Source organism: Arthrobacter sp. UYEF21 (genome assembly GCF_040546085.1).
In the GTDB taxonomy this organism is placed as follows: Bacteria; Actinomycetota; Actinomycetes; order Actinomycetales; family Micrococcaceae; genus Arthrobacter.
Map to the genome: position 1 here is coordinate 114,082 of NZ_JBEPNF010000001.1, position 57,671 is coordinate 171,752.

Sequence of the window (57,671 nt, forward strand, 5' to 3'; positions counted from 1 at the left end):
CGGCGTCGTCGCTGAGCAGCGTGCGGGTCACACCGGCCGGGGGACTGACCGGTCTCAGTCCGGCTGCCGCCACGACAGTGCTGGGCAGGCTAACCCAGCTGGCCGACGGGCTTAACCAGCGGGCGCACGGCTAAGGCAGTTACAGGCGCTCTTCCCAGCGGTCCGGTTGCGCGTAGCGGGGCAGGAAGCTCTGCGCCGAGCTGCCGCCGACGTAAGGACGCAGCCGGTATTGCATATGCCCGGCGTAGACCAGCACTTCCCCTATCTGAGGCTGGATGACCTTGACCTGGATCCGGTGCCGTCCCTGGCCGTCCGCAGTTCCCTCCCACCACTGCTCGGCGTAGGCCTTGGCGTCAACCGCACCCGGCAGCGGCAGGCGGAGGTGGCCAAGGAACAGCCGGGAATCTTCTGAAATCCCGCGGAGCCTGCCCTCCTCCGTCACACTGAGCTTCAGGTCAGTGACCATGCGCCGGAACCGGCCCAGATAGTCCACCAGCCGCGGTCCGCCGTCGGATTCCACCAGACTGGTGGTGTCCTGGAAAATCCTGCTGCGGCCGGGGAAATGGATCTCCCGCCGGGCGGTGAGGCTGGGGCGCCCGAACGGATCAAGGTGCGCATGGTTTTCGATCCGGAACGGGACGCCCGCACCAAACTCCGGGAAGAAGGCCTCCTCGCCGGAGGTGAACTTCAGCAGCGGCCGCAGCCAGGCCTGCCGGCATCCGGCGACGTCGAAAACGCCCTCACCGACGCCGTACTGTCCGGAGCCCGGCAGCAAGGAAAAATACTCCTGCAGCTCCGGTTGCAGCCGGGTGAAATCTTCGCCCAGGGCCTGCTGGTAGATGGGGATGTTCATCGGTGACCTCCTGGACGGTACCGTCGGCTGCGCCGCTGTCTGTTCCCAATGTACCGGCCGTGCATCCCGGTGTGGCGCCATGCCGGAGGGGCGTTGAACAGGACAAACCATGTTCAATAGGGGAATATATAACTATGAAGGCACGCATTCTGGTAGTTGACGATGACGAAGCGCTGGCCGAAATGATTGGAATTGTTCTGCGCAATGACGGCTTTGACCCCGTCTTCTGCGCCGACGGGGGTCAGGCCCTTGACGTTTTCCGTTCATCGAAGCCGGACCTCGTGCTGCTTGACCTTATGCTTCCCGGCGTGGACGGCATCGAGGTCTGCCGGCAGATCCGTTCAGAGTCGGACGTGCCCATCGTGATGCTTACCGCCAAGTCCGACACGTCCGACGTCGTCCGCGGCCTGGAGTCGGGGGCTGACGATTACGTGCCTAAGCCCTTTAAGCCGGCAGAGCTGGTTGCCCGCGTCCGGGCACGCCTTCGGCCCGGCGACCAGAAGGCGCCGGAAACACTGCGGATCGCTGACGTGACTATCGACGTCGCCGGCCACACGGTGAAACGCGCGGACGAGCGCATCTCCCTGACGCCCCTGGAGTTCGACCTCCTCGTGGCGCTGGCACGGAAGCCGTGGCAGGTGTTCACGCGTGAGCTGCTGCTGGAACAGGTCTGGGGCTACCGCCACGCGGCAGACACCCGGCTGGTCAACGTCCACGTACAGCGGCTCCGGTCCAAGATTGAACGGGATCCGGAAGCCCCGGAAGTTGTATTGACGGTTCGTGGTGTCGGCTACAAAGCAGGTTCCTGAGTCCTCGGGACCGGAAGACGACGGCGCCCCGGACCCCGCGCCGGCCAAGGGGCCTGAGCACACGGATGCGCTGGCTGCGGAACTGGCAGCCCTGCCTTTCCGCGCACGGATCTGGCGGCGCCGCGGGATCATTGTTGGCCTGCGCGTGGCACGCCTCGTTCGCATCGGGCTGCAGCGATTTTTTCCGGCCCTGCGTTATGTGGGACGTTCCCTGCAACGGCGCTGGCGCCGGTCCCTGCAGTTCCGGACCGTCCTCACCACCCTCCTGCTGGCCGTGACGTCGTTCGGCGCCGTAGGCGCCTACCTGTCCAACCAGATCGCCAACAACCTCTTCCAGGAGCGGCTGACCCAGGCGGAATCCGAAACCCGCTACAACGTCAAGCAGGTCCAAGACACGTTCGACGGCGCCCAGGTCACCGACCAGTCCAGCGTCATCACCCTGGTCTATGACACGCTGAACGCTGTAGAGGGCCGCGGCTCCGTGATCCAGCGCCGCTACGTCTTCGAGGCCATGCCGGAGCAGACCAAACCCCGCAACCGCTGGGTGGAGTCCAGGGCGTCGGACCAGCTGACCGTCAGCGTCATCCCGCCCGACCTGCGCAAGGCCGTACAGGATTCCGGCAAGGACCAGTATTGGGCGTCCACGGTGATTCCGGTGGGGACCGAGGACCGCCCGGGCATCGCCGTGGGCAACAAAGTGACCTTTAACGGGACCGTGTACGAGCTGTACCTGATTTACGACCTCAACACCGCCCAGCAAACCCTCGACGAGATCCAGGGCGTTCTCCTGGCCGGCGGGGCGGTGCTGGTGCTGATGATCGGGGCCATCGCCTGGTACGTCACCCGCAACGTGGTCAGCCCGGTCAGCCACGCCGCCCTGGTGTCGGAGAAACTCGCAGCCGGGCAGTTGCAGGAGCGGATGGTGGTCAAGGGCGAGGACGAAGTGGCCCGCCTGGGTGCGTCGTTCAACCACATGGCCGCCAGCCTCCAGGAGCAGATCACCCAGCTGGCCACGTTGTCCCAGATGCAGCAGCGGTTTGTCTCCGACGTCTCCCACGAGCTGCGGACGCCGCTGACCACGGTCCGGATGGCGGCAGAGGTGCTGTACGACGCCCGGCACGACTTTGACCCCATCAACAAGCGCTCGGCGGAACTCCTCTACAACCAGGTGGAGCGGTTTCAGTCCCTGCTGGCCGACCTCCTCGAGATCTCCCGTTTCGATGCCGGCGTGGCCATGCTCGACGCCGAACCCGAGGACATCCTGCAGGTCATCGCCCACGTCATCGAAGGTGCGGCACCGGTGGCTGCTGAATACGGCTCAGAGATCATCCTGCGCGGACCCGCCGAGGGGATTGTGACGGTGATGGATGCCCGGCGGATTGACCGGATCCTGCGGAACCTCATCCTGAACGCGGTGGAGCACGGTGAGGGCAGGCCGGTGACTGTTACCGTCGCGGCCAACCAGTCAGCAGTGGGCGTGGCTGTCCGGGACCAGGGGATTGGGATGACGCCGGCCGAGGCTGCCCGGGTTTTTGACCGGTTCTGGCGGGCAGATCCTGCCCGCGCCCGGACCACCGGAGGCAGCGGACTGGGGCTGTCCATTGCCATGGAGGACACCAAACTCCACAACGGATGGCTGCAGGCATGGGGAAACAAAGGCAGTGGGTCAAATTTCCGGCTGACCATCCCCTTGCGGCAGGGCGAGGAGATCGACCGCTCGCCCGTACTGCTTGAGCCGGGGGACATCATCCTGCCCGGCGGGGACGAAAAAAACTTGCTGGTCCTCGGCCCGGCGCTACCGAAGGAACAGGCATGAAAGGGGAATCCTTGACCGGTCCACGCCAGAGCCTGAGCGGTCTGCTGAGGGCTGTGGTCCTGCTGGTGTTAGTTTTCCTGCTTGCTTCCTGCGCGCGTATCCCCACGTCCGGGCCGGTAGGAAAGAGCGAAGAGGGCAGTGCGGGCAACCTCAATGCCCCCGTGTTCCTCCCTGCCGCGCCCCAGGCCGGCGCCGCACCCGAGTCGATCATCGAAGACTTCTACCGGGCGGGGAGCGGGTACGAGGATGATTACGCGGTGGCCCGCGAATTCCTGACCCAGGCCGCGTCCGTGGCATGGAAGCCTGACAAGCGTGCCCTGGTCTACCGCAGCCAAACGGTGGTGGCGACCGGCGTCGAAAATGTCTATAACTACCAGCTGGACGTCGCCTACACCGTGGATGTTGACGGCATCGCCACGCAGTCTCCGGAAGGCACCATCGAGAACATCCCGGCCACGGTCACGCAGGTCGACGGCGAATGGCGGATCTCGGCCATTCCGGACGGCACCGCTATTCCGGAGGAAACCTTCAAAGTCATCTACGGCGCCAGCCCCATCTACTTCTACGATCCGAGCTTCACGTACGCGGTTCCCGACGTGCGCTGGTTCATTAGGAACAAGACAGTCAAGGCCATGACCAGTGCACTGCTTGCCGGCCCCGCCCCCTACCTCCGCGGGGCAGTGGTGAGCGCCTTCCCGTCCGGCATCAAGCTGGCCCGGGAGTCGGTGCCGGTGGTATCGGGAGCCGCCCAGGTGGACCTCACCGCGAAGGAACTCACTGAGGCGTCCGCGGAGGACAGGCTCCGGATGCAGACTCAGCTTGCGCTGACGTTCCGCAGCCAGCCCGACGTCGTCAACGTTGAGCTGCGAGCCAACCAGGACCTGGTGCGCGTGGACGACAACGGCTCGGTCCTGCCTCCGGTGCGGGACAAGAACGTGCCGTCGCGCGAGATCGCCGTCAGCGGCAACGAACTGGTGCGGTACGAAAACAACAGGGTGTCCCCGCTCCCCGACATGCAGCCGGTTTCCTCGCTCGGTCCCCGTTACCCTGCGGAGTCCCCGGTCTCCCAGACTGTGGCTTTCCTCAACGAAAGCCGGACGACTCTTTACAGCATGGTGCCGGGCCAGCCGGCCCGTGCTCTGACGACGCGCAGCACCATCACGCATCCTTCCTTCAGCCTTCAGGACTGGGTGTGGGCAGCGGGGCCCGGCGCCACCGGCGGTACGGAAGTGGTGGCCTACCGGCCGGCAGGAGTGCCCGACGGCGCAACAGTCCCCACTGTCACCCTGACCCCGGCATGGCTCGCCGGAAGAACTGTCAAGGACCTCAGGATCTCCCGGGAGGGTGTCCGCGCCCTGGTCATTTCGGAACAGAACGGCCACACCAAGGTGCAGGTATCGGGGATCATCCGCAATGCTGACGGGACGCCCAAGGAACTGACAGCCCCTATCACCCTCGTGACGGCCAGTGACCCGGACCAGGGAGTCTGGGTCAACGACACCACAGTTGCCGTGATGAAGGGATCGGCCGCGGCAAATGTCACGCCGGAACTGCTGTCCCTCACGTCCGGCCAACCGCAGCAGCTGGCACCCTGGCCGGGCCTGGTCCGGCTCAGCGCCGGCAACGGTGCCGAGGAGATCTATGGCCAGTCGGCGGAGGGGATTTTCCAGCGGCTGGGCAACGGCTGGTCGCCCCAGCTCAAGGGCCCCATCGATCCCTCGTTCCCGGGATAGCGGTTTGTCCACATAGGGCCGGTGCCCGCTACCCGAGCCGCCGCTGCCAGGTGAGGATGGGGTGTGCGAGAAGAACAGACACCCCGTCCGGCCGCCCGGCGCCCGGCCAGGACCGCGGCAGCCGCGGACCCGGACCTTCAGCCGGCCATGCCGTCCGCTAAGCATCGCAGCGGGCAGCCCCGCACCTGGTTGAAGGTTGCCGATCACGTGATGCGTGCCGCCGTCGAGCTCCTGGCGCTGGCAGTTCCGGTGGACTGCGTCTGCTGCGGCGCCGAGGACCTGGCCCTGTGCGTTGCCTGCGAACGCCAGGTCCGCTTACTGACCCGGCACCCGTTCAGGGCAGAGGAGCAGGCACCCGCCCTGATGACTGTCGACGGCGGCATCATCCTTCCGGTGGTGGCTGCAGGGGTGTACCGCGAGGAGTTGGCGCAGGCTCTGTTGTCGTTCAAGCGTCACGGCCAGCATCAGCTCAACTCAGTGCTGGCGAAGGGGCTGGGCCAGGGCATTGGTGCAGCAGCGGCCGGCGTCGACGGTGTCTGCCTGGTTCCAGTGCCCAGCAGCACCGGCGCGTTCGTGAAGCGCGGTTTCAGCCCCGTTCATCTCCTGCTCGCGGGATGGCGCCAAGGTCACGCCGGAGGCGGCCCTCCCGTGGTGGACGTGATCAGGAAATCCCGGCGCCGGGCGGCGCCCCTGGCACAGCTGCCCGGAGGCCAAAAGGGCCTCGGCCGCGGAGCCAGGGCAGCCAGGGTCAGGGGGTCCATGAAGGTCCCGGGACGGAAGCAAAAGCAGGTTGCCGGCCGCCGGTGCATCATCGTCGATGACGTCCTCACCACCGGTGCCACGCTGGCTGAAGCGGCCCGCACACTCCACCTCAGCGGGGCCCTTGTTACCGGCGCCGTGGTCCTCGCGGCGACACGCCCGCCCGATTCAGCTGGCAGCGGACCGCCCTCCCCGCGAGGGGGCGGCAAGCCGCCGGTCTGAGAAAAAAATAAACGAATAAAGGATGAATAACGGGTGTCTATGAACTAACGTCGGTGGTGGGTACCAAGAACAAGTTGTACCTTTCGATGGCGGCTCGGAAAGGGGCTCGACTGTCAATCAGATCGGTCTCTGGGATGTGCCGTCGTCGTGTCACCGAAGTCATTTGGAGGGCACCATGGAGTTTATGATCAGCGGACGAAATCTGACGGTCTCAGACCGCTTCCGCGAATACGCCGGTGAGAAGATCTCAAAGATCGAGTCACTGGGCGACAAGGTCCAGCGCGTGGATGCGAAAGTGTCCAAGGAAACGAACGCACGCCAGACCGGCGACCAGCTCACCGTTGAAGTGACCGTTCTGGGCCGCGGACCTGTGATCCGTGCAGAAGCCAGCGCCGCAGATAAATTTGCTGCCTTTGATCTCGCATACACCAAGCTGCTTGAGCGGCTCCGCCGCGCCAAGGACCGTAAGAAGGTCCACCACGGACGCCACACACCCAAGGCCGTCCGTGAAGCCACTGCCACCCTGGAACCCGCCAGCGCCAGTGAACCCCTTTACGTCGAAGCAAGCCATCAGGCTGAGCCGAAGACGGCACCAGCAGAACGGTCTCAATACGAGGTCGACAACGACATTCCGGCAGGGGACTCGCCTGTGCTGATCCGGCGCAAAGTCTTCCCTGCAGCCTCTCTCAGCCTCGACGATGCCGTGGACAACATGGAGCTCGTAGGCCACGATTTCTATCTCTTTGTGGACAAAGCCACCAACACACCCTCCGTGGTGTACCGCCGCCGCGGCTGGACATACGGCGTGATCACCCTTGACCATGAGTGCGAACCGGGGGACACCGCCGTCGAAGAGAAAATCCTTGCCTACCGCTCCGACGATGAGGCAGCAAAAGTCTAGGGTGGTCCACACCCTCTAATAAAAGGACTGCCGTGCCAGCGACGCTGAGCCTTGACCAGGCCCGGCGGATCGCCCTGGCAGCGCAGGGACTGGATAAAGGGCGGCCCGCCGGCCCCGTGACTTCACGGACGGTGGGCCGTACCTTTGCCGGGTGCAGCTGGTCCAGATCGACTCCGTCAACGTGCTGTCCCGCAGTCATTTCCTTCCCTTCTTCTCAAGGCTCGGAAATTACGACCGAACCATCCTGCATCGGATGTCCTCCTCGCACCCCAGGCGCATGATGGAGTATTGGGCGCATGAGGCCAGCTTCATCCGGCCTGAACTTTTCCCGGACCTCCTCCTGTGGCAGAAGCGCACCTGGGTCGGGGCCGCTGCCATTGAACCCGGGCTACGCGAATCCGTGACCAGCAGGATTTTCGAGGCCCTTGCGACGGGACGGCCCATGACTGCGGCCGAACTCACCGTGAAAATCGGGCATGTGGAGGACCAGCGGAACGAAAACTGGGGATGGAACTGGAACGCCGTCAAAAGGGTTCTCGAACACCTCTTCCAGGACGGCCTGGTCTCGGCGGCCTCCAGAACGGAGCAGTTCGAGCGCAGGTACACCCTCACAGCCCAGGTCCTGCCGAAGCGGCTGGAGCTGGAAAACGACCGAGGGGATCCAGCGGAGGCGATGCACAGGCTCATCGACGCTGCGGCGAAGGCCCACGGTATCGGAACAGTGCGGTGCTTTGCCGATTACTTCCGCACGCCGGTCAAGGCAGCGGCCGCCGCCGTGGAGCACCTGGTGAGGGCCGGGCGGCTGGAGCCGGTTTCGGTGGCGGGCTGGGACCGGAAGGTGTTCCTTCACGCAGATGCCAGGCTGCCGCGGCGGGCTGCCGGGCGTGCGCTGCTGAGCCCGTTTGATTCGCTGGTGTTCGAGCGTCGCCGGCTCGAGGAGCTGTTCGGCTTCCTCTACCGGATCGAAATTTACACCCCTGAGCACCGCCGGCGCTTCGGGTACTACGTTCTGCCCTTCCTGCTGGGGGAGACCATCGTGGCGCGCGTGGATCTGAAGGCGGACCGTGCAGCAGGGAAACTCCTGGTCAAGTCCGCGCACGGTGAGCCGGACGCACCGCCGGGAACCGCCGTCGAACTTGCCCACGAGCTGGAACTCATGGCCAAGTGGCTCGGTTTGGGGGACATCGTGGTCAGTCCGGTGGGCGACCTGGCGGAGCCCCTCACGGCGGCCCTCCGCCGTGAGGGTGGGGGCTATCCGCTCTCAGGGAACACCGGCCGCGTGGCCTGTGTCCCTCCCGTAGACTAAAAACGCCAGAATTCGGCAGCATCAGACTGGGAGTATCTTCACGTGGCATCACTTATCGAAAAACTTCTCCGTACGGGTGACAAAAAAACCCTGCGGCAACTTCGGAACTATGCCGACTCCATCAATGCTCTCGAAGAATCGTTCCAAACCTTTACCGACGCCGAGCTCCGCGAGGAGACCGACCGCCTCCGCGCCCGCCACCAGGACGGGGAGCAGCTGGACGATCTCCTCCCCGAGGCCTTTGCTGCCGTGCGTGAGGCGTCGTCGCGAACCTTGGGGATGCGCCACTTTGACGTTCAGCTCATGGGTGGTGCGGCCCTCCACCTGGGCAATATCGCCGAAATGAAGACCGGTGAAGGCAAGACCCTCGTGGCCACCGCTCCCGCCTACCTCAACGCCCTCACCGGCAACGGCGTCCACGTGATCACCGTGAACGACTACCTTGCCGAGTATCAGTCCGACCTTATGGGCCGCGTTTATCGTTTCCTCGGCCTGACCAGCGGCTGTATCCTTTCCAACCAGGATCCCTCTGTGCGCCGGCAGATGTACGCCGCGGACATCACCTACGGCACCAACAACGAATTTGGCTTTGACTACCTGCGCGACAACATGGCGTGGGACAAATCAGAACTGGTCCAGCGCGGCCACCACTTCGCCGTCGTGGATGAAGTGGACTCCATCCTCATCGATGAGGCCCGCACGCCGCTGATCATTTCCGGTCCTGCCCAGGGCGACACGAACCGCTGGTACAGCGAATTTGCCAAGGTGGTCCAGCGCCTGAAGCTGGGGGAAGACTACGAGACGGACGAAAAGAAGCGCACCGTCGGTGTCCTGGAGAGCGGCATCGAAAAGGTGGAGGACTACCTGGGCATCCAGAACCTCTACGAGTCCGCGAATACTCCACTGATAGGCTTCCTGAACAACGCCATCAAGGCCAAGGAACTCTTCAAGCGCGACAAGGATTACGTCATCCTCGACGGCGAAGTCCTCATTGTTGACGAGCACACCGGCCGTATCCTGGCCGGGCGCCGTTATAACGAAGGCATGCACCAAGCCATCGAGGCCAAGGAAGCCGTGGAGATCAAGGCCGAAAACCAGACCCTGGCCACGGTGACCCTCCAGAACTACTTCCGTATGTATTCCAAGCTGGCAGGCATGACCGGTACGGCCGAGACCGAGGCCGCCGAATTCATGAGCACGTACAAGCTGGGTGTGGTGGCTATCCCCACCAACCGGGACATGCAGCGCCTCGACCAGGCGGACCTCGTCTACAAGAACGAGACAGTCAAGTTCGACGCCGTGGTGCAGGATATCGCCGAGCGCCATGAAAAGGGCCAGCCGGTCCTCGTGGGCACCACCAGCGTTGAGAAGAGCGAGTACCTGTCCCGGCTGCTGGCCACGGAAGGCATCCGGCACGAGGTCCTGAACGCCAAGAACCACGCGCGTGAAGCGGCCATCGTGGCGCAGGCCGGGCGCAAGGGTGCTGTCACGGTGGCTACCAACATGGCAGGCCGCGGCACCGACATTATGCTGGGCGGCAACGCCGAGTTCACGGCCGTGGCCGAACTGGCCAAGCGCGGGCTGGATCCCGAAGAAAATTCCGAAGAGTACGAGGCCGCATGGCCGGCCGCCCTGGAAGCGGCCAAACAGGCCGTCAAGGACGAGCACGAGGAAGTGTTGAACACCGGCGGGCTGTACGTGCTGGGAACAGAGCGGCACGAGTCCCGGCGCATCGACAACCAGCTCCGGGGCCGCTCCGGCCGCCAGGGCGATCCGGGTGAGTCTCGCTTCTACCTTTCGCTGACCGACGACCTGATGCGGCTCTTCAACTCAGGTGCTGCCGAACGGCTGATGAACAGCTCCGTGCCGGACGACGTGGCGTTGGAGTCAAAGCTCGTCTCGCGGGCCATCGCATCTGCGCAGGGCCAGGTTGAGGGCCGTAACGCCGAGCAGCGCAAGAACGTGCTGAAGTACGACGACGTCCTGAACCGGCAGCGCGAAGCCATCTACGGTGACCGGCGCCGGATCCTGGAAGGCGATGACCTGCACGAGAAGGTCCAGTTCTTCGTGGAGGACACCATCATGGCGCTGATCGACTCGGCCACCGCCGAGGGCAACGGCGACGACTGGGACTACACACAGCTGTGGACCAACCTGAAGACGCTGTACCCGGTCAGTGTCACGCCGGACGAGATCATCGAGGAAGCCGGCGGAAAGTCGCGGCTCACCGTTGAAATGCTCAAGGAGGAGCTGCTTTCTGACGCCCGCCTGGTCTACCAGTCCCGCGAAGAGGCCATCGGCTCCGAAAGCATGCGCGAGCTTGAACGCCGGGTGGTGCTTTCCGTCATCGGGCGAAAGTGGCAGGAACACCTCTACGAGATGGACTACCTCAAGGAAGGCATCGGCCTGCGTGCCATGGCCCAGCGCGACCCGCTGGTGGAATACCAGCGCGAGGGCTTCACCATGTTCCAGGCCATGATGGAGGCCATCCGCGAAGAGAGCGTAGGCTTCCTGTTCAACCTGGAGGTTGAAGTCACTCCGGCACAGGACGTTGTTGTGGCCGATGCTGCCGGAGGCCACACCGAGCACGTCGAGCCGCAGATCCGCGCCGCCGGCCTGGAAGCGCCGGAGAAGCCGGCCCAGCTGCAGTACACGGCCCCTGGCGAGGACGGCGCATCCCAGACCCGGGTGGAGGCTCGGGCCTCGTCCCGGTCCGGCAACCCGGCAAAGGCTGCAGGTCAGGACACCGCCAAGCGCCAGGCGAAAAAGAAGCGCCGCTGACCTCAGTGCGATGTCTGACAGGAAGTGCCCGGAGCATCAGCTCCGGGCACTTCCTGCTTCCGCAGGCATCTGCTTCAGCCAACTACGAATTCAGTCACACGCCAGGCCTGGTTGCCCCGTTCAAGCCGGACCGCCACGGCCCGTGCGCGGACATCGTCAAGCACCACTGCACTTGCCTCGTAAATACCGGGGGAGACCTCGCACGCACGGACCGAGCGCACCACGGAATTCTTGTGGAGCCGGGCAAGGGCAGGTGAGGCGGAGCGGGCCTGTTCGCGGCGGATCAGCGCGGCACGGTGCTGCAACACCGCCAGGCAGCGGGGATCCAGACGGCGCGCCAGCTGGTGGATGGGCCGGATTCCGGCAAGGACTTCCATGGCGGCCTGCACAGTACTGCGGGTGATGGCGAGGACTTCGGCATTCTCATCCGCTGCCCTGAGGGGCTGGCCCGGCGTGCCCGGCGCGACGTCCGGCCGTAAGGGCAGCTGGCGGACTGCGGCCGCTGGAACTCCGTTGGCCCGTGCTGAGCGGATTGGCGTAACTGCGTTCATGTGATTCCCCTTGGTTGTGTGCTGATGAATGTCGGAAGGTCGGCTAGGCCCTGGACGGTGCTTTCAGGATCTGGCCGGGCAGCAGGACATGCGGGTTTTCGCCGATCTGGGCCTTGTTGGCCTCGTACCAGCGGGGCCAGTGCAAGGCGACATCTACATCCGAAGCGGTTGGTCCCAACTGATGCGCAGCAATGTCCCAGAGTGTGTCGCCGGCCAGCACCGTGACGTCATGACCGGCGGGGGGTGTGTCTTCGGCTGACCGGACGGGCTGGGCCGCCAGCAGGCCAGGATCGGCCACCGGCGCGCTGGGCCGCCAGTCGGGCCGGACCGCAGGCGGCGTAACCCCGGGGGCCGGGGACTCCGTGCCTGGCCCGTCAACAACGGGCGTTCGTCCTGCCGGCGCTGCTGTGATCGGCGGTTGTAAGGCCACGTCCACGGCCTGCGACGGCCGGCCCGATATTTGCGGGCCGGGCTGCAACTCCGTGGGGGACCACCGGGCCTGGACGGCAACTTCCTGGGTTGGTACCCAGGCAGGTCCCGCCGGCGGTTCAGTGGCCTGGGCCATCGGGGCTGCAAGCAGCTGCACTGAAAGAGCCGCCACAGCGAGGCGCCGCATGAAGGCCGGGCAATATTTGCCGGCCCGGTCGGCGGCTCGAGCACTGCCACAGCGGGCCAGGATGGCAACCCCTACGGCCAGCAGGACGGAAAGGATCCACCACGCCACGATGGCCAGCCCCGCCGCCACCGCCAAGGCCCCCAGCAGGTCGTCGATCCCGGGCGCTTGCCGTCGGCCTGCCGAGATCTGCCACCGGTCCAACAGGCCCAGGCCTGCCAGGCAAAGGAAGGATCCCAGTAGCAGGATGGCGACGGCCATAAAAGCATCTGTGCGAAGGCCGCGTGCTGTGGCAACAGGCATGATGTCCCTTGGGGTTTTTGATGCAGTTTGATGTTGTTTGATCCATCTGGCATCAGTTTGACTCAGTTATCCTTATTTTGTCCAGAGCTGGAAGGAATTTATTGGTGAATTGACCGCCACAGGGCCGCACCCTACGCTTGGGCCCATGCGCTGGGATGCACTGTTCAATGACATGGAGGCACAGTTTGCCGAGGACGGGAAGCTGGCGGTCGAAGCCGAGATCTCGGAGCGGGCCAGGGTGGAAGCCGCGTCCGTTGTCCTCGCTGACAGGCTGCGGGGCGGCCTTGGGAGCCAGGTAGCTGTTCACCTGGTGTGTGGGCGGACCTTCGAAGGCAAACTTAGCCATGCGGGTGCTGACGCGCTGGTCCTGGACGAGGGCCGGCACCAGGTCCTGGTTCCTTACGGCGCTGTGGCCCGCTATGGCGGCCTGGGACGGATCTCGATGGCTGAGCCCTCGCAGGTGCGGGCGCGGATCGGGCTGGCGCACGCCTTGCGCGGCCTGGCGCGCGACCGGGCGGGGGTTGCGGTCCTCATCCGGCACGTGCAGGCCGAGGACGTTGGGCTGACGGGTGTCATCGACCGGGTGGGCAGTGACTTTATGGACCTGGCGCTGGTCAGCCCGGGCGAGGCCCGGCGGGCAGCACAGGTCCGGCAGGTCGCCACCATTCCCTTTGCGGCGCTGGGTGCGATCCGGTCGTGGAGCGCCGGAGCCCTGTAGCCCCCGGCCGGAGTTTTTGTCCAGATAATCGGATTTTCGGGCCCGCTTGAGGCGATTATCTGGACAAAAACTCAGCGGGCGGGTGGGCGGTGGCGGAAGCGGCCGCGTTAAGGCCGAAGCGTACCAGGCTCAGGCGTGCTTGGCCTTGGCTTCCTGGATCATGCGGCTGGCCTCGGCGTAACGCTCCGCGATGTACTCCTCCAGCATCTTCTCCTCAACACGCCACTGGCCGCGGCCACCCACCTGGATGGCTTTGAGCTCCCCGCTGCGGACCAGCGCATAGGCCGCCGGTGAGTTGATCTGGAGTTGTTCAGCAACGTCGGCGAGGGTGAGGAATCTGGGCATGCAATCATTTTGCCACTTGTGATGCCATCTGGTGGGGTTATCCACAGTTTGATGTTATTTGGTCTTTTGACTTTCGTTCCGGGGTCCTTGCCGTAACAATGAGGTGTCCGGGGGCAGCAGCTCCATGCTCGGAGCTAGGGGGAGACAAAGCATGAGCCACGATGCAGGAACCGCAGGAGCCAGGCTGAAGCGCCCGTCCTGGAAGGATCCACGGCTGCTGGTGGGGGTGCTGTTGGTGCTGGCCTCCGTGGTGGGGGTGATCTCGCTGGTCAGCAGTGCAGACCAGACCACTGAGGTGTACGCAGCCCGGGACACCATTGCGGTGGGAGAAAAGCTGACAACGGACAACGTGGTCCGGGCCAGGGTCCGACTGGGTGATACGGAAGAGCACTACGTCACCGTGGAGGCGGGACTGCCCGAGGGCCTGGTTGCGGTCCAAAGGATCGGCAAGAGCCAGTTGGTGCCCAAGGAAAGCCTGGCCGGAACAGACGCGCTGGACCGAAAGCCCGTGGCCGTGACGATTGACGAACCCCTGCCCCTGCAGGTAGTGGCCGGTACCCGGGTGGACGTCTGGGTGGCCTTGCCCGATGCCCGGAACGGTTTCAGTGAGCCGAAGTTGCTCCTGCCCAGGGCGGAAATTGCCCAGGTGACTGCCGCGTCCACCGCCCTGGGGTCCTCCCGCAGCACGGTGCTGATGGTCCTCGTTGCTGACAGCCAGATGCCGGCCATTCTTGGAGCGCAGGCCAACCAGGCCAAGATTTCCGTTGTGTGGAACCCAGGCGGTGGGACGTCATGAGCATCCCCGTAGTTACTGTCGGCCAGGCCCAGGAGGACATCGTCGGCGGCCTGGAGGGGCTCCACGGTCCGGTCACCGTGGTCCGGCGCTGCGCCGAGCTGACCGAACTGCTGGCCGCCTGCCAAGGCGGGCTGGCGCGGGCAGCGGTGGTGGCGGACGGCTCCGAGGGCCTGACGGCGTCCCTGGTTGACCGGCTCGGCGCGGTAGGCGTGGCGATCATTGCCCTTACGGATGACGCTGAAGAGGCCGCAAGGCTCCGCGGGATCGGCGTCGCCTCAGCCCTGACCGGCGTTGAATCGGCCACTTTGGCCGGCAGGATTGCCGACGTTGTTGCCCAGCTGACCGGAACCGCGCCTGAGTCCACGTCCGGGAGCGCATTGGCTGATCCGGGTGCCGCGCTGCGCCCGCTCGCCGCCGCACCCGCTGACGTGCCACAGGCATCCGGGGCCGGCAGGATCATTGCCGTCTGGGGTCCCGCCGGCTCGCCAGGCCGCACGTTCGTTGCTGCCAACATCGCGGGGGAGCTGGCAGCGGAAGGGAAGTCCGTCCTGCTCATTGATGCGGACAGCTACGGGGCAAGCATCGCGGCCGTGCTGGGCCTGCTGGACGAATCAGCAGGTATCGCGCAGGCCTGCAGGCTGGCGGACCAGGGGGTGCTGGACGCCGCAGCACTCCTCAAGGTGACCACGCCGGTCAGCACCAAGCTGGGGACGTTCCGCGTTCTGACCGGGATCACCCGGGCAGACAGATGGACCGAACTCCGGGCAGCAGCCCTGGCCCTCGTCCTGGACCGCGCAAAGGAGCTTGCAGACGTCGTGGTGGTGGATACCGGCTTCTGCCTGGAGGCCGATGAAGAACTCAGCTTCGACACGATGGCGCCGCGCAGGAACGCGGCGACCCTACGGAGCCTGGAACTGGCGGACACCGTTTTCGCCGTCGGGGCCGCCGACCCGGTGGGCGTCCCGCGGCTGGTCCGCGCACTCGCGGAGCTCGAATTGGCGGTGCCGCACGCGTCGCCAGTGGTGGTGATGAATAAGGTCCGGGCATCGGCCGTTGGCAGATCGCCGGAACGCCAGCTGAAGGACGCCTGGGAACGGTATGGCCCGTCGTCGGGGGTGGGTGCCTTCCTGCCGGCAGACAACACCGCAGCTGACGCGGCACTGCTGGGCGGCTCGTTACTCCTCGAAGCAGCCCCGGATTCCATGCTAAGACGGGCAATCGCCGAATTGGTTTGTGCACCTGTCCAGCGAAAGGCCAAATCCTCTGTGTTTTCTTCCACCTCGCGGCATGGGGTAAAGGGTTAGGCTCGCCGTAGGAGCTGCAACGGTGCAGCGTCAATTTTTGTGATGGAGGCGTTTGTTGATGTCGTCTGGATCCAGCGTGGAGGATCAGTCCGTAGCAATTGGAGACCGGGAGGGATTCCTGGGGGACTATTATCAACACCTTGCTGAAGAGGATGCCCGGAGCTACTCCCAGGACGTGCTCGCCACCCGCGCGGAAACTCACCGCCACGTCGCCGGCAACCGGCGGCCGGGCCAGGCGAAAGTTTCCCTCGTCGACGAAGAGGACGGCAGCGTCGTCTACATCGTCACAGATGACATGCCTTTCCTGGTGGATTCGGTCAACGCCGAGCTTGTCGGCCAAAAAGCTGCCATTCGCCTTGTCCTGCACCCGCTCTTTGTGGTCACCCGGAACAGGGAAACCGGGGAGCTGGTCAAAGTGGACCGGGTACCATCGCACATCGGGATCTCCAGCGGCGACACCGCCGCGATGCCCCTCATGTCCCATCTCATCGCCCAGGGCGAAAACACCTCCCACATGGAGTCGTGGATTGCCGTGGGGATCAATCGCGTCCCCGAAGAAGCCCAGGCGTCCCTGCTGGAGGGTCTGGAGCGGATCCTGGCAGACGTGCGCGCCGCCGTCGAAGACTGGCCGAAGATGCGTAACAAGGCGATGCAAATCGCCTCGACCCTGGACCAGGTGGCCAACCCGTCCCAGATCGCCGAACTGCGGCAGGCGCAGGATCTGCTGCGGTGGCTCGACGACGGCAACTTCACCTTCCTGGGCTACCGCGAGTACGACCTTGTGAACGTGGACGGCGAAGATGTGCTGGAACTGCGCGAAGACAGCGGGCTTGGTCTGCTCCGCGCGAAAGCAGGTGCCCCGCATCTCCAGCACCTGACCGACGCCGGCCGGCGGAAGGCCCGGGAGAAGCGCGCGTTGGTGATCACCAAAGCGAACTCCCGGTCCACCGTCCACCGTCCCGCCTACCTGGACTACATCGGCGTCAAAAGTTTTGACGCGGCAGGCAACGTCAACGGCGAGCGCCGCTTTATCGGCCTGTTCGCCACCAGCGCTTATGCCGGCTCGGTCCGGAACATCCCCATTGTGCGCGAGAAGGTTGACGCGGTGTTGGGCAGTGCAGGTTTCCCGCCGGATTCCCATTCAGGCAAGGACCTATTGGGGATCCTGGAAACCTATCCCCGTGACGAACTGTTCCAGATCGAAATCGAGGACCTGGCGGCCACGGCGGCCGGTATTCAGCGGCTGCAGGAGCGCCGGCGCACCCGGTTGTTCCTGCGCCCGGACATTTATGGCCGCTTTATGTCCGCGGTGATCTACTTGCCGCGTGACCGGTACACCACCAACGTCCGGCTCCGCATCGAGGAGGAACTGCGGTCCACGTTCCAGGCGGAGAGCATTGACTATGAGGCCAGGATGACTGAGTCCGCCCTCGCCCGGCTCTTCTACCGGATCCGTTTGCCCAAGAATGCCGAGCTCAGCCACGTCAACGCTGAAGAGCTCGAACGCCGTCTGGTCCGCGCGGCCCGCTCCTGGAGTGAAGGCATAACCGAAGTACTGCGCGACGGCGGGGCTGACAGGAATGCGACGGAGCTCGCCGCTATATGGTCCGAGGCATTCCCCGCCGGCTACCGGGTGGATTACGAGGTAGAGGACGCACTGGAGGACATCGCCCGGTTCGAGAAATACGGGGCGGAAGCGGAGCGGATTGCCGGCGCCCGGCAGGAACGGCCGGGAGTCCACGTCTACCTCCCCGAGGGGGCCGGCGATGACCTCGAAGAGGACGCCCGCGTCAAGCTGTACATGCTTGAGCCGAAGAGCCTGAGCCAGATCCTGCCGTTCTTCCACAACCTGGGGCTCGAAGTGCTGGATGAGCGGCCCTTTGAAATCGAGACCGCTGACCGCCGCGATTTCTTCCTCTATGACCTCGGACTGAAGTACCCGCCCGGCGTCGATCCGGTGGCAACCGGCGAGCTGCTGGGCGACTCCTTCGGCGCTGCAGTCACCGGCGCTGTGGAGTCGGACAGCTTTGACCGGCTGGTGCTGCGGGAAGGGATGCATTGGCGCCAAATCACTGTGCTGAGGGCTTATGCGCGGTACATGCGGCAAATGGGCAACACCAACTCGGTGGGCTTTATGGCGGATACCCTGCTCGCCAATCCTGAGGTCACCAAAGCTCTCACGGCCTTGTTTGCTGCCCGGTTTGATCCTGCGTTGTCCAACGACGCGCGGCCTGCTGCCCAGGGGAGGGTCCGTGCGGAACTTGCCGCCGCCATTGAGGAGGTTGCAACGCTCGACGCCGACCGTGTCCTGCGCACGTTCGCCAACCTGATCGAGGCAACCCTCCGCACCAACTACTACCAGTACAAGCCGCACCTGAGCTTCAAACTCGATCCCGCCCGGATTGAAGGGCTGCCGTTCCCCCGGCCGATGTTCGAGATCTGGGTGTATTCCCCGCAGGTGGAGGGTGTGCACCTGCGCTTCGGCAAGGTGGCACGTGGCGGCCTGCGCTGGTCTGACCGCCGCGAAGACTTCCGGACGGAGATCCTCGGCCTGGTGAAGGCACAGACCGTCAAGAACGCGGTGATTGTTCCTACCGGGGCCAAGGGCGGCTTCTTTGCGAAGCGGCTCCCTGACCCCGCCGCGGACCGCGCAGCCTGGCTTGCCGAGGGCACCGAAAGCTACAGGACGTTCATCCGTGGCCTGCTCGACCTCACGGACAACCTCGTCACGGTGGATGGGGCTGAAACGGTCGTGCCGCCGTCGGACGTTGTCAGGCACGACGACGACGATTCCTACCTTGTGGTGGCGGCGGACAAGGGAACGGCCACGTTCTCGGACATCGCCAACGGGCTGGCGGCTGAATACGGTTTCTGGCTCGGTGACGCGTTTGCCTCCGGCGGTTCGGTGGGCTATGACCACAAGGCCATGGGCATCACGGCCCGCGGGGCCTGGGAGTCGGTCAAACGCCACTTCAGCGAGTTGGACGTGGACACCCAGTCCCAGCCGTTCACTGTGGTGGGCGTGGGTGACATGTCAGGGGATGTGTTCGGCAACGGCATGCTGCTGACCCGGCACATCCGGCTCGTCGCCGCGTTCGACCACCGGCACATCTTCCTGGACCCCGCGCCGGACGCGGAAACGTCGTTTGTGGAACGGCAGAGACTGTTCGAGTTGCCGCGGTCCTCGTGGGACGACTACGACAAATCCCTCATCAGCGAAGGCGGCGGGGTGTACGCCCGTCACGTGAAGTCCATTCCGGTCTCGCCGCAGGTGCGGGCCGCGCTGGGGCTGCCCGCCGCGACCACCGAATTGAGCCCGCCGGAGCTCCTCCGGGCCATCCTGCTCGCCCCCGCCGACCTGCTCTACAACGGCGGCATCGGGACGTACGTCAAGGCCAGCACGGAGACCAACGCGTCCGTGGGCGACAAGGCGAACGACGCCATCCGCGTGGACGGCCGAGACCTGCGCGTCAAGGTGGTGGGCGAAGGCGGAAACCTGGGCATGACCCAGCACGGCCGCATTGAAGCAGCCCTGCAGGGGGTCATCCTGAACACCGACGCGATCGACAACTCTGCCGGTGTGGACTGCTCTGACCATGAGGTCAACATCAAGATCTTCGTGGACCGGATGGTGGCCGCCGGCAAGCTGTCGGCGGAGGAACGCGCAGGCTTCCTCGCTGCCATGACGGACGAGGTGGGGCGGCTGGTCCTTGAGGACAATGTGGACCAGAACATCCTGCTCCTCAATGACCGGATGCGCGTGGCCGAGTGGAGTCCCAGCTATGAGCGCCTGATGGACTGGCTGGAGAATTCCGCTGACCTGAAGCGTGACCTGGAGGCGCTGCCAAGCACGGAGACGCTGCAGGAACGGCTGGGCCAGGGCCAGGGGCTGACGTCGCCGGAGCTGTCGGTGCTGGCAGCCTATGCGAAGATCGAGCTCGCGACGGCACTGCGTACAAGCGACCTGGCCGACGATCCGTGGTTCCGAGCCACGCTGCGTGCCTACTTCCCGGCGCAGCTGCGCGAACGGTTCGACGCTGAACTGGACACTCATCCGCTGCGGCGCGAGATCATTGCCACGGTGGTGGCCAACGACATGATCAACCTGGGCGGCATCACGTTCGCCTTCCGGACCATGGAGGAAACCTCGGCCACGGAAGTTGCCGTGGCCAAGGCTTTCGTGGCGCTCCGGGAGATCTTCGAACTGAACGTCATGGTGGACGAACTGAACAGCCTGCCGGCGTCGTTCCCCACCGAGCACTGGAGTGCGGTCCACCTGGACATCCGCCGCATCCTGGACCGTGCGGTCCGGTGGCTGCTGGCCCAGGGCGGTAGCTCACGTCCCATCGCCGAGACGGTGGCCGAGTTTAAGCCGCTCCTGGATCCGATGCGCGGCCGGCTGCTGGACTACCTCCGGGGCGAAGACCGCGAGCGGGTGGCCGGCTGGCTGGAGAAGGCCCGCGGGTGGGAACTTCCGGAAGACCTTGGCGTCCGGTGGGCGGAGCTCTTTGAGAGCTTCGTCCTGCTGGACATCGCCAAAATCGTGCATGCGCGTAAGGAGCCGGTGGAAGAGATCGCGTCGGTCTACTACACAGTGTTCAACCGTTTCCACGCAGACGCCTTGCTGGAACGGATCACCAACCTGCCGCGCCAGGACAGGTGGCAGGCGCTGGCGCGCGCCGCGCTGCGCGATGATCTGTATTCCACTGTTTCGGACATGACGACGGCGGTGCTTGAGTCGACGGGGTCCGAGGACTCTGCGGAGAACCGGCTGACCAAGTGGGAGGGGCAGAATGCCGAGCAACTGGGCAGGGCGAAGAGCATGTTTGATGAGGTCAACGCGCTCGAGGCCGACGACATGGCCTCACTGTCGGTAGCATTGAGGCTCTTGAGGTCAATCGTCCGACGCTAGGAATCCCGGCGTCGTAAACTGGAGGTGCAGTGGCAATCTTTACGGACCCCATCAGGGAACACGCTGATTTTGGGCCGGGCGATGCCGAATGGCTGCACCTCCTGGTGGGTGACTGGCAGATGGTTGCGGACCTGGCGTTCGCTGACCTGGCTTTGTGGTTCCCGCATCCGGATCACGGGTATGTTGCGTTGGCCCACGTCAGGCCGTCAACGACGCACACCGTCTTCCACAGCGACTTTGTGGGTGACCCCATCCGGGCCGACCTGCAGCCGCTGGTGGATAAGGCCTGGGCAAGCCGGTCCATCGAACGGTCCAGCGAGACCAACTGGAATTCGGACATGGCGTTGCGGGTGGAGGCTGTGCCGATGGTCCGCAACGGCCGGACCCTGGCTGTGGTGACCACCCACATGGACCTGTCCAGTTCCCGGATGCCGTCCCGGCTGGAGCTGACGTACCGGCAGTGTGCCTACGACCTTCTTCGGATGGGAACACTTGGGCTGTGGCCTGACTTTGCGTCCCCCACCGGCTCGCGCCGTGGTGCACCGCGGGTGGGGGATGGGCTGATCAGGCTCGATGCGGAGGGGATTGTGCAGTACGCCAGCCCCAACGGGGTGTCGGCTATCCGGCGGCTCGGCGACGGCGAGTCGCTGGAAGGCCGGTCGTTGGCCGAAGTGACTGCTGGGCTGCTGAAGGACCGGCGCTTGGTGGACGAGACGCTGCCGCTGGTGGTCACCGGACGGATGCCGTGGCGCAGTGAGATTGAATCCCGCGGCGTGAGCCTGTCCCTGCGGGCCATTCCGCTGCGGGATGAACAGCAGCGCTTTGGCGCGCTGGTGCTGTGCCGGGACGTTTCGGAACTGCGGCGCCGGGAGATGGAACTCGTCACCAAGGATGCCACCATCCGCGAGATCCACCACCGGGTGAAGAACAACCTGCAGACCGTGGCTGCCTTGCTGCGGATGCAGTCCCGGCGGATGGTCAGCGACGAGGCCAAGCAGGGCCTGGAGCAGGCGATGCGGCGGGTGGCCACCATCGCCCTGGTGCACGAGACGCTGTCCCAGGGCCTGGCGCAGAGCGTTGACTTTGACGAACTGATTGGCCGCCAATTCAGGCTGTCCGCTGAGGTGGCGTCGCCCTCGCAGCAGGTCAAGACCGAGCGGTCGGGGCTGTTCGGGGAACTGCCCAGCGACTTCGCCACCCCGCTGGCACTGGTCATCAACGAGTTGGTGACCAACGCCGTCGAGCATGGCCTGGCGGGACGCGCGGGAACTGTCTGGCTCATCGCCGACCGCTCCGAGGAGGAAGACGGCGAGGAACTGCTGACGGTCACGATCGCCGACGACGGTGTGGGGCTGCCGGACACGCCGCACGTGGAGGGTCTTGGGCTGCAGATTGTGCGGACTCTGGTCACCAGTGAGCTGGGTGGTACCATCCAGTGGCATCCCCGTGACGGTGGCGGGACGGCTGTCCAGATCCGCCTCAGCCTGGCTGTTCGGTAAGGATTTAGCTTAAACGGCGATGGCCGCGACCCGGAAGGGGTCGCGGCCATCGTTTTGTGCCAAGCGTTTTGTGCCCAGCGTTTTGTGCAAGCCGCTGGGTGCGCCGACGGGCTCTGAGCTGGTGTGCTCTGAGCCGGCCGGCTCTCAGCCGGTGGGCTCCGAAATCAGGAAGCGCGGCGGGCCCTGGCGGCCCGGCGCTTGAGGGCGCGGCGCTCGTCTTCGCTCATCCCGCCCCAGACGCCGGCGTCCTGGCCGGACTCGAGGGCCCACTGAAGGCAGGTGTCAACAACTGGGCAGCGGCGGCAGACGCTCTTGGCTTCCTCGATCTGGAGGAGGGCAGGCCCGGTATTTCCAACGGGGAAAAATAGTTCCGGGTCCTTTTCAAGGCACGCTGCGCGGTTACGCCAATCCATGCTGATCAGTTGCTCCAATTCTGGGAAATGCCATTTGTGAAATTATTCACGATTGGCTACAAAAGAAAGGGGCCCTTCGGGGCCCCATCGGTCATCTTCATCAAGATTGTCATGTTAAGGCTGTGTAAACAAGGGGTAATACAGCTTGAAATCCCCGGATTCCTGAGCGATACATCACATCCGTTTAGCCGACCCCCACCACTGTCAGACTATGTCCGGTAGGGTGCCAGTGTGTCAAGAGCCCCCCAAAACCCGTCAGATCCGCTGCCCGAGCCTGCCCCAGAAACCCCGGGGTCCCCGGCGGGCGATGGTGGTGGTGCAAGTGATGGCAGCGGCGCCCACGCGGGTCCCGGGCCGGACCCGGCCACAGGGCGCCCGCGGGGCATTCTGGTGATCGCGCTGATTGTGGCGGCGGAGGCCACAGCCCTCCTGGTGGCCGCGGCCTGGTATGCCTTCGAACTTGTGACGGGCGCCCCTGTACTTTCTCTTTGGGGAGCCGTTTTCACCCTTGGCCTGCTGCTTGCGTTCTCTGCCTGGCTGTATTCGGTGGGGCTCTTCCTCTTCCGGGGACGCCGGTGGACGCGGGCGGCAGCGCTGGTAGCGCAGCTGTTCGTCCTGACCATTGGGTTTCCAACCCTCACCGCCGGAGTGTTGCTGGCAGGCCTGGCCATGATCCTGCCGGCACTGACAGCCATAGTGCTCCTCTTCCACAAGCGCGTCATCAGCTACGCCTCCCAGAGCGGCGGATTGCCCCCGGCCCTGTAGCCCCCTGCTCCATCAGGCGGCCAGCCGTCTGACCGGCGCGTCAGGAGGCACCCAGCCCAGCTGGACGGCCGTGGCGCGACCGTTCTGGATCAGCACGCTCCGGCCGGGTGGAGGATTCGGTTCCGTCTCGAACCGCACCCCAAAGAGATCGCCATCCAGGAATGTCCGGGGCGCGATCAGTACGCCGGTGCCCTGGTTTCGTGCCTGGAGCGCCAACGGCACCCGCTGGGAGAGTATCGGGCTGTAGCCGGCCGTCATCACCACTCTGAATCCGAGGGCATTGAGGTCGGCCAGGTGGCGGTTCACATCGGGTGTCAACAGATCTGCGTCGTCCACCAAGGCCACAGATCCTCGGCCCAGGCTGCCTGTGGCTGCCTGTCCCAGGACTCCCGACCAATAGGCCGCGGAATCGGTGGCAGTTTCCGGCCGGAGCCAAGGTCCTGAACCGGGGTTGACCTGCGGCAGAAGGCGTAAAAACGAGGACTTTCCCGACGACGGTCCGCCCAAGACCGCAAGGACACCGCCCGCCTGGAGTCGGATGGATACAGATTCGAGTTCGTCACCGCCCACGCCTATCCGGAAGAGACCTGGCATCTGTCCGGCCGTGGCTGGTATTCCATCCGGGAAAAGGGAGCCGGGGCCAGTGCCATCCAGGATGGGAGTCGCAGCCCCATCCAGGATTTGGGCCGCCCTGACCATGACCGGCAGCGGCTCGACGCGGAACGGCCGGTTCGCGGGGAACCTTTGCTGCGCCCGGCCATTCGCCATCCCCTCTGCTTCTGGGCTGGCCGTGTAGAACTGGCAAACTGCCGTTGTGCCGGCGGACAGCGCGCCCATGGCGACGGCCCGACCGAGGACCGGTGCAGTCGAAGGAAGTTTGGGCCAGGCAATCCGGCTCTCTTCGCTTGAACCGGAGGGAAAATACACGCGGTTGGGAACGGCGGCGAAGAACCGGGCGGTGACAAGCTCCCGCTGGCCGGAGATGATCACCGTGATACCGGACCTGCCGCCATCACGGATCAGATCGTGGACCAGGTCCTCGGCCCAGGCCAGCGGTCCGGCGCGAAAGGCCGAGGCCCAGGACCCCCAGCCGGCGATCACCAGCGCGAGGGGCGTGGCACCGGCGGCGGGACTGGCCAGTCGGCGCGACTGCTCCTGTGCGAGGCGCTCCAGGATACGGACGGCGCGTCGAAGCTCGTGCAGCCCGGCCCGGGCACCCACCCGGCCGTGAGAGGCCAACCCCGCGAATGAGCTGTCCGGGTCCAGGACGTACAAATGCGATTCGCGCGGATGGGATGCGAGGCCGCGGACTGCCAGCCGGACCGCCTCAGCTATGCCCGATTCCGGTCCGCCAACAAGGCCCAGATGCCCGTGCCCGGCAGGTTCCCAGATGAGTGGAGCCGTTCTCTGTTCCGCCGGCAGGTCCATGAGTCCGAGCCTGATGATCCGGCGGTTACCCTCCCGTGCCAGATCGCCGGCCGACTTCACGGTCTGGTTTCCAATCACGTCACCGGTGGCTGTGCTGGGACTGACCAGTAGCCCAACCGCAGGCTCAGGCAGAACGCAGGGGAGCGGGGCAGCGACCGGTTTCCTGGCGGGTGGGCCAGTCATGGCAGACCACAACGCGGACATGGAAGCCACCAACGGCGCGGTTGCCTGGGCCGGTGTGGGCTCAACGTCCGCAAATTCGGATTTACCCGACGTGGGTGGGGTGTCGATGTACTCCGATGCCAGGCGCACCGAGAGGCTGGGCGGTTCGGAGGTAAGAGCACCGGCAGTCAGCGAACCGGCCTGAAACTCAACTGGTGCTTCAGTGCCGCGCGCCAGATAGGCCCGCCCGGGGGTGTCCACGCTGATTCCGGCGGCGGCCTTCGAATTGATAATGTCCACGGACTCCATCTCCGATTGGACACGCAACGCGATGCTTGTAGTCACGTTGGCACGGATGTCAGCCGTCAGAGCGCCCTGCGGCCGTTGCGTGGCCATGATGAGGTGTATCCCCAGCGAACGGCCGATCGCGGCGATCCTCATGAGTTCGCGGAGCGCTTCCGGAGCGTCCTCCACGAGCATTCGGAATTCGTCGATGACAATCACGAGGTGGGGGAGCTGTGCCGCGAGGCCCGCCTGGGTGGTCCGGTAAGAAGCAAGATCGGGTGCCTGCACGGCGGCCAGGGCCTCTTCACGGAATCTGATTTCGGCGCGGAGGGATTGCAGGTACCTTTCCAGCTCGTGGCTGCTCAGATCGGTGAGCATGCCTACAGAGTGCGGGAGCCCCGTCAGAGGCCCCAGGCCGGAGCCGCCCTTAAAGTCCACAAAAAGAAAATTGATTTGGTCCGGCGGGTAGCTGAGCGCCAGGGCAACCGTCAGGCTGCGAAGGAGTTCAGACTTCCCCGAGCCCGTAGTGCCGGCAACCAGCAGATGGGGGCCGTCGGATTGGAGATCCAGCATCCGGGCACCCTGCGGACCCAGACCGACGGGTACGGCAAGTCCGGGCCGCACGCTGTGTGCCGACCACCGCTGTGCTGTTTCCGGGGTGGAGGCCGGGAGAAGATCCGTAAGCCGGCAGGAGAGCGGGGTGCTTCCGCCGGCATCGCCGGTCTTGGGCGCGTCCTTAGCCAGACGGCGACAAAAACTGTCGAAGACGGCGACGGGCGCCAGATCCGGCGCGAACCGGATGCTTTCCGCTCCTGCGGTGAACACAGAACTGCGTTCACCAAGCTCAATGTCTGCTCTGATCGGGGCTTCGCTGTCGCAGGGGAAGTGGATGACCTGCCACGCATGTTCGCGCGCCTTTTCGATGATCGCCGCTGTGTTCTGGTTGCCGTCCAGGAGAATCAGCACGCCGTGGTCACTTGCGGGCGCGAAGCCGCGCTTCAGCAGCGCCTGAACGGTGCCGGGATGGCTGGAGAGGGTAACTCCTTCCAGAAGACGGGCCGCGAGGGGCAACTGGTCCGTTTTTCCGTGGAGCACCACGCGGGTATCCCGGCCAAGCGGGTAGCCGGCCAGTTGCATCAGGAATGAACGCACCAGTCCCAGGACGGCGTCTCGCGGCCCGCGGATCGTGGTGACCGGCTGTGCGGGATCGAGGGTGAGCGGAAGCAGATCGGCGGATGGAACCGCTCGGCCCGGATCGGGCGGCTCGAATCGGAGGTTCGCTGGTTGAGTGCTTTGGCCCAGCCGCAGCCAGATGCCCTTGCCTGCGGCGCGGGAAGTCCGCTCCCTCCGAGTTGCACCCCCCAAAGTAAGGGCTGACAGCGGCGGGGCGGACCGCCGTCGTCGTTCCTGGTCTTTGGCGACAGCAGCCCTGACAGCCGCGGCCAGGTCGCGGCGCTGCCGGCGCCCGCCGATCACGGGCACCAGGATGGAGATCGCGGAGACGGCGGTGAAGGCGAGGAACATCCACATTCCCGTGGTGATCGCTAGGCCCACGCCGATGATCACCGGCAGGACAGCCGTCAGCAGGAGCGCCGCCCGGTTCATAGGTTCGTCGCGCCGGCTGACGACGATCGGTTCGTGGACATCCGTTCCTGCCTGGTCCAATTGGTTGCCGTGCTCCAGGAAGACCAGTGACATGGTCGATTTGCCGCACCGGATCGTGGAACTGGTCGACACGACGGCGTTCCTCCGGCGCTCGCCGTCCACTTCGACGCCGTTGGCGCTGTCCAGGTCAACGATTGTAATGGCCGTCTCGGTGACAACCAGGCGCGCGTGGGCACGCGAAAGATCGGCGTCGGGGATGACGATCTCGGCATCGCTGCGGCCAATGGTGTAGGTGCCCCGGCGCAGGGGAACCACCAGGCCAGCGCCGGAGCCGCTGTGCACTGCAAGCGCCAGCGAGGCAGGCGGTTCCGCAGTGCGCTGCCTCGATCTGCGGGCACTCAGTTCCGCCCCGTCGACCAGAACGGCGCCGTTGACCAGCGGCGGTTGCCCGAGCGTGAGTGAACTCATATCTTGCCCGTCGACTGTCACTTTGCCGGTGCCGAACCTGGCGGCCAGCACTGCCTGCAAGCCGGCGCCGGCGGCCCCGTCCGGACCCTCCATGGTCAGCTCCGCCGGCGGGTCCTGCAGGGCTGCGCCCGGACTCCGAACGAGCGTGCAGTGCAGCAGCATGATTGACATTCCTCACGGTTGAGTTGTTTCCAAGCTAGCCATCAGGCGCCGGGGTGTCGTGGCGTGCGTCGCCGTATGTGGATAAGGGCGTGGGGCTTCACCGGCAAAATACTGTCCGCGTGAATTGGCCTGTGTGCATTGCCCCAGTGACCAGCGGCTCCTGGGCCACGGTCGCCGCATACGGGCAGCCGCGACGAGGAGTACGACGGCGGGCGCCGCGAGGAGGGGGATTAGCGGAGGTTGAGCGCCGGCTTGCGTGGACGGTCACCCACCGGATTAGTAGGTCACGACGGGGTCTCGGGTAGGCTGGTTCCGCAGACAATGCGCACCATTGGGCTGCCCGCTTTCGAACCAGGAGATTTTGTGACCGCTGACCTCGTCATCGTAGGGTCTGGCTTTTTCGGCCTGACAATCGCAGAACAGGCCGCCACCGAGCTCGGCTTGAAGGTGGTTGTCCTTGACCGCCGGCACCACATCGGTGGAAACGCCTACAGCGAGAAGGAAGAGCAGACCGGGATCGAAGTGCACCGCTACGGCGCACACCTGTTCCACACCTCCAACGAGCGTGTGTGGGAATATGTGAACCGCTTCACCACGTTCACGAACTACGTCCACAAGGTCTACGGCGTGCACAAGGGTGAGGTTTACTCCCTGCCCATCAACTTGGCCACGATCAACCAGTTCTTCCGTGCGAACCTGACGCCGGGCCAGGCGCAGGAGCTGATCCAGGAGCAGGCGGGCGAGCTCGCTGGAACCGATCCGCAGAACTTGAACGATAAGGGCATCCAGCTGATTGGCCGTCCGCTCTACGAGGCGTTCATCAAGCACTACACGGGCAAGCAGTGGCAGACCGATCCCAAGGACCTGCCCGCAGGCATCATCTCCCGCCTCCCCGTGCGCTACAACTACGACAACCGGTACTTCAACGATAAGTACGAGGGCCTGCCGACCAACGGGTACACGGCGTGGATCGAAAAGATGGCGGAACACCCGAACATCGAGGTGCGGCTGAACACGGACTTCTTCGATGAGTCGCACGAGTACAGCAAAAATAAAGTTGTTGGCAACATCCCCGTGATCTACACGGGCCCGGTTGACCGTTACTTCGACTTCGCCGAAGGCGACCTTTCGTGGCGGACCATCGATTTCGAAGAAGAAATTCTCGACGTCGGAGACTTCCAGGGAACGTCCGTGGTCAACTACAACGACGCCGATGTGGCCTACACGCGCATTATTGAACCGCGCCACTTCCACCCGGAGCGCGAGTACCAGACCGAAAAGACCGTCGTCATGCGCGAATTCTCGCGTGCCGCAGAAAAGGGCGACGAACCGTACTATCCGATCAACACTGCCGCGGACCGGGAGCGGTTGCTCAAGTACCGTGACCTGGCTGCTGCCGAGAAGGACGTCCTGTTTGGAGGCCGCCTCGGCACGTACAAGTACCTTGACATGCACATGGCCATTGGCTCGGCCCTGACCATGTTTGACAACCAGATTCGGCCGCATTTCGAGGGCGGAGCTAAGCTTGAAAGCGGAGGCGTGGAGGCATGACAGTGACTGAAGATACGTCGGCCTGGCGCGTTCTTCAGAGGGTAGTCCTGCCGTCCCCTGACCAGACGGATACGGTCTCGCTTTATGCTGACGCCGGAAGTGCCAACGGAATCAGGCTTCGTGAGAACGACGAGCTTGCCCGGACGCCGAAGCAACCCGAAGAAAAGCTTCAGATGTTCAGCTCCGGCGGGCGCGAAGCCCACTTTGCGGACCTCCTGGGCCGGCACTCGATGCGCGTGCGCTCAGGCGAGCAGGTTTCTTTCGGAACGTACTTCAATGCGTTCCCGGCCAGTTACTGGCGCCGCTGGACATCCGTACGGGACATCCGCCTCGTCGTGAAGACGAGCGGCTCGGGGAATATTTCCGTCTACAAATCCAATGCGCGGGGTTCCGTCCAGCGCGTGGACGGCAAGCACGTCGAAGGCTCCGCGGTTTCCGAATTCGAGTTGTCGCTCAAGCCGTTTGGCGACGGCGGGTGGTACTGGTTCGATCTGGCCGGCAGTTCAGGCGAACTGGTCCTTGACCACGCGGAGTGGGAAGGTTTGAGCCAGGTTTCCGGCCCAGGCCAGGTCACGCTCCAAATCACGACCATGAACAAGCCGGAATTCTGCCTCAACAACGCACGGATTCTGTCCGAGAACCTTGACGTCCTCAAGGATGTCAAGGAAATACTCATCGTTGACCAAGGGACCAACCAGGTTGAGGACCAGGACGGCTTTGCCGGCATCGATTCCGCCCTGGGGGGAAAGCTCCGGGTCATCAACCAGGCCAACCTCGGCGGATCCGGTGGATTTGCCCGCGGGATGTACGAGTCCGTGGAAAATGGCAGCGATTACGTGCTGCTTCTGGACGATGACATCGTCATTGAGCCGGAGAGCATCCTCCGCCTGCTGACCTTCGCCGACCACTGCCGCAAGCCGTCAATCATTGGCGGCCACATGTTCGACCTCTACAACCGTAGCGTGCTTCACACGTTTGGCGAAGTGGTCAACCCTCATCGCATCGTTCCCGCCCAGCCGCACGCTGACATGGATGTCCGGCATGACTTCAGCATTGCCAACCTCCGCCAAACGGCGTGGCTGCACCGAAGGGTCGACGTCGACTACAACGGTTGGTGGATGTGCCTGATTCCCACGAAGGTCATTCGCGAAATTGGGCTGTCCCTGCCGCTGTTCATCAAATGGGACGACGCCGAGTACGGTCTGCGGGCACGTGAAGCGGGCTACTCAACCGTGTCGCTTCCGGGGGCTGCGGTATGGCATGTGTCATGGACCGACAAAGACGATCTCGTCGGCTGGCAGGCATATTTCCACGCCCGTAACCGGATGATCACCACGCTCATCCACAGCCCTTATAAGAAGGGCGGCCGGGTCCTGCGGGAGTCCGTCCAGGACGACGTCAAGCACCTTGTATCGATGCAATACTTCACGGAGCACGGTCGAATCGAGGCACTGAAAGACGTACTCAAAGGTCCGGATGTCCTCCACGCCTCCCTCGGCTCGAAACTGCCGGAAATCAATGCTCTGAAGGCCAGTTACTCGGATGCCCAGCTCCGGGAGAACGTCGACGACTTCCCCACACCGAAAATCGGACGCGGTCCCATCGGCGGTGCGCCCATCGGTATGCCAAGCAAGAAAGAACTGGTTCCATGGGGTATCAGGACTGTCGCAAAGCAGCTGGTAACAACTCCCGGTGCTGAAAGCCTGGAACGCCCCCAGGGCTTCCTCGCCCACCGTGATAACCGCTGGTTCAGGCTGGCCCACTATGACAGCGTTGTTGTCTCCAATGCCGAAGGAACAGGCGCTTCCTGGTACCGCCGTGACCCCAAAAAGCTCAAGGCCATGCTGACTGAGGCCACTGGACTGCACATGCGGATATTCCGGGAATGGGAGCGCCTGGCCGAGCAGTATCGGGAAGCTCTCCCTGAGTTGACGTCCCTGGAGGCCTGGAAGCGGACCTTTGACGCCAACCCGGGCGCGGGCAAGTAGATGGCCGCTACAACGGACGTCTTGGTCAAGCCCGGGGAAGGCCGCGGACTCCTTGACGTTTACGGGCACCGGTTCCTGCTGAAGCTGTTGGTCCGCAAAGAAATTAAGGTTCGCTACCGCGGCTCTGTCCTGGGACTGATGTGGTCCTATGTCAAGCCGCTGATGCAGTTCCTGATCTATTTCATTGCCCTCGGTATTTTCCTCAACCTTGAACGCGGCACGCCCAACTATGCCATCTACTTGTTTTCCGGCATAGTCCTGGTGAACTTCTTCACTGAGTCACTGGCAAATGCAACCCGGTCAATTGTGGATAACCGCGACCTCATCAGGAAGATTTATCTTCCGAGGGAATTGTTTCCTGCGGCCACCGTGTGGGTTTCCGCGGCGCACTTCCTTCCGCAACTCCTCGTGCTCATTGGTGCGTGCCTCTTCGTGGGATGGACGCCTTCGATCCTTCAGATTGTGGCAGTCGTTCTTGTGTTCGCCATGGTGGCGCTGTTGGCGACCGGGCTCGGTCTGATGTTCGGGGCAGTCAACGTTTACTTTCGGGATTCCGAAAACATCGTGGACATGATCGTCATGGTGGTTACCTGGGCTTCGCCGGTACTTTACGTCTGGTCGATGGTGGAGCGGGTCATGGGCCCGTGGTATTGGCTTTACCAGCTGAACCCCATGACTACCGCTGTGGAAATTTTTCACTGGACTTTTTGGCAGCCCACGCTGAAGGCTGACCAGATCGGACTCGCTGACATGCCGCCGGGCCTGCTGACTTTTTGGCTTCCGGTGTCACTGTTGGTCACCGTGGTGATCCTTTTCCTGGGCCAGTTCATTTTCCGCCGTCTGGCCGTACATTTCGCACAGGAGCTCTAGATGTCCAGCCACGGAAGCGTTGCAATCAGCTGCATTGGGTTGCGCAAACAGTTCGTCCTTCGTCACACGCGGTCCTTGAAGGAAGCGCTCGTATGGTTAGTCAAAGGGCGCAAAGGCGACCTGTCGAAGAAGTTTCTCGCCCTGAAGGATGTTTCCCTCGAAGTTAAACAGGGCGAGACGGTTGCGCTGCTGGGCCTTAACGGTTCCGGGAAGTCGACCCTGCTTAAACTGATTTCGGGAGTCCTCCAGCCGGACGGCGGGACGGTCCGCACTCGTGGTCGTGTGGCTGGCCTGATCGAAGTCGGTGCGGGGTTCCACCACGATCTCAGCGGGCGGGACAACGTCTACCTCAATGGTGCCATTCTGGGCATGACTGAGAAACAGATCGATGAAATGTTCGATTCCATCGTGGAGTTCTCCGAAATCGGAGAATTCATCGATACCGAAGTCAAGTTTTACTCTTCCGGAATGTACCTACGTCTTGCGTTCTCCATCGCGGTTCACACCGACCCGGAAGTCTTCCTTATCGACGAAATTCTGGCCGTCGGCGATGAGCCGTTCCAGCGCAAGTGCATCGCGAAAATCAAGGAGCTGGCCGCTAATGGCAAGACCTTGTTTGTCGTGAGCCACGATTTGGACCTCGTCGCTACCGTCTGCGAGCGGGGTGTTCTCTTGGAACACGGAGAGATCATCATGGACGGCGCAGTGCACGATGTTGTATCGGAGCTCCGGGCCCGAACCGCTTCGGCCTGAGTGTTCGTCCCCCGACCATTTGTTTCGCCGCAGCTGCGTAGCTGCCGCCGGCCGAGGGCCGATGACACGGCTGCTGAGCGAGCCTGGAAGCCTTACGGGAGTCGTGCGGGTTGATAACTGAGGTGGCACGTTGGTTATCAACCAGGTTGGCTCATTCACGGCTTGATCATGGCAGTTTGAGTGGGGACCCGGTCAGAGTGATTGATTGGCACGCTCACGCCGGATGGCCACGAGCCTTCGCACATACCAGGGCCAGGTAGTACGGAATGTGCGCCGATATTTTCGATGCACCGCATGCTTATCGAAGGATATCGGTCTGCCGCATCGATTCGAGGCCTCGCGTTGTTAGCGGGTCAAAATGACCTCACATGGCAGGACCGCGTACCAGAGCGTGGGCGAGATCGGAATTGCGGCTTCGCGCGGCTCACTATTTTCCGTGCAGTCGGTGCGGGCCAGCGTCAGGAACTCTTTCCACTCAGGCCCTCCGGCCCGCGAGGGCAGAGATGGGAAATAGTTCACTGATAAGAAGACTAGGAGCACAGCGGGTGCCAGGAAGGCCCGGGACGTCTCCTTGCATCCTGTGGTGCCTGCGCGCTCGGTGGCCACAGCCCAGGCAGCCGGAACCAGGACGAGCAGAAACATCGAGGGAGCAGCGGCGTACCGCAAGAATGTGAACCTTCCGAGCCAATCCTGCTCCGTGAAGTTAGCAAAGTCTATCTCCGGAGTGGTGTTGAGCACGACGGCTGCGGTCCAGCAAATTGCTGCAGCACAGAATGATGACGCGGCTACGACTTTCCATTTGAGGCTCCCGAATGCCAGTACGTAAATAAGAAGGCACACAATGACGGCGACGGGAATGAGAACAGAGTAGGCGCCGAAGTTTACGATGCCGGAGGCGACACTGCGCTTGTCTGTCTCCCACAGCGAGGTCATGGACTGCAGCCCGAAGCCATAAAAGACTGACAGCGGCTCTATCGAATCCACAGGTGGCAGGGAAGAATAGCGGGGCTTGCTCGCCGTGGCGACAAGTTGGCAAGCGAGGCCTGCGAACATTCCCATTGCGGCTGCGTAGTTCTTGGCTCGAAAGCATTGCCAGAGGGCGAGGGGCAGAAAGATCGCAGAAATGATTTCGGTGGTTGCGGAGCCCAAGGCAACGACGAAGAGAATAACTTTGGCTCCCCACCGGGAAGGCCGGTAGATAAGCAGCCATGGAACCAGCCACAAGACATACCAATGCAAATTGGCAGCATTGCCAAGAACTTCGAGGGGCCCAACAGGAACGAAAACCGGAATCATGGCAAACATGAGGCGAATCGGGCGGCTGGCAACCAGGGCAGCGGACAGCTGGAATACCGCGAGCGATATGCAGGCAACGACAGCACAACTCAAAAATGACATCAGGACGGCATACGACTCTAGGGGCGCGATCGTGTATGCGATCCCGGATATGAGGCGAGGAATTGTGTGGAGGTACCCCGCATAAGGTTCCACGATGCTGGCAACCGGACCAATGGTCACTGTTTCCCTGAGAAAAACAGCGCCGTCCTCCGCCCAAATTGTCCCGCGGGCGTCTTCTGGCAACCGCCACCACGCGATGTAGCTGAGGGCCACTGCGGCGCCGGTCCAACCAAGTGCAGCGAATGTCCGCGTTTTATTGAAGCCCCGCCATGCACCCGAGGGATGGGCAGCTCCGCTGGTGTCGAGGGTTTTACTTTTAGTCATCGAGACAACAGCTTATAGTCCTTTGCAGCAGCTGCGGGACTAACGCAATACAGCTGGACGGGTCTCCCTCGCGTCGCCGTCGACCCACTGGGACGTCGGTCACGTACGTGCCCGCTTGAGGCCGTGCGGCAGCACAGAGGTTGTGGTCGGGCAAGGCCCACTCCTAATGGTTCGCAAATCAGGGTTACGACGTTGCGTGGCGGCTGCGCGACGACGAACCTATGATCGAGCCCCGATTACGCCGCCGGGACGGTTGAGCAGGCAACTGACGGCCACGCGGATCTTAGGATGAACGTTGCCTTCGTTCTCCCCAAACGTGGAGTCGAGACCTACGTCCGTGATCGGGAATGAGCTTCGGCGATGGTGGACCGTAGGTTGACGGATTCAGTTGTCGTTTTCGGTTCGCCGGAGAGTACGGGGAAGGGGCGCGTGAAGAGGAGTGCGCCTGGGAACACAAATTTGAACAGGAAATGTCCAGCCAGTGCCATCAGTACTACGTAGGCAGCAATCAGAACCAGCCACCCCAAGGGGGGCTGCCACTCCGGCTTGGTAATCATGATTTGCCAGTTAGCCAGTTCCCGAATGCCTACTACGTATCGCCGCAATATGTAGGCGAAAGCAAGGCCGTGGACAGCTATTGCAGCCACCACCACGATGCGGCCGATTGTCTGGGCCCCCTCTGACTGGCTGATCCGCAAATGCCTGCACGCTATTCCTGCCGAGATCAGCAGAACCAGGAACAGGGGCAGGTTGTAGCGGCCTTGCCAGATGAATCCCATGGAAGTTACGACTTGGGCCTGGAGGGCGGCGGGTATGACAAGGAGCAGTACCAAGGCGAGCCAATAACCAGCGGTTCGCCGGAGCGGACGGACAGCAACCGGGAGCAGGAGTGCAACCACAAAGAGGAAGCTCCAGAACATCTGCACGGCATCCGGCAGGCGGCTATCGAGCCACCCCATAACCCCAACATACTGGGGAAAGAAGCCAAAGAAGCGGTCCAGCATCGTGACAAACCCTTGGTCCGCACGAACTCCCGGCATCGGATTGATGATTCCGATGGGGGCAACGCCGGCGGATGCTGGGGCGTTGAGCATCAGCAGTATCCACACAATGCCGAGAATCACACCCGGCACAGTGGCCGCGACGGCTGTCAGGACAAGCTTGTTCCGAAAAGCCGCGAAAATGGACCGTCGCTGATAAAACGAGAGCCCTACCATGAGGGCGCACAGCAGCCAGATCAAGGACACCTGTCGCGTATTCGCCAGTATCGTCGAGGCTGCTACGACCGTTACAACGGCCGGGATGACTGCTTCGGGTCTATGCGCGTTATCGAGCAGCACGATGAAACCGCAGAACGCAGCCATTGTAGCTGCAACCTCTAAAGAGTTCGGATTAATTCCGGATCCAAGGAACAGGACCATAGGAGTCATGCTGACGCTGGCCAGCAGGATCGGAATTTGTGGACGCAAAAATCTTGAAAGCGCTGTGAAGCCGGCAGCAAGAAAAGCTGCGGTGAGAATCGAGCTGACTATACGCATGGCATAAAGTGCGGGCGCACCAGTGAGCCAAAGGCTCGGAAGTCCAACGATCCAGTAATACATCGGATTATAAGTACCCGCCGTGGTGACGCCAATCGTCTCGTAGTTGTCGTCGGCTGGGATAACCGGTGCACACCCGGCTGAAGTGTCCGGACGGTATTTGTAGCACCTCTGGGCATCAAGATTGGCTATATAGGCAGGAACCTTTACATGGATGCCATGCCCAAATGACATCCCCTCCTGAACAGTTATTTGATTCCTGACTACGGCGGCGGCCTTGATAGTGTGCGCAGGCTCATCCGGAAATGCCATCAAGGGTGTGGCCAATGCCCACAGGGAAATTACGAGCGAGAAGAGAGCAAAGAGCTTCAGGAACAGGCTCCTGCCTTTACGCTGACTTGACTTGGCTTCACTCCCGGCTAGCGTTCCATCCCGGTGCAGGCCAGGCGTCCTACTCATGGTGCTGGTGTTGTCTGACGTGCGCTCAAGTCCGCTCACTCCGTTCCCTCCGCGATTTCGGTAACCAATTCCTTGGCCTGCTCCGAGGTTTTCCTGTTTGGAGGCAACGCGCTTGCGAAGATATTCGCATTGCGTTGGCCTGTTTCGCTGAATATAGCCTGTCCCCAGGAACTGGCCAGCTTCGCCGTCTCCTCCTCGGCGTACTCCCGGCACAACACCACGTATTCCATCACGGCCAAGGCATAGCCGGCCTGGCCGTCCAGCTGCTGCTCCAAGGCGCCAGGGGCAACCTGGTTGGTCTCGCCTGCTTCAATGGCCGCAAGAACGGAGTCTGGTGAGAACGACTGGTACGAGCCGTCAAACTGTAGCGCCACCGTCGAAAACCGGGAGCCGATGATCCCACGGTCCAGGACCGCCAGGCCCCCAACCGTTGTGTCGAGCTCCAAAGGTTTGGTTTTGTCCTGTACGTCGACAACGTCGGGCCACCGCGAAGATACGCCGGGGGACCACGCACTGCTTGCTTCCCGCGACAGATAGGCCGTGACGGCTTCCGTTACGTCTTCGTCCTTGTCCGAAAGCAAGGGTTTGATCTCCAGATCGGGGAGGCTGGTGTCCGGGTTCTCTCGAACGATTTGCGGGTCATTCCACTTGGTGACCTTCTTGAGGAAGATGTTGGCCAGAATGCCAGCGGTGAGCCTAACGCTTCGAACTCCAGGCAGGTTGTACGCCACTCCCACCGGAAGCACGGCCGCAGGGAGGACCAAAGGTCCTGCCTGGCCACACACCGGCTGACTCGTCGGGGGCAACTCCACGGAGCCCGGCATGGTTGTCGTGGCGAAGTGCGCCTGTTCCCTCGCTAGCGCGTCCACACCCACCTTTCCTCCGTCTGGGGAGAAAGCTATGTTCACAGCCGGGTTCGGTCCCCGCCAAGCCTCCTGCCACGCTGCCACCAGGCCGCTCATGGAGCCGTTTCCGACGCCAACCAGGCTACCCCTTAGCTGGCCATCGCTTGCTCCCGGTGCAGGTGCCGCACAGGCTGACGTGGCCAAAACAACAGACATTGCGACGACACCGAACCGACCGTACGGGAAAGAGGTTCTGGGTTTCGCAATGTTCTTGTCTCGATATTTCACGTGCTTAGCCTACGCGGCAAGGCTCGTCCAGCGTTATTTCAGGGCCGTGTTCAGGCCAGCCCGGCAACTTGGCACAGCCGGCCCGAGGGCGCTGCGACATGGGCCGTCAAGTATAGTCGGCTGAGGCTAAGGTGCCCCGCCTGCATGGGACGGTTGCGACGCCCAGGCTGCAATCGCGGTCAAGAGTAAGGTTTTTTATGTCCTGGATGTCGGAAGCGACGGCGTTCTGTGCTGCGTTGACCATCTTGTTTGCGCCTGGCGCGGTTGTCGGATGGACTGTGGGGCTGCGGGGTTTGCCCTTGTACGCGTCTGCCCCCGCTCTGTCGGTTTCGCTGGTAGCCTCCGCCGCAGTACTCTCGCCGTATGCAGGTTTAGAATGGTCTGTCTGGTCGGTGGTAGCAGCAACCATCCTGACAGGGGTTCTGTTCTTGTTGGCACAGAAGAGCCGGTGGTGGACGCTTAAAAAGGTTGCCGCTGAGTACTGCCTGACGCAGAGTGTCGCAGTCTGCGGAGCCCTGGCTATCGCTGGGGTTTTGGTGGCGGGCCGAATGATTGCTGCGATTTCGGACCCAGCTGCAATTTCACAAACGTTTGACAACGTTTTCCACATGAACGCCGTTCAATTTATTCAGGACCAGGGTTCCGGTTCATCTTTGACCGTGGGCGAAATGACTGGCGGGGCCTTTTATCCGGCAGCGTGGCACGATCTGGTCTCGATACTCGTAGAAGTCAGCGGAGCCAGTATTCCAGTTGGGGCAAATGTCCTGAACGTCTGCATTGGTGCCCTTGTCTGGCCGACAGGCTGTGTCTACTTGGCGCAAACAGTTGTGGGTCGGAGGCCGGAAGCCGTCGTCTCTGCGGGAGTGATTTCGGCGGCCTTCGGAGCCTATCCGTTACTGATGGTCGACTTCGGCGTACTCTATCCGAACTTTTTGGCGCTCAGTGTTCTGCCCGTCCTCCTGGCGCTTGCCATTCGAACGTTGAAGCTCGGATGCGATGAGACGGCGACGCCGGGACTGGCCGGAATAGCGTTTCTTGGTGCGCTGCCTGGGCTGGCTCTGGCCCACCCCAGTGGCCTGATGACCCTGATACCCCTCTTGGCGCCGGCCGGGGTCATTTGGTGGTGGCAGTGGAACAGCCGGAATGCCTCACATGCATTCTTCTGGAGCAGCCGCCTCTCTCGGATCCTGATGCTCGCTGCAGCAGGCGCGGTTTGCTTTGCGCTGTGGAAGTTGGTTAGGCCGCCGGAGGCAGCAGCAACCTGGCCGCCCGTGCTGTCGGCGCCCGCTGCCATCTGGAACATCGTTTCAAGTTCCGGCATCGCCCGCCCGGAGTCGTGGGTGGTGATGGTGTGTACGCTGCTTGGGCTGGTGTTCGCAGTCATCACAAAACGTTACTGGCTACTTGGTGCCTACCTCGCACTTACGGTCCTCTTCTTTATGGCAGTAGCCGGCCAGCCGGGACGAATCAGGACTTTCCTTGTAGGGGTTTGGTACAACGATCCGCAGCGCCTCGCTGCTGCGCTCCCTGTGGTAATTCTGCCGGTTGCCGTCCTCGGGGCAGTTGGCAGCTGGGATTTCTTCAGCCGCCGGTTCGCGAAGGTCCGCACGACTGCGGAAAGCTCAGCGGGAGCAAAGCTCTCCGGGCAAACTGGCGTCACCGCCACTGCGGTAATAACTGTCCTGTTGTTGGTGTGGGGGACACAGCAGCAGAACCTTGCCGCCGCCGAAGCCTCGGCGAGGCACAATTATGCACTGACCGGCGATTCAGCACTCCTGGATACTGCAGAGATGGGGCTTCTGAACAGAATCCGGGACGAGGTGCCGAAGGGTTCCGTCATTGTAGGCAACCCGTGGAACGGCAGTTCGCTCGTCTACGCGATTGCCCAACGGCGTACCCTTCAGCCGCACGTTCTTGGTGCCGTATCGGATGATGCGCGGGAGGTCTTTTCCAACCTCAACAAAGCCGGCGTTAGCCCGGCTGTGTGTTCATCAGTACATCGTCTGAACGCCGATTACGTTCTGGATTTTGGTAATCGCGAGGTCAACAACGGCGAAGGCCGGACGATTGACTACGATGGTCTGTCTAATTTGAAAGCCAATGGAGTGGCCGACGTCGTGGACTCTCAGGGCTCCGCTACCCTTTACCGGATTACGGCATGTGGCGAGTAGTCCGTACATGGCCGGATGCCGATGAGCTGGAAGGCGATGTAATCGAAACCTTAACAAGTGACGCTGGTCGATCACTGAACGACGGGCTGGGGCTGCTGTGAAGACTGTGCTGTTCAGGCTGCTGGGCTTTACGGGATTGCCACTTCTCTCTCTGGTGACGCCCTTCTTGTTGCTCCCTGTCCTTTCGCGCCTCGTTGGTGACGCCGGGTGGTCCAGCCTGCTGGCGGGCCAGGCCATCGGCACATTCGGCGCGACCGTTATTGCATGGGGTTGGAACATGCTGGGGCCGGTTCAGATCGCAAAGAATCAGTCGCCCGGTTTCCGTGCCGAGCTGTATCGGGAGAGCATGAGAACCCGGCTGCTTCTAAGCCTGGTGGTGCTGCCCGTTGTATCGCTGCTTTCCGCGGTGCTTGCTGTCCCCGAGTTGCGGTTGGAGGCAGTTGCGATGTCATGGACCACAGCTCTTGGCGGCCTGTCCGTGGCCTGGTATTGCATTGGGCTTGGGAAACCGTCCCTGTTGGCCAAGTTCGACACGATTCCCCGCGTTATCGCGAGCCTGGTCGCTATTCCTGTGGTTTTGGCGACAGGGGCCATTTGGCTATACGGGCTGCTTTTTCTTCTCGCCGTTGCGGTCAGCCTGGTGCTGTTTCAACGGTGGGTGGTACCGGCAGGCCGGTCAACATTTACTCATTGGGCGCAAACTCCTGCAACCCTACGATCACAGATGGCCTCTGCGGGAATCAGCGCGTCCGGAAACACCTACGCTGCAACGCCGCTTCCTATTGCCCAGGGGTTTGTGGACGCAGCACCAGCAGGGCAGTTCGGGTCCGCTGACACCATCTATCGGTTTGGGCTGTTTTCGGTGATGGCGTTGGGCAACACATTCCAAGGCTGGGTCCTGGAGCACAGAGAAGCCCCCGAAGGCGGCCGGCACGTACTGGCCATCTGGTCGCACGTAGCCTTGGGCGTGGTAGGCGGTGGACTCTTGGCTTTGCTGGGGCCAACAGCAACAGAGATACTCTTTGGCTCACCCGTCAAAGCCACACAGCTGACATGCCTGTTTTACGGCTTGGCATTCTTCTTCATTTCAGCTGCATCACCCTTCTCCCGTAACCTGCTGATTCCGTTCGGGGGCGAAAAACTGATTTTGGCATGGACGGCTGTTTCGGCGGTACTGGGTTTGGCGACCATGATTGCCGCCGGCATGTCCAACTGGGCGGACGGAATTGCCTTGGGTATGGCTTGCAGTGAGGCCGTCCTGTTTGCGGGGCTGATCCTGCCGGCGCTCCGGCGACTCCGTAATCTTGATGACCACCGGGCCCCGGTCTCCACAGAGTCTTAGGCCCGTCAGTGCTACTTGAGCCGCTCCGCTAAGCGCGGATCGATCTTGCCCATCCGGTTTGCGGCCGCATCCCGGAGGCCGTAGAGGAAGGCCAGCAGGTGGAGCTTCCGGTTCGGACCGTAAACGAACCGAACGATGTGGCTTTGGAGTTCCATGTAGAGCCGGCGCAGGATCCATTTTGGCTGGCTGATGGCGTACCGGCGGACCAGAACCAGCGAATTTCGCGTGATGTAGTAGACCCGGAATGGTGAGTGGTAGTGCACACTCAGCTTCTTCTTGCCGATGCGGGCGTGCCAGCCCAGGATCTTTAAAGGCCTGGCGTCACCTAAGGAGTGAGCAAGATTGCTGCCCGCACTGGCTAGCGCCCGGAAACCCGCACCACGGAGGCGGGCATTGAACTCCGAATCGACGCAGTCAATGAAGAAATCCTCTTCGAGATACCCAACCTGGTCGAGCACGGACGTTTTGATGAGCGTCCCGGACTGCATGGGATCAAAGACTTCAGGTTCGACCGGGCCGCCAAGCAGCGGCAGCCTGATGTTGTTGTGAAACTGTGCGGCCACGAGGCCGACTGTGGCTGGATCACTTGATGATCTGGCGACCTCCAAGGCGGCTTCAACGTAGTTACCAGTAAACGTGGAATCCTGGTCCATGGTGATCAGCCATTCAGGCTCCCACAATTCACGTGCACGCTTCATGCCTGCGTTGAGGGCTGCAGCGATTCCCGAGTTCTCCGGCATCCGCAGAATAATGGCGCCGGAAGCCTCCACGTCGGTAAGTACCGCGGACACGTCACCGGGGGAGCCGTCGTCGACCACTACCACGTGCTGGAGATACTGCTTCAGGGAAGCCACGTTTGCCACGAGTTCTTCGGTGGGGCGGTAGGCGGAAACTACTGCCGCCACATCCAGCATGTTGGGAGTCGGGTGCAATTTGGACGCCATCCTATTCGGTGCTTTCGGGGCACGTGGGTGCCTCCCGGCGTGCCGTATATTGTCTTGTTGCTAGCTGACGAAACGTCTGCGTACCGCGATGAAGAGGTTCCTGAAAAAATCCAACCGCGCTGCCAAAATTTTCCCTGCACTTCTGATCCCTTGTGGTGTCAGGTTCTCGCCATGCAGGCGATGCAGGATGGTGTCTTCTTCCAGATACTGAATAGCACGATTAATTATTCCGACCATTGCTATCCACTGGTCATGTGATTCCCGCATGTGGGCAGGGAATGGCAGTATTTTGTGCGACAATTCCTGCCGAAAGGCCATCGCGCAGCCCCAATGCAGCCGGTATCCCACAATGATCCCGGTGAGGTTACGCAAAGTGTGTGTGGAATCTTTTTCCCGAAGGCGGAGCCGATGAAACCGTCCCATTGGCCCGTCAAAATGTCGGCAATTGCTGACAACCATTTTCTTTCCGTCAAGGCTGGCGATCATTCGCTCCGCACGGCCGGGAAGCCAGATGTCGTCCTGGTCAGACAGGAAAACGTACTCGCCGCGGGCCTCGGAAAGGGCCCTCTCAAAAGTACGTACGTATCCAGTGTTTACGGCTGCAGCGATCAGCCGGATGCGGGGATCACCGATTCGTTCGATCACGGACTTTGTACTGTCAGTGGAACAGTCATCCACGATAATTAATTCATCCGTTGGCGCTAATTCCGAGAGAATTGATTCGACCTGCTCAAGGATATGCTTCTCACCGTTGTATGCGGCCATGCAGACACTGACACGTGGGATGACTGTCGGTACCGAGTCCATTAAGGCGGAACACCGCTTTCAGAGTGTACCCGCTCAGTTATTTCCAGCGGGGCTTGATCAAACGCACACAAGTCTACCAAAGGGGCGCCAAGGCCAAGGTGGCGGCTCCTCTGGCCTATGATTGGTAGGACGATGATCGCGTCCTGGGCCGCCCTCTAAGGCCACCGGGAGCGGGCCGTGCTTCTTAGACGCCGGCTAAATCCACCGAAAGGAATCCAGTCCATGGCCATTGACGTAATGCTGCCCTACTACGGCGACGTAGACCAGATGAAATTGGCGGCCCAGAGCGTCATGAACCAGCAGAACCAGGACTGGCGCCTGATCGTAATCGATGACGGGTATCCGGATCCGGAGCCGGAGCGCTGGTTCTCAACCATCACTGATCCGCGCGTAACGTATATGAAAAATGAGCAGAACCTGGGTGCCAACGGCAATTACCGGAAAGCTCTGACTCTCGTTGAAGCCCCGCATATGGTCATCATGGGCGCCGACGACATCATGTTGCCAAACTATCTGGACATCGTGGCGGCCGCTTTCGCCGCCTATCCGAATGCGGACGTCGTGCAGCCCGGAGTTCAGGTTATCGACGAGAAGGGAATTGCGTGCACTCCGCTCGTAGACGCCGTTAAAAAGGTCTACGCACCGAAGACAAAAGCACGCATGGAACTCAGCGGCGAGGCCATGGCCACGAGCCTTGTCCGCGCGGACTGGGCATACTTTCCCTCCCTCGCTTGGGATACTGCAACAGTTACCCGCATTGGCTTCACTGAGGGTCTTGACGTAGTCCAGGACTTGGCGCTCCTCCTTGATGTTGCCGCTGAGGGCGGATCAATGATCATCGATCCGACGCTGTCGTTCCTGTACCGCCGCCACTCGGCGTCGGACTCTTCAGTCCGGGCACTAGACGGGCGCCGCTTCGATGAGGAGAAGAGATTCTTCGACCTGCAGGCGACGAGGTTCCGCGCCCTTGGCTGGAAGAGAGCTTCCCTTGCCGCTGCTTTCCACACGACGTCCCGTCTCAACGCCGGCTCACTGATGCTCAAGGCGATTAGCCACGGAAAGTTCGATTCACTGCCGCGCTTGGCTCAGCACGTTATCCGGTAGGCAGAACCACAAGAAGGCGGCCACCCCAAGGGGTGGCCGCTTTCGCTGTGCGTAAAAAGTCCTGAACTCAGGGTGTTGTGGGTCCATCGGTGCCCGTCGGAACAGCGGTGAGGGTAGGCCGCCCTTTCATGTTTTCCACTTCCGACCTCAGGATGGCCACTTCCTCAGCCAGTATCCGGACTTCGTCCTCGGCCTGCGACTGTTCCTGCGAGAGGTGAAGGCAGACGCCAACCAAAAGCACAAGGGTCATGATGAAGAGCAGGTTGGCTGGCACTTGGATGCCCAGCAGCGTGCTGGCGAGCTCCAACAGCCGGGGGAATGCGGCGAGCAAGAGAGTCCCCAGACCGATGATGATCCACAGAACTGCGTATTTTTCGCGTAGCTTCTGGCGCCTAAGCATTTCAAAAACGAAAAATAGGATCGCCACGACGACGACAATTCCCATAAGAAACGACATGTCAGATTCCTAGTTGGACGAAGGGTCGGATTTCTTGCGCGTCAACGCGAAGATCAACGCCAACCCGGAGCGGCCAAGGTAAAGGGCAGCCTTGATGGGGTCATGGCTGGGCTCACCGCCCTGACGTTCGCGCATGGACACCCCGACCTGGTGCACGGTGCAGCCAGACCTGATGGCAACAACCAGCGAATCAATGGTGTCTCCCAAGTATTCCGCGGGGTAGTGATCAACGTACTGTCGAATTGCCTTGGCATTGGCTGCCCTAAACCCGGAAGTGACGTCGGTCAGGCGGGTGCCGGCTATTCGCGAGATGGTCCATGCCAAGACGTTCATAGCCCACTTCCGGGGCCCTTTTACGGAATAGTCGCCTTTGTCGGCGAAGCGTGCGCCGATGGCAATGTCAGCGTTCTTGAGCCCGTCGAGTACGGCCTTAATGTCGCGTGGATCATGCTGCCCATCAGCATCAACCTGAATTACCTGGGTGTAACCACGGTATTTGGCGTATTTGAATCCGGTCCGCATGGCACCGCCCACACCCATGTTAAACGGCAATTGCAGAACCGTGGCCCCGGCGGCTTTCGCTACGGCCGCCGTGTTGTCACGGGACCCGTCGTCGACGACCAGCACGTCACAGGGCGGCCCATATTCGAAGACTTCCTGGATAGTGCTTCCGATGGCCTCCGACTCGTTCCAAGCAGGCATGATGACGAGAGTCTCGTGCTGGCGTGCCTGAGCCGCCATACCTAGGCCCCATCCTTCAGGTAGGCAACCAAGCGTTCGCGGGAGGGGACAGGTGCAAAACCGCTCGCCTTGATCTTTGCCAGGGCCAGGCCGCTGTTGCGCGGACGGGGTGAAGCAGACTTACCGGCAAAATATTCTTCGGTGGACACTCCCGTCACATCATCCCGTGATGAGCCGGAAAGTTCGTAGACGTCGGCTGCAATGTTCGCCCAGGACTGCTCCGGACCGTCATTGGTGAGGTTGTAGACGCCATACGATGGCCTGGTTTCCAGCAGATGCCGAATGCCACTGGCGATATCGGCGGTAAAAGTCAGGCGGCCGAACTGATCGTCCACAACCGCTGGGCGGACTCCGCGGGATGCAAGCGATGACATGGTGCGCACAAAGTTGTTGCCGTCCCCGATAACCCAGCTCGTGCGAACTATGTAGTGTTTCGGCACGACGGTGACCACGGCGTCGCCGGCAGCTTTGGTCTGGCCATAAACGCCCAAAGGTGAGAGAGCTTCGTCCTCTGCATGGGTCTTTTCTGAACCGTCGAAAACGTAGTCTGAAGACACCTGGACCAGGGTGAGGTCATGGTCCACTGCGATTCGAGCCAGCCGGGCAACGGCCGTCACGTTGACATTCCATGCCGAGGACCGGCCATCAGGGGTCTCCGCAGTGTCCACCGCGGTGTATGCAGCGGCGTTGACGACCGTGGCGTAGTTCTTCCAGTTGACGTTCGTGAGCGAGTCTTCGGCCGTGAGGTCGATCGCGTCCCGGCCGGCGAACTCGACTGATGTGTCCCCCTCGTAGAGGCGGCGGAGTGCTTTGCCCAGCTGGCCGTTGGCGCCGAGCACAAGGATTTTCTTGGGCGGCATCGGCGTGACATCGCCCAGGCGCGGGTGTGCCTTGTCCTTGTCGGAAAGCTCCGCCTGTTCGAGGGGGATGGGCCACTGTATCCCGGCGGTTTCGTCTGCCAGGTTCAGGAAGGTGTACTGGCCCTGGGCGTCGGCGGACCAATGGTCATTTACCAGGTAGGTGTAGGCCGTGTTGTCTTCCAGCGTCTGGAAGGCGTTGCCAACCCCGCGCGGAATGAAGATTGCCTGGCTGGGGTCAAGTTCAGCGGTGAAGACAGCACCGAAGGACGGGCCCTCGCGCAGGTCGACCCAGGCGCCGAAGATCCGGCCGGTGGCGACGGAAATGAATTTGTCCCATGGTTCGGCGTGGATGCCGCGGGTGGTCCCGGCCTTTTCGTTGAACGAGATGTTGTTCTGTACGGGGCGGAAATCGGGCAGGTCGAGGGCTACCATCTTTTCCCGCTGCCAGTTTTCCTTGAACCACCCACGGTTGTCTCCATGGACCGGAAGGTCGTAGAGGACGACGCCGGGGATGGGAGTGTCGTGGGCCTTCAGTTGTTTGGAGAACTCAATGGACATCTGTTACTGGCCCTGTTCCCGATACTTCGCTTCAGTGCGGTCCTTCTGGGGCCGCCACCAGGCCTCGTTGTCCCGGTACCACGCGATGGTGTCTTCGATTCCGGCGTCGAAGTTCGAGAACTGGGGTTCCCAGCCGAGCTCTTCGCGCAGCTTCGTCGAGTCGATGGCATACCGGAGGTCGTGGCCTGCACGGTCCACGACGTGGTCGTACGCGTCCACTGACTGGCCCATGTGCTTGAGGATCAGTTCGACAACGTCCTTGTTGTTCTTTTCACCGTCAGCGCCGATCAGGTACGTTTCGCCGATCCGGCCCTTGGCGATGATGGTCAGGACCGCCGAGGAATGGTCATTCGCGTGGATCCAGTCGCGGACGTTCTCACCCTTGCCGTAAAGCTTGGGGCGGATACCGTCAATCACGTTGGTGATCTGGCGCGGAATGAACTTCTCTACGTGCTGGTAGGGGCCGTAGTTGTTCGAGCAGTTGCTGATGGTGGCCTGCAGCCCGAAAGAGCGCACCCAGGCCCGGACCAGGAGGTCAGAGCCTGCCTTCGTGGAGGAGTAGGGGCTGGACGGGTTGTACGGGGTCTGCTCGGTGAAGCGCTCCGGGTCATCCAGTTCCAGGTCGCCGTAGACCTCGTCCGTGGAGATGTGGTGGAAGCGCTTGTTGTGTTTGCGCGCGGCCTCGATCAGCGTGTACGTGCCGATGATGTTGGTGTCCAGGAACGGACGCGGATCATGCAGTGAATTATCGTTATGCGATTCCGCCGCATAGTGGACCACGACGTCGGCATCGGCCACCAGGGTGTCCACCAGGCCGGCGTCGCAAATGTCCCCCTCAACAAATGCGAAGCGGTTGTCAGGGAGCCCGTTCAGGGATTCGAGGTTACCTGCATAGGTAAGTTTGTCCAGAACGGTCACGTGATCATCAGTATTGTCGAGAACGTAGTGAACAAAATTCGAACCAATGAACCCGGCACCACCGGTAACAAGAAGTCGCTGCATAGTTTCCAAGACTACCGGATTTGCCGCGGCCATTAGCGAAGGGAAAGATGGGGGGCATGCGCGGAATAATACTTGCCGGCGGTACCGGCTCTCGGCTCCACCCGATCACACTGGGCGTCAGCAAGCAACTGGTTCCTGTCTACGACAAGCCAATGATCTACTACCCGCTGTCGACGCTGATACTGGCTGGCATCCGGGACATCCTGATCATCACGACACCCCACGACGCCGATCAGTTTGAACGGCTCCTGGGCGACGGTTCCCGCTTCGGTGTATCCATAACCTACAAACAGCAGCCTTCGCCGGACGGCCTGGCCCAGGCCTTTGTCTTGGGCAAAGAGCACATCGGTGATGACAGCGTGGCCCTGGTGCTGGGTGACAACATCTTCTATGGCCACGGCATGGGCACCCAGCTGCGCCGATTCGAAAACATCGATGGTGGCGCGGTGTTCGGCTACTGGGTCGCTGACCCCAAGGCCTATGGCGTGGTGGAATTTGATTCCAACGGCAAAGCGATCTCCCTCGAGGAAAAGCCTGCCCAGCCGAGGAGCCACTACGCGGTACCGGGACTGTACTTTTACGACAACGACGTCGTGGAGATCGCTGAGAACCTGAAGCCGTCGCCGCGCGGCGAACTGGAGATCACTGACGTGAACCGCACCTATCTCGAGCGCGGCAAGCTCCAGGTTGAGATTCTTCCGCGCGGAACGGCCTGGCTGGATACGGGAACCTTCAACGACCTCAACGACGCGTCGAACTTCGTCCGAACTACGGAGAACCGCCAGGGCCTGAAGATCGGTGCTCCGGAAGAGATCGCCTGGCGGCTTGGTTTCCTGGACGACGACGAATTCCGCCAGCGTGCCGAGCCGCTGGTGAAGAGCGGCTATGGGCAGTATCTTCTAAACCTCCTCGAGCACGGTCGGTAGTCACCGGGCCCCGCGGCCGGAAGACGACGACGTGTGGTGAAATGCTCCCCGACAGCCGGATTGTTAACTCAGTCTGACTGTCGGGGAGCATTTTTGTGTGTAAGGAGGCCCGACATGCACGAACAGCGTTCCCGGTCCCCAGCGTCCACCCATAACGGCCCGGGCAGGACGTCGAAACCCAAAGGGCCCGAGTCCGGTGTGATGCCGTCCTCGGGCCCCTCATGGTCTGGCGTTGGCGTTGGCGTCTGCTGTCAGCGGACTGTCCGTCACGATGTACGTCCCCAGCATCCTTACGGCTTGATTTTCGCTCCGCCAGCGGACGTCCAGTCGATTCTTCCGCCCTGGAAAGTCTGGGTGCAGCTTTGATTATCCGCGCTGCACGTCTGGGACGCAGTGGGGTAGCCGAGAGCACCATTTTCGAATCCTTGTCCAGCCCATGCCTGTTGGATCGGCCCGGGAACCATGGTGTGTGCGCCGCTGGCTGCGGACCACATGATGGTTCCCTTTTCGAAGTTCTGGAAGCAACCGGCGTTACGCAGACCACAGATGGACGAGCTGCTGGGGTAGCCCAGCGAACCCGACTCGAAACCAGACTGTGCCCAGCGTGCTTGGATCGGTGCTGACGTCAGTGATTGCGCGCCAGTCTGTTGCGACCACATCACTGTGCCCTTTTCGAAGTTCTGGAAGCAACCGCCGGCACGCAGGCCGCAGATTTGCCCGCTGACGGGATAGCCCAGGGAGCCGTTCTCGAAACCGGACTTTACCCAGGCGTCCCTGATGGGACCGAAGTACAGTGACTGCGCACCCGTAGCCTGTGACCACATGACGCTGCCACCGAGGTAGTTCTGGAAGCAGCCGCTGTTACGCAGCCCGCACTGGACTGTGGACACAGGATAGCTGAGCCGCCCCCTCTCAAAGCCCTCCTTTTGCCACAGATCACGGATCGGTCCGGTGAGGCTTGGATAGGCACCGCTCGATGGTGAATACATCAGGGGGCCCTTTGCAAACATCTGGAAGCAGCCATCATTGACCAGGCCGCAGTACGTGGGGGATGTCGGGTAGCCAAGCGAGCCGGAGGCGGACCCGCTGGCAGCCCAACCATCACGCATGGGGCCAGCCGAAACAGTTTGGATGGCTGTTCCTGCCGAGTAGGCCACGGTGCCCCGCTCGAACGACTGGAGGCACCCTGAGTCCGGCAGGTTGCACACGGCGTAAGTGGTGGGATAACCCAAAGCACCGTTTTCGAAGCCGGCTTTCTGCCAATAGTCCAGCACCTTGCCCGTGATCGGGAATGCGCCCGTGGCCGGTGAGAACAGCAGGGTTCCACCCTGGAAAAGCTGGAAGCAGCCGCCGTCCCGCAGGCCGCACACCTCTGTACCTATCGGGTACCCCATAGGAATGGACTGGGAGAGGGCCGCCTTCCACGCCCCCGCAATGCCCATGAAGACAGGCCATGCTCCTGAAGCCGAGGTCCATGCGACCACTCCGCCAGCGAAGTCCTGCGTGCAACTTGTGGCGCCACAGGTGGCGTCTGCGGTGGGGTAGCCAAGGAGTCCGTTCTCGAATCCGGCGCGGGACCACGCTTCAAGCATGGGGCCGGACTTCACCAGATGCGCCCCGCTGGAACTGCTGGCCAAGACCGAGCCCGCCTGGAACAGCTGGAAGCAGCCCGAGAGTCGAAGGCCGCACGCGGTGTTATTGGTCGGATAGCCGAGCGGTCCGTTTTCGTAGCCGGTCTTCGCCCAATAGTCGCGGATTGCGCCCGGTTGAATCAGCGCTCCACCCGAGCCGGAGGAGGAAAGAATGCTGCCACCCTGGAAATTCTGGAAACATCCGTTGTCCTTGAGCCCGCACACGATATCGCCTGTCGGATAGCCTGCTGCACCTCCTTCAGCACCACTGGCCTGCCATGCTGCTGCGACCGCGCCTGCTATCACGGCGTGGGCACCGGAGGGTCCTGACCACATCACGGTCCCGCCCTGGAAGCCCTGATAGCACCCACCGTTAGCCAGACCACAAATGAGGGCAGTTGTGGAGGCGCCCATCGCCGGATGGCTAGCCCTGTAGGCCGCGACCTGCTGGATGGCCGCCGCTGGGATGCCACTGCGTGCGAATGCGCTGAGGGCGGCGTAGTCCCCATTCCAAACGTTGGAGTCACCAGCGAGCGGCCCCGTGCTGCTGTACTGCCAGATGCTGTAGTTGCTCCAGCTGCCAGTAGGAACCGCGCCCGCGTTGTTCGAGGGATTCATAGGGTAAGCCGCGACCCAAAGCGGATAATCGCCAAATCCAGACGGATTGCCGAGGCACTGATTCCACCAGTTCGTGTTGGTGTAGATAACAGGAAGGCGGCCCGTCAAAGACTGCATGGTGCTTCCGAAATCTCGGACCCAGGAGCTCAGCTGAGACGGGGACATGTCATAGCAGGTGTTTCCTGGCCACCAGCCGGGGATATCGGTGCGGCCCGCGTAGGGATTGAACTCGAAGTCGAGGACGGGCGGGAGCGTGTACCCGTCGGCTGTCCAGCCTCCACCATTCTGAACAAAGTAGCGGGCCTGTTCGGACCCTGATGACCAGTTGGGGATCGCGAAATGGTAAGCACCCCGGATCATGCCGACATTCCGGGAGCCCTGGTATTGCGAGCTGAAGAGGTCGTTCGTCATGTAACTGCCCTCGCTGGCCTTGACGTAGGCGAACCTGGACCCCATGTTCCATTGCTGCTGCCAGTCAACGTTCGACTGATGACCGCTGACGTCGAGTCCCTGGACACCAAACGTTGGCATCCAGGTGCCCTCGGTGCTGAGCGACTCCGTCTGCAATTTCTGTATCGAGGCTGACGGGGACGAGGCGGTCACTCGTTTCGACCGCTGGCCCATTTCCGCCCCGCCGACTCCAATGGCTTGCGCCATCGATTCGTTCGTAGCGGAAGGTACCGGCTTGCTGGGGGGCGCCGCCGCCGACGCGGGTGGGGTGGAAGGCGCAGGTGCCGTTGCAGCGGGCGCCGCTCCAGCCGTTGAGCCGGCAGGTGAGGGAGCCGTCGCCGGCGCCGTTGTTAGGGAGGGCGCCGGCGTAGGACTAGTGTCAGCGGCTAAGGCGGCGCCGGCTAGTCCAGGACCAGCTATAAGGGCGGTAGAGAGAATTGCTATCCAGAAGGACTGCATGGCGGGACGACGGGACTGAGACGGGTTCCGCTTCATTATGGGCTCCGGGACAATGACGCGCTCGTGAACGCTCATCTAGGTTGCTGTTCCGGCGGTTCCCCCAGGGAGACACCGGACAGAGAGACTGTATGTTAACGGGCCCACCGTAACACCGGAGTGCCTGCAGCAACCAGTGTTTCCCATGTTGCCTGTGTGAAAAATGCGTCAATTTTATCCACAACCTCAGAATTTGACTTGGCGGCATGGCGTACTCTCCCTAGGCTGTATCACAGTTGAACTGCCTCCACCGGGGGCGGCAGTTGTATTGGGGAACTTATGGATGCCGTGCGCATCGTTGAAGACGAAGTCCGTGAACTGATCCGCCGTCGGGGTCTGGACCCCTTGCGTCAGGCAGGCGAAGTCCGGCGCCTGGTGGAGGCGGCCGTTAGCGACTACGACGAGCGAGCCCTCATGGGGCCGCTGCCTCCGATTGGTCCGCTGGAAGCCGCCCGCAGGTTTGTCTTTGATGCCGTCGCCGGATTCGGTGTGCTGCAACCGTTGCTGGACGATCCTTCCATCGAGGAAGTCTGGATCAACGCGCCCGTCAAGTCTTGATATACGTATCTCTCAGGTAGACTGCTGATATGGCCAAAAGTGTGCAGTCCTGCGGTATCTATGCCCGCATCAGTTCCGACGAGGGAACAGCACTAGGCGTTGGCCGGCAGATCGAGGATTGCACCGCTGAGGCCGCCCGCCGCGGTTGGCCCCTTGGGGAGATTTTCACCGACAACGACGTGTCAGCAACGCGTACCAAGAAACGCCCGGCCTATGAGCGGATGCTACATGCGATCGAGCACGGAACGATTGACGCCGTGGTTGTTTGGGACGTGGACCGACTCACCAGGACGCCGGCAGAGCTGGAACAGTTCATCGGCCTTGCAGACAGCCGCGGTCTGGCTCTTGCTTCCATAGGCGGGGAAGTGGACCTAGCCACGCCCCAGGGCAGGCTTACGGCGCGGATCAAGGGCAGCGTAGCCCGTCACGAGGTAGAGCAGATGTCACGGCGCCTCAAGCGCAAATTTCAGGAGAACGCCAAGGCGGGGAAGTCTCACGGCGTTATGCCGTTCGGTTACCGCCGTGAGCCCATTCTTGACGACAACGGCCGCGCCACCGGAAGCCGCGACGTGGTAGTGCCCGCCGAGGCGGAAGCTATCCGGGAGCTTTACGCCCGAGCCATTGCAGGGGACACGCTCCGCTTCCTCGCAAAGTATCTCAATGAAAAGGGATTCACCACGCGCCAGGGCAATCCCTTTATAGGGAATGTGGTTGGCAACATGCTGCGCAAGCCGCGATACGCCGGCCACCGGACACACGCGGGGCAGATCATCGGCAAAGGTGACTGGGAACCCATCATCAGCCAGGACACCTACGACCAGGCTATGGCGGTTCTGACAGCCCCAGGGCGCCGGCATGAGCGCGGCATGGAGCCCAAGCACCTCTTATCCGGTATCGCCTTATGCGGCCGCTGTGGTGGGACTATGCGCCCGAACATGCACAAGCCGCGCCCTGACGGGACCCACCGCAAGGCCGCCTATTCCTGCCCGGACTGCATGAGGCTTACGCGGCAGATGGAACCTGTAGAAGAGGTTGTAGAGGCTGTCATGGTTGGCCGCCTGTCACGTCCTGACATGCTCGCCCACCTATCCGAGAAGCCGGACGCGCTCAAAGCAGCAGCCAGTGCCCGTGATGCCATTTTGGCGCGAATGGACACCGCCGCCGATGACTACGCAGACGGCACGATAACCGGCCGTCAGCTAGCGCGGATGAACGAGCGGATGAAAGCAAGCCTTGTTGAAGCCGAGGCCCAAGTACTCAAGTATCAGCCGGTCCGTATCTTGGACGGCATGACCGGCCCAGGCGCCGCCGCCGCGTGGGAGTCCGCGACGATAAACCGGAAGCGCGAAGTTATCCGGCAGCTCGCAACGGTCACGATCCTCCCATCTGGCCCAGGCATTAGGTTCTCTCCCGAGCAAGTCAAAATCGAATGGAAGCAGGCTTAGACATGCCCACAGAGGAACGAGCTTCTGGCCAGGAAATGGTTTGGATCACGTGCGACAATCACCCCCGTCCGTCAAAGCTGCACCTGTTTGGCAGGGATACGTCAGAGGGCGCTACTTTTCCGGACTGGCACGAGTTGCCAGTCAACTTCCCGCCAGCCGCTCAGTTTGTAGACGACGGCGCCAGGCAGGCCCGCTATGCTTTTGATCCAGCCGCCGTCGAACTGGACCGCCGGAGAGTCCGCTACGCGCTCCGGTGCACGCGCTGTGAGTCCGCTCCTGTGGTGGTCAGGCAGGATAAATTGGAGTCAGTTTTATCGGAATTATGCCATTCTGGTGTTTTTCGCCTAGACCTTAAAGATTTAGGTGCTAGGATCAAAGCGTAATCGAATAGCCGGACTGGAGCGGTACCCTTCCCCAGTATTTAGGCCTCTCAGCGGAGGCAGGTTAGCACCTGTCCTTGAGAGGCCAATTTTATGTCCTGGAAAGTAGAACGCGCTAAGGTCGCGTCACTGTCCCGAGTACGCTCCAAAGATGATCCCGAGCTCATTGCGGCTCGCCGTAATCTCCGAGCAGAACGACTCGAAGAATATGTATCCCGCGTAGTCTCTGAGGCCCCGCCACTCACCCCGGAACAGATAGACCGCGTATCGGTCCTCTTGCGTGGTGGTGCTGCATGATCCACGCACAAGAAAGCCGCCCAGGGCACGAATCCAAGGCGGCTGTAAATCTTGCTACCAACAGCATAACAGCGGACACCGACAAAACCACAGCTACAGCGCTAGTAACCGGCGTGCATGTTGTCGTGGTGGAAACGCCCGCGGGAAAGTTCCGCCGCCGCGTCTACCTATCACTGGACAACGCACAGAAAGCCGCCGACCGTGCCAGCATGGCCGGACATCCGGCATGCGTCATACTCTGCCAGCTCATGCCCGTTACCGGCGGTGCAGCCAAATGACTGACGAAGAGATTGCGCAGGTAGTCGCCCAGCATCCCCGCGCTCACGCTGTATTCATGAAGGGCTACGAGTCCGGAATGATCCAAGGCCGGCTCGACGCCCAGGCCGAAGACGAAGAGGTAGCAGCCCTAGCCGCCCGTATCGCCATCGCCCAGGTAGAGAACCATGCCGACATAAGGGAAACGGTGCGCCACGCGGCGCAGTTCATCGATGTGCATTTGGCACGGGAGAAACGCCGCATAGCGAACCTCACCCGGCCGGACTCCCGCCCCACTAGCTGGGACGGTGAAGCAGCGTGATCGACTACACAGCACTTACAGATGCCGAACTCGCTGAGGCCCTGGCCGTCAGTTCCGGCGCTTCCGTCAGTCCCGTCGGTTTGATTCCAGACCCCCAAACCGTCGGTTCAGCCGGTTACGTCAGTCCCGTCGGTTCATTTGAGAGGGTACTAACCGACGTGAGGGCATGGCTCGCCCGGTTTGTCTGCGTTATGGATGATCTTGACTTGGACCTCCTGACGCTATGGGCAGCGCACACGCACCTAGCTTTCGAGACATACACAACACCCCGCCTAGTGCTCGACTCATCCATGCCGGGATCGGGCAAGACGACGGTACTAGAGCACCTGTCACGGCTCTGCCTAAGCCCCGTACAGGCCGCGTCCCTGTCATCCCCGGCCCTGCTTACCCGGATGCTCAACAAGGCCATGAGAACCATCCTCATAGACGAAGTAGACAGGTCACTGGATCCAAAGAAGCCAGGAGTAGAAGACCTCATTGCCGTCCTGAACTCTGGCTACAAGCGCGGCGCCACACGCCCCGTACTGGTTCCCGGGAAGGGAGGGGAATGGGACGTAAGCGAGATGTCCACATTCTCCCCGGTAGCAATGGCGGGCAACGCGCCGAACCTCCCGGACGATACCCGTTCACGCTGCATCCGAGTACTGCTCATGCCGGACCTCGAAGGCCGCGTTGAATCTTCCGATTGGGAAGAGATAGAGGAAGAGGCCCAGGAACTCGGGCGCCGCCTGACGGAGGCCGCAGAGGAAGCGCGGGAATTTGTGCGGACGGTTCGCCCGGAACTCCCCGCAGGTTGCATAGGCCGAATCAAGGAACGCTGGAACCCCATAAAGCGCGTAGCAACAGCAGCAAGCGGGGAATGGGCCGCCATTGCTGACGAACTCATCAAGAGGGACATAGCGGAGGCAGAGATGGACAAGGAAGACGGCATAACCCACCTACCCCCGGCTGTAATCCTCCTCAAGGACATACGGGACGTGTGGGGAGCGGCAGACGCCTTTACCCCTTCCGCGGTACTCATTCACCGGCTGATCGAACACAACCCCGCGATGTGGGGACCGATGAGCAGTTACGGCAAGGAACTTAACGCCCAGCGCCTAGGCCGGATGCTGGTTACCGCGTTCAAGCTCCACTCCACACGGCAGGGAGATTCCAAGCGTGGATACTTCCGAGCCAACCTCGAAAACGTCTGGCGTCGGATGGGTATGACCCCTCCAAAAGAAACCGACGGGACCGACGAAACCGCCGAGACCGACGGGAACACCCTGCTAAATCAAACCGACGGAACCGCCGTAACCGGCATAACCGACGGATGCCCACTCCACCCGATACCGAAACCAACCGTCTGCTTCACATGTGATTCCCAAAGGAAGGCCGCCTAATGACTCACCGCCCATACCTGACCGCCCGGCCCTACGTCTGGCTAGCCGCTGACGGAACCGGAACCCCAGGCGTTGCGCTCATGAACGGCCGCCGCCGCATCAAGGCCCACCTAAACGCCGATGAGGCTAGAACGCTGGCGGACACCCTCCACGACTTGATCGACGCCGCCGGCAACCCGGAACAGCCCCTACCGACCACCCACGCAGAGAGCGAGTAACAGACATGGCCGTAACGATCATCACCACCGATGGAACATTCAACTTCCCCGACACCAAGCCCGAAGAGGTCCACCAGACCGGACCCGTCGTGAAAGTGGTCAACAGCAAAGGGCAGCCCATCGGACACTTCCGCCGAGTGCAGGCATGGTTCGAAACCCCCGCCGATGAAGGGCGGGCGTAGCCACCATGGCCCAGCTAACAACTGACTACGGCACCGGATTCAGCACCATATCAATCAGTGGCACGCCACCGTGCGGCCTCTCGGATAAGCAATGGCGGGCACTAGGCGACCTTGCGCGGGACGTCTCCGCAAGCCAAGCCGAACTGCCCAAGCTAGTCCCCGCGGACGCTCCGAAACGGCCAGGGAGTGGCTGGAGCATTACCGCCCGGACGGCGGAGATAGGCCCAATCAGCGCCACCGCCCAATCCATTCTCGCCGGCAACTTGACCGCACTCCGCGACCTGACCACGGAAAGCCAGTAGCAAATGGACACACAAGGAACCGCCCGCGCCTACGTCAAAGCCCTATTCAGCGACGACGAGACCCCAGGGCACGCGCCGGCACCAGTAGCCCAACAGAAGCCCATCACAGATGACCCCATGAGGGCTTTCACTCGCGAACTATTCGGCCAAGAATAACCGGCCATCCACACCAGCCCCACCAACCACTAAACCCAACGGCCAAAGGACAAAACCCCATGAAATTCCAGATCACCGATAACACCGACCAGAACCACATGACGGCAACCGCATTCAAGCGGGCGGTCAACATCGCGGGCCTCACCCTCCCCGCGTTCAACCCGGCTACGGTCAGCACCGCCGACTTCACCCCCGCGACGGCAACGCAGGTATCAGAAGCCGCCTACAAGGCAGCAACCGCCGGCAAGGATCCGTCAGCAGACAAAGAAGTGCAGCGGCTCCTAATGTCCAAGCTCCTAGGTGACCAGATCGGCGGCATGTACCACCGCAACCAGGTAGCCCTCTCCCGCGCCGAACTGGAGCACTACCAGGCGCACGCGCCCGCACTGCTTGAAGAACTCCGCACCATGTTCGATGACGCCGTAGAAACCATGACGGAACAGATCCCCGTCCTAGGCGCCACTCACTTGGAGGACCGCCTACGCGAAATCGGCAACATCCCGGAGAAGCAGGCCCACGCCATCACCGCCGCCTACAGTGCCAAC

The 57,671-nt window shown here is 62.3% G+C and carries 44 protein-coding genes and 2 pseudogenes (2 of these 46 only partly in view); 30 read left to right on the forward strand and 16 right to left on the reverse strand.

The genetic code is table 11. The features are described from left to right. Positions 1-134, forward strand: the end of a protein-coding gene (locus ABIB27_RS00520) for a uroporphyrinogen decarboxylase/cobalamine-independent methonine synthase family protein (protein ID WP_354213929.1). The gene continues 877 nt to the left of window position 1, outside the view; the window shows 134 of its 1,011 coding nt (coding positions 878-1,011); its start codon lies off the left edge, out of view; its stop codon occupies positions 132-134. Between the two features lie 5 nt (positions 135-139). On the opposite strand, the gene ABIB27_RS00525 is transcribed toward ABIB27_RS00520, so the two are convergent. Beyond that, the gene (locus ABIB27_RS00525; protein WP_354213930.1) at positions 140-853 is read right to left on the reverse strand and encodes a DUF4166 domain-containing protein; all 714 of its coding nucleotides are present in this window, start codon (positions 851-853) and stop codon (positions 140-142) included. A 134-nt stretch (positions 854-987) separates the two neighbouring features. Here ABIB27_RS00525 and mtrA point away from each other — a divergent pair, with 134 nt between their 5' ends. The 7 genes and pseudogenes from mtrA (at position 988) to secA (ending at position 11,180) form a co-directional block, all read left to right on the forward strand. Next, positions 988-1,662 (forward strand): MtrAB system response regulator MtrA, encoded by a 675-nt coding sequence (mtrA, locus tag ABIB27_RS00530; protein WP_275212443.1) that lies wholly within the window; start codon positions 988-990, stop codon positions 1,660-1,662. Next, positions 1,634-3,478 carry an MtrAB system histidine kinase MtrB gene (mtrB, locus tag ABIB27_RS00535; RefSeq protein WP_502909077.1) on the forward strand — a complete coding sequence of 615 codons (1,845 nt, stop codon included), beginning with the start codon at positions 1,634-1,636 and terminating at the stop codon, positions 3,476-3,478. The genes mtrA and mtrB overlap by 29 nt, the downstream gene beginning before the upstream one ends. Beyond that, positions 3,475-5,211, forward strand: a complete 1,737-nt coding sequence (locus ABIB27_RS00540) for an LpqB family beta-propeller domain-containing protein (RefSeq protein ID WP_354213931.1) — start codon at positions 3,475-3,477, stop codon at positions 5,209-5,211. The genes mtrB and ABIB27_RS00540 overlap by 4 nt, the downstream gene beginning before the upstream one ends. Positions 5,212-5,274: 63 nt before the next feature. Then, positions 5,275-6,192 carry a ComF family protein gene (locus ABIB27_RS00545; protein ID WP_354213932.1) on the forward strand — a complete coding sequence of 306 codons (918 nt, stop codon included), beginning with the start codon at positions 5,275-5,277 and terminating at the stop codon, positions 6,190-6,192. Between the two features lie 175 nt (positions 6,193-6,367). Continuing rightward, the gene (gene hpf / locus ABIB27_RS00550) at positions 6,368-7,093 is read left to right on the forward strand and encodes a ribosome hibernation-promoting factor, HPF/YfiA family (protein ID WP_354213934.1); all 726 of its coding nucleotides are present in this window, start codon (positions 6,368-6,370) and stop codon (positions 7,091-7,093) included. A gap of 32 nt (positions 7,094-7,125) precedes the next feature. Further along, positions 7,126-8,399: pseudogene (locus ABIB27_RS00555) on the forward strand (winged helix-turn-helix domain-containing protein). A gap of 42 nt (positions 8,400-8,441) precedes the next feature. Beyond that, positions 8,442-11,180 (forward strand): preprotein translocase subunit SecA, encoded by a 2,739-nt coding sequence (gene secA / locus ABIB27_RS00560; protein ID WP_354213935.1) that lies wholly within the window; start codon positions 8,442-8,444, stop codon positions 11,178-11,180. Between the two features lie 74 nt (positions 11,181-11,254). Here secA and ABIB27_RS00565 read toward each other — a convergent pair whose 3' ends face one another. Together ABIB27_RS00565 and ABIB27_RS00570 are read right to left on the reverse strand one after the other, a co-directional pair. Then, entirely contained in the window at positions 11,255-11,731 is a 477-nt protein-coding gene (locus ABIB27_RS00565; protein ID WP_354213937.1) for an Rv3235 family protein, read from the reverse strand. 43 nt (positions 11,732-11,774) lie between these two features. Then, positions 11,775-12,647, reverse strand: a complete 873-nt coding sequence (locus tag ABIB27_RS00570; RefSeq protein ID WP_354213938.1) for a LysM peptidoglycan-binding domain-containing protein — start codon at positions 12,645-12,647, stop codon at positions 11,775-11,777. A gap of 145 nt (positions 12,648-12,792) precedes the next feature. Between ABIB27_RS00570 and ABIB27_RS00575 the strand changes: the two genes are divergently transcribed. Beyond that, a complete protein-coding gene (locus tag ABIB27_RS00575) occupies positions 12,793-13,365 on the forward strand; it encodes a hypothetical protein (RefSeq protein ID WP_354213939.1) in 573 nt (190 codons plus the stop codon). Positions 13,366-13,494: 129 nt separating this feature from the next. Here ABIB27_RS00575 and ABIB27_RS00580 read toward each other — a convergent pair whose 3' ends face one another. Continuing rightward, a complete protein-coding gene (locus tag ABIB27_RS00580) occupies positions 13,495-13,710 on the reverse strand; it encodes a helix-turn-helix domain-containing protein (protein WP_354213940.1) in 216 nt (71 codons plus the stop codon). A gap of 151 nt (positions 13,711-13,861) precedes the next feature. Between ABIB27_RS00580 and ABIB27_RS00585 the strand changes: the two genes are divergently transcribed. The 4 genes from ABIB27_RS00585 to ABIB27_RS00600 are packed head-to-tail and all read left to right on the forward strand — an operon-like array spanning position 13,862 to position 22,221. After that, a complete protein-coding gene (locus ABIB27_RS00585; RefSeq protein ID WP_354213942.1) occupies positions 13,862-14,506 on the forward strand; it encodes a hypothetical protein in 645 nt (214 codons plus the stop codon). Beyond that, on the forward strand, positions 14,503-15,810 hold the full coding sequence (locus tag ABIB27_RS00590; protein WP_354213944.1) for a CpaE/TadZ family protein: 1,308 nt from the start codon (positions 14,503-14,505) through the stop codon (positions 15,808-15,810). The genes ABIB27_RS00585 and ABIB27_RS00590 overlap by 4 nt, the downstream gene beginning before the upstream one ends. A 58-nt stretch (positions 15,811-15,868) precedes the next feature. Beyond that, entirely contained in the window at positions 15,869-20,722 is a 4,854-nt protein-coding gene (locus ABIB27_RS00595; protein WP_354253337.1) for an NAD-glutamate dehydrogenase, read from the forward strand. A gap of 29 nt (positions 20,723-20,751) precedes the next feature. Continuing rightward, positions 20,752-22,221, forward strand: a complete 1,470-nt coding sequence (locus ABIB27_RS00600) for a sensor histidine kinase (RefSeq protein ID WP_354213946.1) — start codon at positions 20,752-20,754, stop codon at positions 22,219-22,221. Positions 22,222-22,385: 164 nt separating this feature from the next. Here the strand turns inward: ABIB27_RS00600 and ABIB27_RS00605 are convergent, their stop codons facing one another. Continuing rightward, entirely contained in the window at positions 22,386-22,634 is a 249-nt protein-coding gene (locus tag ABIB27_RS00605; RefSeq protein WP_015937605.1) for a WhiB family transcriptional regulator, read from the reverse strand. Positions 22,635-22,865: 231 nt separating this feature from the next. Here ABIB27_RS00605 and ABIB27_RS00610 point away from each other — a divergent pair, with 231 nt between their 5' ends. After that, positions 22,866-23,399: a hypothetical protein gene (locus tag ABIB27_RS00610; protein WP_502909078.1), complete on the forward strand. Its 534-nt coding sequence runs from the start codon at positions 22,866-22,868 to the stop codon at positions 23,397-23,399. 12 nt (positions 23,400-23,411) lie between these two features. Here the strand turns inward: ABIB27_RS00610 and ABIB27_RS00615 are convergent, their stop codons facing one another. Continuing rightward, on the reverse strand, positions 23,412-27,509 hold the full coding sequence (locus ABIB27_RS00615) for an FtsK/SpoIIIE domain-containing protein (protein WP_354213947.1): 4,098 nt from the start codon (positions 27,507-27,509) through the stop codon (positions 23,412-23,414). Between the two features lie 363 nt (positions 27,510-27,872). Between ABIB27_RS00615 and glf the strand changes: the two genes are divergently transcribed. The 4 genes from glf to ABIB27_RS00635 are packed head-to-tail and all read left to right on the forward strand — an operon-like array spanning position 27,873 to position 32,671. Beyond that, a complete protein-coding gene (gene glf, locus ABIB27_RS00620) occupies positions 27,873-29,060 on the forward strand; it encodes a UDP-galactopyranose mutase (RefSeq protein ID WP_354213948.1) in 1,188 nt (395 codons plus the stop codon). After that, the gene (locus ABIB27_RS00625) at positions 29,057-31,048 is read left to right on the forward strand and encodes a glycosyltransferase (RefSeq protein WP_354253338.1); all 1,992 of its coding nucleotides are present in this window, start codon (positions 29,057-29,059) and stop codon (positions 31,046-31,048) included. The genes glf and ABIB27_RS00625 overlap by 4 nt, the downstream gene beginning before the upstream one ends. Then, positions 31,049-31,918: an ABC transporter permease gene (locus ABIB27_RS00630; RefSeq protein WP_354213950.1), complete on the forward strand. Its 870-nt coding sequence runs from the start codon at positions 31,049-31,051 to the stop codon at positions 31,916-31,918. Beyond that, on the forward strand, positions 31,919-32,671 hold the full coding sequence (locus ABIB27_RS00635; protein ID WP_354213951.1) for an ABC transporter ATP-binding protein: 753 nt from the start codon (positions 31,919-31,921) through the stop codon (positions 32,669-32,671). 345 nt (positions 32,672-33,016) lie between these two features. Here the strand turns inward: ABIB27_RS00635 and ABIB27_RS00640 are convergent, their stop codons facing one another. The 3 genes from ABIB27_RS00640 to ABIB27_RS00650 form a co-directional block, all read right to left on the reverse strand. Then, entirely contained in the window at positions 33,017-34,393 is a 1,377-nt protein-coding gene (locus tag ABIB27_RS00640) for a hypothetical protein (protein WP_354213952.1), read from the reverse strand. Between the two features lie 329 nt (positions 34,394-34,722). Beyond that, positions 34,723-36,429 (reverse strand): DUF2142 domain-containing protein, encoded by a 1,707-nt coding sequence (locus ABIB27_RS00645; RefSeq protein ID WP_354213953.1) that lies wholly within the window; start codon positions 36,427-36,429, stop codon positions 34,723-34,725. Then, positions 36,426-37,451 (reverse strand): substrate-binding domain-containing protein, encoded by a 1,026-nt coding sequence (locus ABIB27_RS00650; RefSeq protein ID WP_354214403.1) that lies wholly within the window; start codon positions 37,449-37,451, stop codon positions 36,426-36,428. The genes ABIB27_RS00645 and ABIB27_RS00650 overlap by 4 nt, the downstream gene beginning before the upstream one ends. Positions 37,452-37,729: 278 nt before the next feature. Between ABIB27_RS00650 and ABIB27_RS00655 the strand changes: the two genes are divergently transcribed. Together ABIB27_RS00655 and ABIB27_RS00660 are read left to right on the forward strand one after the other, a co-directional pair. Beyond that, positions 37,730-39,694 (forward strand): DUF6541 family protein, encoded by a 1,965-nt coding sequence (locus tag ABIB27_RS00655; RefSeq protein ID WP_354253491.1) that lies wholly within the window; start codon positions 37,730-37,732, stop codon positions 39,692-39,694. Positions 39,695-39,791: 97 nt separating this feature from the next. After that, the gene (locus ABIB27_RS00660; protein ID WP_354213955.1) at positions 39,792-41,036 is read left to right on the forward strand and encodes a polysaccharide biosynthesis protein; all 1,245 of its coding nucleotides are present in this window, start codon (positions 39,792-39,794) and stop codon (positions 41,034-41,036) included. A gap of 11 nt (positions 41,037-41,047) precedes the next feature. Here ABIB27_RS00660 and ABIB27_RS00665 read toward each other — a convergent pair whose 3' ends face one another. After that, positions 41,048-41,968 carry a glycosyltransferase gene (locus ABIB27_RS00665; protein WP_354213957.1) on the reverse strand — a complete coding sequence of 307 codons (921 nt, stop codon included), beginning with the start codon at positions 41,966-41,968 and terminating at the stop codon, positions 41,048-41,050. A gap of 72 nt (positions 41,969-42,040) precedes the next feature. Further along, complete coding sequence (locus tag ABIB27_RS00670; RefSeq protein ID WP_354213959.1) at positions 42,041-42,787, reverse strand: glycosyltransferase; 747 nt, start codon at positions 42,785-42,787, stop codon at positions 42,041-42,043. A 222-nt stretch (positions 42,788-43,009) separates the two neighbouring features. Here ABIB27_RS00670 and ABIB27_RS00675 point away from each other — a divergent pair, with 222 nt between their 5' ends. Next, positions 43,010-43,891, forward strand: coding sequence for a glycosyltransferase family 2 protein (locus ABIB27_RS00675; RefSeq protein WP_354213960.1), 882 nt, complete (start codon positions 43,010-43,012; stop codon positions 43,889-43,891). A gap of 67 nt (positions 43,892-43,958) precedes the next feature. Here ABIB27_RS00675 and ABIB27_RS00680 read toward each other — a convergent pair whose 3' ends face one another. Genes ABIB27_RS00680 through rfbB form a run of 4 tightly spaced genes read right to left on the reverse strand, consistent with a single transcriptional unit; the run spans position 43,959 to position 47,509 of the window. Further along, positions 43,959-44,348 carry a DUF2304 domain-containing protein gene (locus ABIB27_RS00680; RefSeq protein WP_354213961.1) on the reverse strand — a complete coding sequence of 130 codons (390 nt, stop codon included), beginning with the start codon at positions 44,346-44,348 and terminating at the stop codon, positions 43,959-43,961. A gap of 9 nt (positions 44,349-44,357) precedes the next feature. Next, entirely contained in the window at positions 44,358-45,089 is a 732-nt protein-coding gene (locus ABIB27_RS00685) for a glycosyltransferase family 2 protein (protein ID WP_354213962.1), read from the reverse strand. Between the two features lie 2 nt (positions 45,090-45,091). Beyond that, entirely contained in the window at positions 45,092-46,507 is a 1,416-nt protein-coding gene (locus ABIB27_RS00690; RefSeq protein ID WP_354253339.1) for a sugar nucleotide-binding protein, read from the reverse strand. Positions 46,508-46,510: 3 nt separating this feature from the next. Further along, positions 46,511-47,509 carry a dTDP-glucose 4,6-dehydratase gene (gene rfbB, locus ABIB27_RS00695; protein WP_354213964.1) on the reverse strand — a complete coding sequence of 333 codons (999 nt, stop codon included), beginning with the start codon at positions 47,507-47,509 and terminating at the stop codon, positions 46,511-46,513. A gap of 56 nt (positions 47,510-47,565) precedes the next feature. Between rfbB and rfbA the strand changes: the two genes are divergently transcribed. Then, the gene (rfbA, locus tag ABIB27_RS00700) at positions 47,566-48,435 is read left to right on the forward strand and encodes a glucose-1-phosphate thymidylyltransferase RfbA (protein WP_354213965.1); all 870 of its coding nucleotides are present in this window, start codon (positions 47,566-47,568) and stop codon (positions 48,433-48,435) included. Between the two features lie 290 nt (positions 48,436-48,725). On the opposite strand, the gene ABIB27_RS00705 is transcribed toward rfbA, so the two are convergent. Continuing rightward, positions 48,726-51,341: a GH25 family lysozyme gene (locus ABIB27_RS00705; RefSeq protein ID WP_502909079.1), complete on the reverse strand. Its 2,616-nt coding sequence runs from the start codon at positions 51,339-51,341 to the stop codon at positions 48,726-48,728. A 567-nt stretch (positions 51,342-51,908) separates the two neighbouring features. Between ABIB27_RS00705 and ABIB27_RS00710 the strand changes: the two are divergent. From ABIB27_RS00710 to ABIB27_RS00745, 8 genes and pseudogenes are all read left to right on the forward strand, one after another. After that, positions 51,909-52,175, forward strand: a pseudogene (locus tag ABIB27_RS00710) (CpaF family protein); the annotation flags it as partial. 41 nt (positions 52,176-52,216) lie between these two features. Further along, positions 52,217-53,632, forward strand: coding sequence for a recombinase family protein (locus ABIB27_RS00715; protein ID WP_354253340.1), 1,416 nt, complete (start codon positions 52,217-52,219; stop codon positions 53,630-53,632). Positions 53,633-54,305: 673 nt separating this feature from the next. Further along, the gene (locus ABIB27_RS00720) at positions 54,306-54,587 is read left to right on the forward strand and encodes a hypothetical protein (protein WP_354253341.1); all 282 of its coding nucleotides are present in this window, start codon (positions 54,306-54,308) and stop codon (positions 54,585-54,587) included. Then, positions 54,584-54,886 (forward strand): hypothetical protein, encoded by a 303-nt coding sequence (locus tag ABIB27_RS00725; RefSeq protein WP_354253342.1) that lies wholly within the window; start codon positions 54,584-54,586, stop codon positions 54,884-54,886. Before ABIB27_RS00720 ends, ABIB27_RS00725 begins: the two co-directional genes overlap by 4 nt. After that, the gene (locus ABIB27_RS00730; RefSeq protein WP_354253343.1) at positions 54,883-56,268 is read left to right on the forward strand and encodes a DUF3631 domain-containing protein; all 1,386 of its coding nucleotides are present in this window, start codon (positions 54,883-54,885) and stop codon (positions 56,266-56,268) included. The genes ABIB27_RS00725 and ABIB27_RS00730 overlap by 4 nt, the downstream gene beginning before the upstream one ends. Continuing rightward, the gene (locus ABIB27_RS00735; protein ID WP_354253344.1) at positions 56,268-56,486 is read left to right on the forward strand and encodes a hypothetical protein; all 219 of its coding nucleotides are present in this window, start codon (positions 56,268-56,270) and stop codon (positions 56,484-56,486) included. Before ABIB27_RS00730 ends, ABIB27_RS00735 begins: the two co-directional genes overlap by 1 nt. Positions 56,487-56,491: 5 nt before the next feature. Further along, positions 56,492-56,668: a hypothetical protein gene (locus ABIB27_RS00740; RefSeq protein ID WP_354253345.1), complete on the forward strand. Its 177-nt coding sequence runs from the start codon at positions 56,492-56,494 to the stop codon at positions 56,666-56,668. Positions 56,669-57,185: 517 nt separating this feature from the next. After that, on the forward strand, positions 57,186-57,671 hold the 5' portion of the coding sequence (locus ABIB27_RS00745; RefSeq protein WP_354253346.1) for a hypothetical protein. Its footprint extends 351 nt past the window's final position; the window shows 486 of its 837 coding nt (coding positions 1-486); its start codon is at positions 57,186-57,188; its stop codon lies off the right edge, out of view.

Coding starts and splice junctions, on each gene's coding strand:
- ABIB27_RS00715 (WP_354253340.1), top strand. CDS start 52,217: ATGGCCAAAAGTGTGCAGTCCTGCGGTATCTATGCCCGCATCAGTTCC.
- hpf (WP_354213934.1), top strand. CDS start 6,368: ATGGAGTTTATGATCAGCGGACGAAATCTGACGGTCTCAGACCGCTTC.
- ABIB27_RS00635 (WP_354213951.1), top strand. CDS start 31,919: ATGTCCAGCCACGGAAGCGTTGCAATCAGCTGCATTGGGTTGCGCAAA.
- ABIB27_RS00540 (WP_354213931.1), top strand. CDS start 3,475: ATGAAAGGGGAATCCTTGACCGGTCCACGCCAGAGCCTGAGCGGTCTG.
- ABIB27_RS00590 (WP_354213944.1), top strand. CDS start 14,503: ATGAGCATCCCCGTAGTTACTGTCGGCCAGGCCCAGGAGGACATCGTC.
- ABIB27_RS00725 (WP_354253342.1), top strand. CDS start 54,584: ATGACTGACGAAGAGATTGCGCAGGTAGTCGCCCAGCATCCCCGCGCT.
- ABIB27_RS00595 (WP_354253337.1), top strand. CDS start 15,869: ATGTCGTCTGGATCCAGCGTGGAGGATCAGTCCGTAGCAATTGGAGAC.
- ABIB27_RS00640 (WP_354213952.1), bottom strand. CDS start 34,393: ATGACTAAAAGTAAAACCCTCGACACCAGCGGAGCTGCCCATCCCTCG.
- ABIB27_RS00625 (WP_354253338.1), top strand. CDS start 29,057: ATGACAGTGACTGAAGATACGTCGGCCTGGCGCGTTCTTCAGAGGGTA.
- ABIB27_RS00650 (WP_354214403.1), bottom strand. CDS start 37,451: ATGTCTGTTGTTTTGGCCACGTCAGCCTGTGCGGCACCTGCACCGGGA.
- ABIB27_RS00580 (WP_354213940.1), bottom strand. CDS start 13,710: ATGCCCAGATTCCTCACCCTCGCCGACGTTGCTGAACAACTCCAGATC.
- rfbB (WP_354213964.1), bottom strand. CDS start 47,509: ATGCAGCGACTTCTTGTTACCGGTGGTGCCGGGTTCATTGGTTCGAAT.
- ABIB27_RS00565 (WP_354213937.1), bottom strand. CDS start 11,731: ATGAACGCAGTTACGCCAATCCGCTCAGCACGGGCCAACGGAGTTCCA.
- ABIB27_RS00705 (WP_502909079.1), bottom strand. CDS start 51,341: ATGGCGCAAGCCATTGGAGTCGGCGGGGCGGAAATGGGCCAGCGGTCG.
- ABIB27_RS00655 (WP_354253491.1), top strand. CDS start 37,730: ATGTCGGAAGCGACGGCGTTCTGTGCTGCGTTGACCATCTTGTTTGCG.
- ABIB27_RS00740 (WP_354253345.1), top strand. CDS start 56,492: ATGGCCGTAACGATCATCACCACCGATGGAACATTCAACTTCCCCGAC.
- ABIB27_RS00690 (WP_354253339.1), bottom strand. CDS start 46,507: ATGTCCATTGAGTTCTCCAAACAACTGAAGGCCCACGACACTCCCATC.
- ABIB27_RS00525 (WP_354213930.1), bottom strand. CDS start 853: ATGAACATCCCCATCTACCAGCAGGCCCTGGGCGAAGATTTCACCCGG.
- rfbA (WP_354213965.1), top strand. CDS start 47,566: ATGCGCGGAATAATACTTGCCGGCGGTACCGGCTCTCGGCTCCACCCG.
- ABIB27_RS00605 (WP_015937605.1), bottom strand. CDS start 22,634: ATGGATTGGCGTAACCGCGCAGCGTGCCTTGAAAAGGACCCGGAACTA.
- ABIB27_RS00720 (WP_354253341.1), top strand. CDS start 54,306: ATGATCCACGCACAAGAAAGCCGCCCAGGGCACGAATCCAAGGCGGCT.
- ABIB27_RS00675 (WP_354213960.1), top strand. CDS start 43,010: ATGGCCATTGACGTAATGCTGCCCTACTACGGCGACGTAGACCAGATG.
- mtrA (WP_275212443.1), top strand. CDS start 988: ATGAAGGCACGCATTCTGGTAGTTGACGATGACGAAGCGCTGGCCGAA.
- ABIB27_RS00670 (WP_354213959.1), bottom strand. CDS start 42,787: ATGGACTCGGTACCGACAGTCATCCCACGTGTCAGTGTCTGCATGGCC.
- ABIB27_RS00630 (WP_354213950.1), top strand. CDS start 31,049: ATGGCCGCTACAACGGACGTCTTGGTCAAGCCCGGGGAAGGCCGCGGA.
- ABIB27_RS00680 (WP_354213961.1), bottom strand. CDS start 44,348: ATGTCGTTTCTTATGGGAATTGTCGTCGTCGTGGCGATCCTATTTTTC.
- ABIB27_RS00685 (WP_354213962.1), bottom strand. CDS start 45,089: ATGGCGGCTCAGGCACGCCAGCACGAGACTCTCGTCATCATGCCTGCT.
- ABIB27_RS00585 (WP_354213942.1), top strand. CDS start 13,862: ATGAGCCACGATGCAGGAACCGCAGGAGCCAGGCTGAAGCGCCCGTCC.
- ABIB27_RS00575 (WP_354213939.1), top strand. CDS start 12,793: ATGCGCTGGGATGCACTGTTCAATGACATGGAGGCACAGTTTGCCGAG.
- ABIB27_RS00570 (WP_354213938.1), bottom strand. CDS start 12,647: ATGCCTGTTGCCACAGCACGCGGCCTTCGCACAGATGCTTTTATGGCC.
- ABIB27_RS00735 (WP_354253344.1), top strand. CDS start 56,268: ATGACTCACCGCCCATACCTGACCGCCCGGCCCTACGTCTGGCTAGCC.
- ABIB27_RS00615 (WP_354213947.1), bottom strand. CDS start 27,509: ATGCTGCTGCACTGCACGCTCGTTCGGAGTCCGGGCGCAGCCCTGCAG.